This window comes from Streptomyces sp. JJ38 (assembly GCF_019303475.1).
Classification (GTDB): Bacteria; Actinomycetota; Actinomycetes; order Streptomycetales; family Streptomycetaceae; genus Streptomyces.
Genome location: NZ_JABLSI010000022.1, coordinates 1 through 56,205, shown reverse-complemented (window position 1 = coordinate 56,205; position 56,205 = coordinate 1). Strand labels below are relative to the sequence as shown.

Sequence of the window (56,205 nt, the reverse complement as noted above, 5' to 3'; positions counted from 1 at the left end):
GTCCGGCTCGGGGAAGTAGCGGTAGTCCTCCGCCTCCTCCTTGACCCGGCCGGAGGTGGTGCTGCCGTCGTCCTCGTGGAAGTGGCGGGTCTCCTGGACGATGACGCCGCCGCCGTCCAGGACCGCGGCGTGCCGCTGGACCTCGAAGCGCACGGCGCGCTCCACGCTGCGCAGGGAGTTGACGTTCTTGGTCTCGCTGCGGGTGCCGAAGGTCTCGGAACCCTTCGGCATGAGCGAGAGGTTGACGTCGCACCGCATCTGGCCCATCTCCATGCGGGCCTCGGAGACGCCGAGGGCGCGGATCAGCTCGCGCAGCTCGGCGACGTAGGCGCGGGCGATCTCCGGGGCGCGGTCACCGGCGCCGGTGATCGGCTTGGTGACGATCTCGATGAGCGGGATGCCCGCCCGGTTGTAGTCCAGGAGGGAGTGGGAGGCACCGTGGATGCGGCCCGTCGCGCCGCCGATGTGCGTCGACTTGCCGGTGTCCTCCTCCATGTGGGCGCGCTCGATGCCGACGCGGAAGATCTCCCCGTCCTCCAGCTGGACGTCCAGATAGCCGTCGAAGGCGATCGGCTCGTCGTACTGGGAGGTCTGGAAGTTCTTCGGCATGTCCGGATAGAAGTAGTTCTTCCGGGCGAAGCGGCACCACTCGGCGATCGAGCAGTTGAGCGCGAGGCCGATCTTCACCGCCGACTCGACCGCCGTCGCGTTGACGACGGGCAGGGAGCCGGGCAGGCCGAGGCAGGTCGGGCAGGTCTGTGCGTTGGCGGGTGCGCCGGGTTCGGTGGCGCAGCCGCAGAACATCTTGGTCTTGGTGCCGAGTTCGACATGGACCTCCAGGCCCATGACGGGGTCGTAGGTCGCGAGGGCGTCCTCGTACGACACCAGGTCGAGCAGAGTCACGGAAGTACAGCCTCTCGATCAGTCACCGGCGAGGACGTCGTCGCTGCCCCAGCTGCGCAGCTCTCGCACGAGGAGGAGGACGCCGGTGGTGATGGCGGCGGCCGAGACGACGGCGTCCACGAGCCGCAGCCCGTCGCTCTCCTCCCGTGCCTGCCGCGCCTGCCGGACCACGCTGACGGCGCCGAACAGCGAGCTGCCGATGGACAGGTAGGTGCCGGCCTTGGTCTTCTTGAACCGCGTGGCCTTCTTGATCTTGCTCACAGTACGGGTGCCTCCTCCAGCAGCGGGTGTCCCCACCGGGACTGGAACGCGGCCTCGACGGCGGCGCCCACCCGGTAGAGCCGGTCGTCGGCCATGGCGGGGGCGATGATCTGCAGCCCCACGGGGAGCCCGTCCTCCGGCGCCAGGCCGCAGGGCAGCGACATGGCGGCGTTGCCGGCCAGGTTGGACGGGATGGTGCACAGGTCGGCCAGGTACATCGCCATCGGGTCGTCGGCGCGCTCGCCGATGGGGAACGCCGTCGTCGGCGTCGTCGGGGAGACCAGGACGTCCACCGACTCGAAGGCCCGCTGGAAGTCCCGGGTGATGAGGGTGCGGACCTTCTGCGCCGAGCCGTAGTAGGCGTCGTAGTAGCCGGAGCTGAGCGCATAGGTGCCGAGCATGACGCGGCGCTTGACCTCGGCGCCGAAGCCGGCCTCGCGGGTGAGCGCCGTGACGTCCTCCGCCGAGCGGCTCCCGTCGTCCCCGACGCGCAGGCCGTAGCGCATCGCGTCGAAGCGGGCCAGGTTGGAGGAGCACTCGCTCGGTGCGATCAGGTAGTAGGCGGCAAGCGCCTTGGTGAAGGACGGGCAGGAGATCTCCACGACCTCGGCGCCCAGTTCGCGCAGCAGCTCGACCGACTCGGTGAACCGCTGCATGACGCCGGCCTGGTAGCCCTCGCCGGAGAACTCCCGGACGACGCCGACGCGCAGCCCCCTGACGTCGCCACCCCGGGCCGCCTCGACGACCGCGGGGACGGGGGCGTCGATGGAGGTCGAGTCCATCGGGTCGTGGCCCGCGATGACCTCGTGCAGCAGCGCCGCGTCCAGCACGGTGCGGGCGCAGGGACCGCCCTGGTCCAGCGAGGAGGAGAACGCCACCATGCCGTAGCGGGAGACGCCGCCGTAGGTCGGCTTGACGCCCACGGTGCCGGTGACGGCGGCGGGCTGGCGGATGGAGCCGCCGGTGTCGGTGCCGATGGCCAGCGGGGCCTGGAAGGAGGCGAGCGCGGCCGAGGAGCCGCCACCCGAGCCGCCGGGGATGCGGGTGAGGTCCCACGGGTTGGCGGTGGGGCCGTAGGCGCTGTTCTCGGTGGAGGACCCCATGGCGAACTCGTCCATGTTGGTCTTGCCGAGGACGACGACGCCGGCCTCCTTCAGTCGGCGCGTCACCGTCGCGTCGTAGGGCGGCACCCAGCCCTCGAGGATCTTCGAGCCGACCGTGGTCGGCACGCCCTCGGTGGTGAAGATGTCCTTGAGCGCGAGCGGTACGCCCGCGAGCGGACCGAGCGGCTCGCCGGCCGCGCGCTGCTCGTCCACCCGGCGGGCGGCGGCGAGGGCACCCTCCCGGTCGATGTGCAGGAAGGCGTGCACCTTCTCGTCCACGGCCTCGATGCGGGCGAGGTGTGCCTCGGCCACCTCGACCGCGGAGTTCTCGCCACGCGCGATGCGCTCGGCCGTCTGCGCGGCGGTGAGCTTCGTCAGGTCGGTCATACCGGTCACTCCTCACCCAGGATCTGCGGCACCTTGAAACGCTGCTGCTCCTGGGCCGGGGCGCCGGAGAGCGCCTGCTCGGGCGTCAGGCTCGGACGGACTTCGTCCGGGCGCATGACGTTGGTCAGCGGCAGCGGGTGGGAGGTCGGCGGCACGTCCTCGGTGGCCACCTCGGAGACGGCGGCGACCGCTCCGAGGATCTGGTCGAGCTGTCCGGCGAAGTGGTCGAGCTCTTCGTCCTTCAGCTCCAGGCGTGCCAGCTTGGCGAGGTGCGCGACCTCCTCGCGCGTGATGCCAGGCATGCGGCGGTCCTTACGGGTCTGGGCATGGGATGTTCCGGTTGCCGCCCAATCCTATGCGCTCCGCCTCCCGCCCCCGACAGCCGACGACCGGGGGCACGGCACCGGCGCGGGCGCCCGCGGCACGAAGGGGCGGGCTCAGTCCGCCGAGGGGAGCGAGGGGTGGGCCATGCCCGGCGGGAGCGCGGGCGCGGCCGTGGGGACGGGGGCGGGCATGGCGGGGCCGACGCCCCGGGCGCGCAGCCAGGCCGTCGTCTCGGCGGCCGGCATCGCGGCGGAGACCAGCCAGCCCTGCACGGCGTCGCAGCCGAGGTCGCGCAGCCGCTCCCAGGTCTCGTCGTCCTCCACGCCCTCGGCGACGACGAGCAGGCCGAGGGAGTGCGCCAGATCGACCGTGCAGCGCACGATCTCGGCGTCCTGGGTGTCCACGGCGAGCCGGGCCACGAAGGAGCGGTCGATCTTCAGCTCGCTGACCGGCAGCCGGCGCAGGTGGACGAGGGAGGAGTAGCCGGTGCCGAAGTCGTCGAGCGACATCTTGACGCCGTGTCCGGTGAGCCCGGCGAGAGTGTCGGCGGCCTGCTGCGGGTCCTCCAGGAGGACGTGCTCGGTGATCTCGAGCTGAAGGGCGCCGGCCGGGACGCCGTGCCGGGCGAGCCGGGCCGCGACGGCCCCGGCGAAGCCGGGCGTGTGCACGTCGCGCGGCGAGACGTTGACGGCGACGGGCACGGCCAGCCCCGCGGCGCGCCAGCGGGCGACCTGGCTGAGCGCCGTCTCCAGCACGTACTCGGTGAGCCGGGGCATCAGCCCGGAGGTCTCGGCGATCGCTATGAAGGTGTCGGGCGGAACCCGGCCGCGCTCGGGGTGGACCCAGCGGACCAGCGCTTCCAGGCCCGTCACCTGGCCGTCGAAGCGGACCTTGGGCTGATAGTGCAGCTCCACCTCGCCGGCGTCCAGGGCGCGCCGCAGATCGCCGAGGAGGCCCAGGCGGTCGGGGGTGTTGCCGTCACGGGCGGCGTCGTAGACCTCGACGCCGCTGCGGTCGCGCTTGGCCTCGTACATCGCTACGTCGGCGCGGCGCAACAGGCCCTCCGCCTCCAGCGCGTGGTCGGGGAAGACGGCGACGCCCGCGCTGGCCTCCAGCACGAGGCTGAGGCCGTCGAGGTGGAGGGGGGAGCTGAGCGCCGAGACGAGGTTGCGGGCGACCCGCTGGGCGCTGGTGGCCGAGGCGGCGAGCGGCAGCAGCACGGCGAACTCGTCGCCGCCGAGCCGGGCCGCCTCGGCGCCGCGCGGAAGGGCGAGCCGCAGCCGGTCGGCGATCTGCAGGAGGAGCCGGTCGCCGGCGAGGTGGCCGAGGGTGTCGTTGACGGAGCGGAAGCGGTCGAGGTCGATGAGGACGAGGGCGGAGCGGGCCTTCTGCCGGTCGGCGTCGTCGAGGGCCGTCCACGTGCGTTCCATCAGCCACAGCCGGTTGGGCAGCCCGGTGAGCGGGTCGCGCAGCTGCTCCTCGGCGCGCACGCGGGCGATCCAGAGGGTGGAGTCGAGGGCGATGAGGGGGACGGCGAACAGCGGCAGGACGAGCGGTCTGGCCTCGGCGACGACGACGATGAGCGGGGAGATGCCGACGAGCGCGACACACATCAGCCCCTGGCGGATCAGCGCGGTGCGGGCGGCGGTCGGCACGGCGGGGGCGGGCAGGGTGGTGCGGTGGCTGCGGCAGTACCACTCCAGGACCCGGGTCACGAACAGATACACGCAGGCGACGGCGAGCATCTCGGGGACGGCGGCCCACGTCCAGCCGACGGGCCCCCAGGGGTCCTCGACGGTGGGCCGGGTGCCGAAGGCCGCCAGGGCGAGCGTGGCGCTGACGATGCCCAGGATGTCCACGGCGCCGTGCACGACGGACTGGCGCCAGCTGCGGTGCCGGGCGGCGCCGACGAAGACGACGACGGCGATGCTGACGAGGCTGGCCGGGGCGCAGCCATAGAGGAACAGGATGGCGAGGGTGAGGGCGGAGCCGGAGCCGGTGCCGCCCCACCAGCGGTCCCGGCCGAGGGCGACGAGGTGGACGACGACGATGCCGGTCAGGGCCGCGAAGGCCCACCCGGCGGTGCCTGCGGGGAACAGGGCGCGGCCCGCGCGCGCCGACAGGAACAGGCCGGTCAGCAGCGCCGCCGCGCCCAGGGCGACGACGAGCCCGCGCAGCCCCGGGACGGAGGCCATGACGGCGCGGCGCACGGCGCAGACGGGGGCCGAGGCGCCCTCGGCGCTGCAGGCGGGCTGGCTGAGGGAGCCGGGGCGGACGAAGGCGGTGGCCGAGAGGCGGCGCTCGCTGCCACGCGGGGTCCGCGGCCCGCCGCGCGGCGCCCGCGGCCCGGCGTCCCCGACGGCCGTGTGGGCGCGGCTGCGCCCACCGCCCGCGGAGGCGGCGTCGCGCTCTTCGGGTGTCTGCTGCATGCGCGTCCCTCTCACGGCCGTCGGTGCACCGCGCCACGGCAGGCGCACGATTCCCACAGTAGGTGCCGGGCTGGCGTCGGAGGCACCGATCAGGCCGTGGTTATCCGCGCGGATCGGCTAATTCTCCGTCATCTGACCGGGAAATCAAGGGCGTTACCGGAGGGACGGCGGTGACGCCAGGGGCATGACAGCACGTCAGGAGGCCTCTTCCGCCGTGGTCAGGGCCGCTTCGCGCGCGGCGTCGGGCCCTTGTTCGAGCAAGAGCGTGAGCCCTGAATCGTCAAGAATCGGCAACTTGAGCTGGACCGCCTTGTCGTATTTCGAGCCGGGATTGTCTCCGACGACGACGAACGAGGTCTTCTTCGACACCGAGCCCGTGACCTTGGCGCCCCGGCTCTGCAGCGCCTCTTTGGCGCCGTCCCGCGTGTAGGTCTCCAGGGTGCCGGTGACGACGACGGTGAGGCCCTCCAGCGGACGGGGGCCGCTCTCCTCGCCGCCCTCCTCGACCATCCGCACGCCCGCCGCCCGCCAGCGTTCGACGATGTCGCGGTGCCAGTCCACCGCGAACCAGTCCTTGAGGGAGGCGGCGATGGTGGGACCGACGCCCTCGGTGGCGGACAGCTCTTCCTCGCTCGCCTCGGCGATGCGGTCGATGGAGCGGAACTCCCGGGCCAGCGCCTCGGCGGCGACGGGCCCGACGTGCCGGATGGACAGGCCGGTGATGATCCGGGCCAGCGGGCGCTCCCGGGCCGCCCCGATGTTCTCCAGCATCGAGATGGTGTTCTTGCGTGGCTCGCCCTTCTGGTTGGCGAAGAGGGTGACGACCTTCTTCTCCCCCGTCTTCGGGTCCCGCTTGGGCAGGCCGCTGTCCGGGTCGAGCACGTACGACCGGATGGGGAGGAGCTCCTCGACCGTCAGGTCGAACAGGCCGCCCTCGTCCTTCAGGACCGGCTCGGCGGGCTCCAGCGGCTGGGTGAGCGCGGAGGCGACGACGTAGCCGAAGTGCTCGATGTCCAGGCACTTGCGGCCCGCGAGGTAGAAGAGCCGCTCGCGCAGCTGGGCGGGGCAGGAGCGGGCGTTGGGGCAGCGCAGGTCGACGTCGCCCTCCTTCATGGGCTGCAGCGCCGTGCCGCACTCCGGGCACTCCGCGGGCATGACGAACTCGCGCTCGCCGCCGTCCCGCAGGTCCACCACGGGGCCGAGGATCTCCGGGATCACGTCGCCGGCCTTGCGCAGCACGACGGTGTCCCCGATGAGGACGCCCTTGGCCTTGACGACGTCCTGGTTGTGCAACGTCGCGAACTCGACCTCGCTGCCGGCCACGGTGACCGGCTCCACGACGGCGTACGGGGTGACGCGCCCGGTGCGGCCGACACCCACCCGGATGTCCACCAGCTTGGTGTTGACCTCCTCGGGGGCGAACTTCCAGGCGATGGCCCAGCGCGGCGCCCGCGAGGTGGAGCCGAGCCGGCCCTGCAGGGGGATCTCGTCCAGCTTGACGACGGCGCCGTCGATCTCGTGGCCGAGGTCGTGCCGGCGTCTGCCGGAGTCGGCGATGAACTGCCGTACGCCCTCCAGCGAGTCGACCACGCGGTTGTGCTCGGACGTGGGCAGGCCCCAGCCGCGCAGAAGCTCGTAGGCCTGGGAGAGGCTGGCCACGCTCATCCCCTCCAGCGCGCCGATGCCGTGGACGAGCATGCGCAGCGAGCGGCTCGCCGTGACCCTCGGATCCTTCTGCCGCAGCGAACCGGCCGCGGCGTTGCGCGGGTTGGCGAAGGGCGGCTTGCCGGCCTCGACGAGCCCGGCGTTGAGCTCCTGGAACCGCTCCATCGGGAAGTAGACCTCGCCACGGATCTCCACCAGCTCCGGGATGCCCTCCCCCGCGAGCCGCTCGGGGATGCCGGCGATGGTGCGGACGTTGGGCGTGATGTCCTCGCCGGTGCGGCCGTCGCCCCGGGTCGCGGCCCGGGTGAGCCGCCCGTGCTCGTAGGTGAGGTTGACGGCCAGGCCGTCGATCTTCAACTCGCACAGGAAGTGGTACGGCACGTCACCCAGTTCCCGGGCGACGCGCTCGGCCCAGCCGGCCAGCTCCTCGTCGTCGAACGCGTTGTCCAGGGAGAGCATCCGCTGGCGGTGGGCGACCTCGGTGAACTCCGTCTCGTACCGCCCCGCGACGCGCTGCGTGGGCGACGCGGGCGTGCGCAGCTCGCTGTAGCGCTCCTCCAGGGCCTCCAGCTCGCGCAGCAGCCGGTCGAACGCGGCGTCGGAGATCACCGGCGCGTCCTTCACGTAGTAGCGGAAGCGGTGTTCCTCCACCTCTTCCGCCAGGCGCTTGTGCTCCTCCCGCGCCTCGGCGGGCACGGCCCCGTGCTCGATCGAGCGCTCCTCGGCAGCCACCGTCTCGTCCTCCCGTTGCTCGGGCCGTCACTCCGGGTTGTCGGCCAGTGATCGCGCTGCCCGGACGCAGTGCGCCAGCGCGCCGCGGGCATAGCCCGGTGCGGCACCGGCGAGACCACAGGCGGGAGTGAGCACCACGGACTCGGTGAGGAGCCCGGGCGACAGCCCCAGCCTGCGCCACAGCGACCTGACACCCATGACGCTACCGGCCGGGTCCGACAATGCCCCCGGGGCCGTGCCCGTGCCCGGCACGACACCCGCGAAGAGCGCGAAGCCCGCCTCGGCCGCCTCGCCGATCGCCTCGTCGTCACGCTCGGTGAGCAGTGCCGCGTCGAACGAGACCCCGGCCGCGCCGGCCTGACGCAGCAGCGCGAACGGCACCCGGGGAGCGCAGGAGTGGACGACGACGGGCACCTCGCCCGCCGCGCGCACCAGTTCGGCCAGCGCGTCCCGGACGACGGCGCGGTCCACCGCGGCATGCCTGCGGTACCCGCTGGCCGTGGGGACGGAGCCGTCGAGGACGGAGGTGAGCGCGGGCTCGTCGAGCTGGAGTACCGGGTGGGCACCGGGGATCCGGCGCCGGACGTCGGCGAGGTGGGCCCGCAGCCCCTCGGCGAGGGACGCCGTCAGGTCGCGGCAGGCTCCGGCGTCGCCGAGCATGGCCTCGCCGGAACGCCGCTCCACGGTGGCGGCCAGCGTCCAGGGGCCGGTGACGGCGAGCTTGAGCCCTCCGGTGTACCCCTGGGTGAACTCCTCCAGCGCGTCCAGGTCCTGGCCGAGCCAGGCCCGGGCCCTGCGGGTGTCACGCCCGGGCCGGTCGCTGATCCGCCAACCACTCGGCTCGACGTGGGCGAACAGCTCCACCAGCAGCCCGACCGTCCGCCCGATCATGTCGGCGCCGGGGCCGCGGGCGGGCAGCTCCGGCAGGAAGGGCAGGTGGCGTGGGCCCTCCAGCGTTCCCACGACGGTGCGGACGGCCTCCCGCACGTCCTCGCCGGGCATCGAACCGATGCCGCTCGCCGCGCCCGGACCCCAGCTGAACCTCGACTCGCTCTCACTCACAGCCGCAGCCTACGACGCGCGCCGTGGCGGCCCGGAAGGACAGCCTGCCGGAGCCGGGGGCCGGAGCCGGGGACCGATCCGCAGCCGGAGCCGGGGGCCGGGGCGCGACGGGTCAGCCGGTGGGGCGGACGCTGAGGTCGGTGATCTCGGTGCCGCGCGGCAGGTCGAGGGCGGTGAGCACGGTGCGGGCCACGGACTCGGGCGTCATCCAGTCCTCCGCCCGGTAGGTCCGGCCCTCCTGGCGGTGCACCTTCTCCTGCATCGGCGTCGCGGTACGCCCGGGGTAGACGCTGCTGACCCGCACCCCGTTCCCGGCCTCCTCGCCGCGCAGGGAGTCGGCGAGCGCCTTCAGCCCGTGCTTGCTCGCGGCGTACGCGCTCCACTGCGGGTTGGCGCGCAGTCCGGCGCCGGAGTTCACGAAGACGACGTGCCCGCGGGCGAGCCGGAGCTGCGGCAGCAGGAGCCGGGTCAGCTCCGCGGGGGCGACGAGGTTGGCCGCGAGGGTCGCCTGCCACACCTTGGGGGTCAGCTCGCCGACCTCACCCAGGTCGCAGACCCCGGCGCTGTGGACGAGCGAGTCCAGCTCCCCGGGCAGGCTCTGGTGCCCGAACGCCCAGGACAGCCGCTCGGGTTCGGCGAGGTCGCCGACGAGCGTGCGCACGGTTCCCTCGCCGTCGCCGAACTCCTCCGCGAGCTCGCGGGCCCGTCCGGCGTTCCGGGCCAGCAGCCACAGCGTGTCCCCTCGCGCGAGGAGTTCGCGGACGAGTGCCGCGCCGATGCCCGAACCCGCCCCGGTGATCAGATGCGTAGCCATGCGGCCACCCTATGGCCGTCGCCGCGCGTTCGGGCCGGTGCCCCGATTGCCACAGCCGGTCCGGCGCCCGGTGGCATCCCTCAGAAAAACCATGACAATCACATACAAGACCCGTGAACCACCACGAAAGCGAAAGTCACGTCCATGGCCAACATGACGTCGTTCAGCACCCGTGACCTCGGCATAGACCTCGGCACCGCCAACACCCTCGTGTACGCCCGCGGGCGCGGCGTCGTACTCGACGAACCCTCCGTGGTGGCCATCGACTCCCGCAACGGGAACGTGCTCGCCGTCGGAGACGAGGCCCGTCAGGCGGTGGGCCGGACCCCCGGCACCATCGTCGCGACCCGCCCCCTCAAGGGCGGCGTCGTCTCCGACTACGAGGCCGCGGAAGGCATGCTGCGGCACTTCATCGCCAAAGCGCGCCGCAGTCGCAGCCGCGCGCCACGGATCGTCGTCTGCACACCGAGCGGCGTCACCGGAGTGGAGCGGCGGGCGGTGCTGGAGGCCACGTCGCGTGCCGGGGCCCGCTCCGTGCACCTGATCGAGCAGCCGATGGCCGCGGCGATCGGCGCCGGGCTCCCGGTCTACGAGCCGTGCGGCTCGATGATCGTCGACATCGGCGCGGGCTCCACCGAGGTGGCCATCATCTCCCTCGGCGGCGTGGTGGCGGCGCGGCACTCCCGGGTGGCGGGCGACTCGCTGGACGCGGCGATCTCCACCTACGTGGAGAAGCAGCACACCATCGCCGTCGGCGAGCGCACGGCCGAGCAGATCAAGGTGGCGCTGGGCCGGGACGGCCAGATCGTCGTCCGCGGCCGGGACAAGGTCACCGGAATGCCGAAATCGGTGCAGCTGAGTGCGGACGCGGTGCTGGAGGCGCTGGAGGCACCGGTCCAGTCGATCGTCGACGTCGTCTGCGGGACGTTCGACGCCTGCCCCGCCGAGCTGTACGGCGACATCATGGAGCGCGGCATCGTCCTGACCGGCGGCGGCGCCCTGCTGCACGGGCTGGACGAGCGCCTCTCCCGGGAGACCGGCATGCCGGTCACGGTCGCGGACGAGCCGATGAACTGCGTGGCGGTGGGCACGGGCCGCTGCCTGGAGGACTTCGCCCGGCTGGAGACGAGCTTCGCCGCACCCGCCACCGTCGCGGTGGCGTAAGCCGCCCGCGCCCCGGGTACCCGCGTCGCACGGCACCCCATACCCGACACGCAAGGAGCGAGGTCAACGGATGTACGCCGTCAAGAGCACTCTCCCCGAGCAGGACCTCAAGGTGGTCGGTGAGGCGCTACAGGGCGCCCTCGTCGACCTCGTCGACCTGTCACTGGTGGCCAAGCAGATCCACTGGACCGTCGTCGGCCCTCGGTTCCGCACCATCCACCTCCAGCTCGACGACGTCGTCGACACCGCCCGCCAGTACTCGGACACCGTGGCCGAGCGCGCGTCCGCCCTCGGGCTGCCGCCGGACGGCCGGGTCGGCACCGTCGCCTCGGACAGCGGCATCGAGCACGTGGTCGACGGCTGGCAGCAGGACGTCGACGCCGTCGCCACCATGACGACGGCGCTGGGCACCGTGGTGGCCCGCATGCGCGAGCGCATGGGCGCCGTCGGCAAGGTCGACCCGGTCACGGAGGACGTCTTCATCGGCCTGACCGGCGACCTCGAAAAGCACCACTGGATGTTCCAGGCCGAGCACAAGCAATGAGGCCGGGTAGCCCTCCCCTCCGCCCGCGCCGGAGGCGCTGACGGGCGGGAGGCGGCCAGGGTCAGCCCACTGTGGACTGACCGGAGCCCGGGACGAGGAAGCCCCGACCCTGGACCGGGTGTCGGGGGTCCCCGACACGGAGCGCCTGGCGGGCCGTTCTGGTGATGTCGCGGCCCTCGTCATCGTGGACCAGCCACTCGCCGGCCGGGTCCTCGGCGTCGACCGGTACCGCGGTCGCGGCCATACCGCTCAGCGTCAGGAGGCGGGCCAGTTGCCGAGCTCGAAATGCGTCCATGCCGTGAGCCTAGGGCCAGTCGGGCTTCGGCATGGGGCGGATCGTGCACGAGGGGGCGTGCTGGCACTTCGCGGCCACGGAGACCAGCACGCCCTCCGTGGGGTGGCCCCACAGTTCGGCGTCGACCTCGTACCCGGCGGCGGCGATCTTCTCCCGGGTGCGATCGATGATCGCGGGGTCGTAGTGGGTGGGGTCGTAGCCGGGGAAGTGATGGACGAAGCTGCCGAGCTGGGTGCAGATGCGGGCGTAGGCGGCCGAGTGGAGGAGGAGGGCGTGCCAGCCCTCGTCGACGACCCGGGACGGCGCGAGTCCGATGCCGGGGTTCTTGGCGCAGGCGACAACGAACTTGAGCGCCTCGTCGACGATGCGCTCAGCCATGGCCTCGCTCATGTCGGGGTTGCCGTCGAGGACCGTGGAACGGACGGAGGTGAACTCCTGCTCGGTGAGCAGGTCGCGGGCTGCCGTGGTCATGCTGCTGCCTCCGGCGTGGAGTCGGGCGTCCGCCGCCTCGGCGGACGCGGCGTAGGGGCCGCGGGGCGGGCGGTCCCAGATGTTGTAGGGCAGGTAGACGTAAGGCCGCACCCGGGCCGCGTGCGGCGGCAGGTCGGCGCGGGGAACGCGCACGCGCGCGGCCACGACCAGGCGGCGCGTCACGGGCGGCAGCCGGGGCAGGCCCTCGGAAACCAGAACGACAGGGAGCCGTACCAGCGGGAACGCTGCGGCGGCACGTCCAGGGCCGTGCTGTCGAGGTCGGCGCCGCAGTGGACGCATGCCTCGCCGCGCACCTGTTCGTCGGTCAGGCCCTCGCGGCTGTGCCGTTCGTACGGCGGCCCCTGCGGCGGCGGGACCTCCGCTGCCGCTCGCGCTGCGAACCACGTCCGGTTCAGGGCGACACGCTCCTCGCACAAGCCGCCGACGTGACCGCACTTCGGGCAGTCGCGAGCGTGCCTGATCCAGTCGCCCCATGCCGTGTCCGCCCGAAGCTGGTCGGCAGTCAGGGCTGCACGTGCGGCCTCAGAGCGGCTCATCCGCATGCCTCCGCAGGCAGCCCGCCGCGTCCACAGCACGCACCGAGGATGTCCGGTGGAGTGAGCATCCCGCTGCCGTCCGCCGTTCCGGCCACACCCTGCCCCGCGCGTACCCGTCCGCAGGCGGACACAGCAGCCGCCAGCCTGCCGGACGGACGGTCAGCATCGGCAGATCAGCAACTGCGTTCTCGGCGTCGAGCGGCACCAGCCACCAGCTCCGGTCCGCTTCCGGGTACGCGAGCATTGGCCCGAGCTGTCCAGCGCGATTCAGCGGCTGCATGAAGTCCACGCTGCGCAGCAGTGGCGCCCCCAGCGCGAGCCACGCTCTGCCAGTGCTGATCGCGGCCAGGTCCTCGTTCCGCCACACCCGCCGAACGCCGTCAGGCTGCCCGGCCGTCTCGGCGAGCCAGACATTCCCGGGGCGTGTCATGACGGGACCTCCCGCAGGGTCGGCAGCAGGCGACGCAGCGTGGTGGCGCCGACGAGACGGTCGCGCGGCGGAGAAACCCAGTGGACGGTCCTCGTGTCTCCGTCCAGGTTGCCGGGTAGTACGACGTAGCAGCACACGCCCAGGGCCTCGGTGCCGGGCTCGGCCCAGCGGGCGGACGTTCCTGCGGCCACGAGGAAGTACGTCGTTGGCCGGGGCCCAAGCGGGTCTCGTACGACGGGGCCGCAGCGGCGGCCCTGAGCGTCGAGGAGGGTGTTGGCGAGCCGGGTGCCGAGGTCGCCTTCGACGCGGATCGCGTCCCACCAGCGGCCGGCCGCTACGGCGGCCAGGGTGTGCTCGTCGGGCAGCCAGTCAGGTCTGGCCGCGCGGATGGGGTTGCGTGTCCCTACGTCCATGGCCAGGAAGCTAGGGGTCGCCGGTGATTCGTTGTGCGGCGATTGCGCGCGATTGCGCTTGTGTGATCGGTCGTTGTGGCCGGATGCCTAGGCGATCGTCAGGCTTGCGCGGGCTCGCGCGATCAGCCGGTGCGCCGGAGGGCCGTACACGGCCGACTGGTCGAGCCGATCCCACACGCGTACATACGACGCGACGTCCTCGGCCGAGGTGAAGCGGAGTTCCGTGCTGATCGTCTCGACGGTCACCCGCTTCTCGTCGAAGACCCAGAAGCCGTGCTTCGCTGTGACCGACATCGGTGCGCCGAGCGGCACGATACCGAGGGTCACGGTGTCTCGTCCGATGAGGCCCGCGAGCCGGTCCAGCTGCGCGGCCATCACCTCGCGCGGGCAGACGAGGACGTGCAGTGCCCCCTCCCACAGCAACACCCGGAAGCGCTTCCCCGGCTCGTACAGGACCTCCTGGCGCCGCATCCGGGACCGTACGGCCTCGTCGGTGTCCCGCTTCGTGCCGTGCAGGCTGGCGCTGTGCAACAGCACGTGACGGGCGTAGTCCGGGGTCTGGAACAGGCCGGGCACCACGGTGGCCTCGTAGCCGCGCGTAGTCGTTGTCCGCTGGTGCTCGATGACCTTCAGGTCCTGAACAGCACGGTGACCGGCTGCCAGTTGACGCCGCCAGGAGCTATGGCCGCGTTCGAGGGAGCGCAGGCGTGTGGTCAGGTCTGGGGTGGCCTCGGGTGAGCCGGCAGCGCGTGCCCACGTCTCCAGGTCCTCGACGGTCGCGGTCTGCCTTCCGTTTTCCAGCCTGCTCACCTTGGATGCCTGCCAGCCCAGGCGGTTGGCGAACTCCTTGCCGCTGAGCCCGGTCTCGGTGCGGAGCTCACGAAGCCGCGCACCGAGTGCGATCCGGGCCGTCTGGAAGTCTGTGCTCACGCTAGGAACGTACCCGCGCCTGGGCCTGGAAGTCGGCGGTAGGAACGGCGTAGTGCCAGGCGGCATCACGGGCCTTGCACGCTTCTACGACGAAGGTCGGGTCGTCGAGGAGTTCTACACCGAGGGTCTCTTCGACTTCCCCGAAGTGGAAGCGTGCGACCAGGCGCGAGTCGAACAGCCAGAAGTCATAGGCTGGCAGGGCGAGCTCTTCAGCAGCCGATCGGTAGAGGTTCCGAATATCCTCGCCGGCGTTGACGTTGCCGAGGGCGCTGGCGAGCAGGAACCTCTGGCCCTCGGTCGGCGGGTTGTCGACGATCCGGACGCGTTCGAACCGTGTCGCCTTGGACAATGATGTCGCCAGTCTCGGTGTCCTCGTAGAGGGTGGGGCATTCACCTTCGTCGCTGGTGGTGCCGATGAACCTGAGCACGCAGGGCTCCTTTCGCGGCAGGGGCTGGGCCTCCAGGATGCGTGGAATGGCGCCTGCGTGGTGGGGGATTGCGCGAGAATGCCACGTACGGGAGTAGCGGGTAGACCACCGCCCCCAGGGCAGCGGCCGACGAAATGGGGGAAACAACATAGCCGTCGAGCTGTGCGCCCGCGTGAGTTACGGTGCTGGTGCCGGTCACGGGCAGGATTCTTCGAACTTCACCACGCTCAGTGTCACCGGCTCCCCTGCAAACGGCGCCCCAGCAGCCGGCTCCTGCGAACACACCTGCCAGTTCGACTCCATCAGCACCGCCCGATCCTCACCGGACACGTCGTTCACAGTGATGGACGCATTGTCGGGAAGCGCGTCACGCGCGACGTTGGCTGACTCTCCAACAACATCCGGCATCGTGCCCTCGGTCGCCTCCGGCGCCGAGTCCTTGACGTCCTGCGCAGGGCAGTCCTCCTCCAGCTTCACCGTCCCGAAGTCCACTTCGATGTCCGTCGGATGCTCACCTGCCGCCGGAGTCTGGAAGCACACCTTCCAGTTGCGGTCGAACGCCTGCTTGCGGTCCCGCCCCGCCGAGTCGTGCGAGGTGAGTACGTGGAACCCTGCGGCCTGCGCGGCATCCTGGGCTACCTGGAGGCCCTTGCCGGTGAGGTCTGGCAGTTCGGCGGTCTCCGTGGCGGGTTCGTCAGCTGGATCCTTGCCCGGGGCGGTGGTGTCTTCCGTTGCGGACGGATTGGCATCCTTCGTGCCCTCGGAAGCGGTGTCTTCGGTGCAGCCACCAGTGCCGACGAGCACGGCGGCAACGGTCGCGGCGGCAACGGCACGGATGCGGAGACGCATGAGCAGAACCTCTCAGCGGGAGAGTGGCTGGGGGGACGGCGTGGATGAGACACACGATAGGCCGGGACGGTTGCACAGGGGGACGGATTGGTTACACAGTGGGCGCGGTCGACCGTGGCTACGGTCCTCCGCTCCGCAGGTACCGAAGGGCTCTTCGTCGCCACTACGTAGTACTCGCAGCGGTCCGACCATTCGGACTGCCAGCCGGGCCATCCCTCATCCCGTGCTGCCTCGGCGAGGATCAGCAGCACGCGGGCCCACAGGACAGCGGCTGCCCCCACCGCCGGTGAGGGGTCGGCGACCGCGAGGCGTCCGAGTCGATTTCGCACCAGGCGAACCCCATCCGCCAAGCAGGGCCGGGGTGACGCCTTCCCCTGGGAGGAGGGCCTTGGTGCGCTCCGCCACGTCCGACCGCAGCGGAGAGGACCGCGAGTTCGGACGGAATGGCTTCGCCTCGGCAGCGAGGAGCATCCGGACGCGCAAGCGATGACAGGGCTGGCGCCCGAGCCCCCAGCCCCTGGCGCGCGGGGCGGCACCGGACGGCGGCGGCACCCCCGCGGGTCACGCGGTGGCCGGGGGCGCGGCGGGTGTCAGTCTGGTGTCGTGATCAGGTTGATGACGTATGGCGGCACGGCGGCCGAGGACGCGGCGGTGACGCGGACGGGCGGGGTGCCGCTCGTGCCCGAGGGGTTCACGTGGCCGAGGTGTTCGGCCTGCGGCGGCGCCCTCCAGTTCCTCGCGCAGGTGCGGATGGACGACCTCGGGGGCCCGGACGGCCGGGGGCTGCTCGCCGTCTTCATGTGCGACAACGACCGGGGCAACTGCGCGGCCTGGGCGCCGCGATCGGGCGGCAACCGGGCGCTGCTCCTGCCCGCCGAAGGGGCGAGCCCGGCCCAGGTGCCGCCCTCGGGGCGCACTCGTCTGGGTGAGGTCTGCGCCGTGCGGTACGCGGACGTCGACGCCGCCGACTACTACGACGCGTCCACCCGCTGGGCCAAGGCGCGGGACCGGCCGCTGGGCGACGTGCTGGGACGGCTCGGCGGGGAACCCTCGTGGCTCCAGGGCGACGAGACGCCGACGTGCGCGCGCTGCGGCCGGCGGACGGCCTTCGTGGCCCAGTGGGAGGAGGGCCACGACCACCGGACGGCGGCCTACTTCGGGGGCGGGGGCTGCGGCTACGGCTTCGCGTGCGAGCCGTGCCGGGAGGCCCTCTTCCTGTGGCAGGCCTGAGCCTCCGCGAGGCGCTCAGGAGGCGCGCTTGCGGGTGGTCTTCCTGGCGGCCGTCTTCTTCGCGGGCTGCTTCTTCGCCGCCTTGCGCGGGGGCGTCTCACCGGAGGCGGTCTGCTTATCGGCGCGCTTCCGGGGCGGCGGCTTCTTCGCGGCGGCCTTCTTCGCCGCCCTCTTGCGGGGCTTCTCCTCCTCGCGCCGCAGCTCGGTCACGGTGCCGGTGCCCTCACGCTCGCCGCCGCGCGCCTCCCGCGCCGCGGCGACGCTGCTCTCCAGCGCGGCCATCAGGTCGATGACGCGGCCGCGCGGCTCGGGCGCCGCCTCGGCCGGTTCCCGCCCCTCCTGCTTGGCCTCGACGAGCTCCTCGACGGCGGCACGGTAGTCGTCGTGCAGCCCGCCCCAGTCGAGGTCGCCCAGGGAGTCCATCAGCGTCTCGGCCATGTCCAGTTCGGCGTCCCGGACGGTGACGTCGGCAGCGGGCGCGAGGCCGCCGGAGGAGCGCACCTCGTCGGGCCAGAGCATCGAGTGCAGCACGAGGGTGTCGTCCACGGCCCGCAGCAGGCCGAGCGACTCCCGGCCGCGCAGCGCGAACTTGGCCACGGCCGCCTTGCCGCTGCGCTTCAGGGCCTCCCGGAGCAGGACGTAGGGCTTGCCCGCCGCAGCCGTCTCGGCGCTGAGGTAGTAGGCGCGGTCGAGCTGGATCGGGTCGATGTCGTCCAGCGGTACGAAGGAGAGGATGTCGATGGTCCGGGCGGTCGGCAGGGGCAGGGAGGCCAGGTCCTCGTCGGTGAGGAGGACGGTGTCGCCGTCGGCCGTCCTGTACCCCTTGCCGATCTCCTCGGGCGGCACCTCGACCTCCTCCAGCTCGCAGAACTTGCGGTAGCGGATGCGCCCGCCGCAGCCCTCGGCCGTGTGGACCTGGTGAAAGGCGACCGTGTGGCTCTGCGTCGCGCCGTAGAGCTGGATGGGGATGCTGACCAGGCCGAACGAGATCGAGCCCTTCCAGATGGACCGCACGTCATCACTCCTCGCCGGAGTCGTCCACTACACCCTATTTGCGAGCACTCCATGGGATTATCAGGTTATGCCGCCGATGACGAACGTGGCGGGCCGACGGCTGGCCCTCAGCAACCTGGACAAGGTCCTGTACCCCGACGGCACCACCAAGGGCGAGCTGATCCACTACTACGCCACCTGCGCCGACGCCCTCCTCCCCCACCTCACCGGGCGGCCGGTCAGCTTCCTGCGCTACCCCGACGGCTCGACGGGCGAGGCGTTCTTCAGCAAGAACGTGCCCCCGGGCACCCCCGAGTGGGTGACGGTCGCCGAGGTGCCCCGCTCCAGCCGCTCGACCGGCCGACAGGTCGTCATCGACGACCTGCCCGCCCTCATCTGGGCGGCCAACCTCGTCACGGAGCTGCACGTGCCGCAGTGGCGGCACGAGAACCCGGCCCAGGCCGACCGACTGGTCCTCGACCTCGACCCCGGCGCGCCGGCCACCGTCGCCGAGTGCTGCGCCGTCGCGGAGTGGCTGCGCGAGCGGCTCGCCGAGGACGGCCTGGAAGCATGGCCCAAGACCTCAGGCGGCAAGGGCCTCCACCTCATGGCCGCCCTGCGCCCGACGCCGTCCGACGAGGTGAGCCGCTACGCGAAGCGGCTCGCTGCCCACGCCGAACGCGAGCTGGACGGCCTCGCCGTCCACCGGATGGACCGGAGCCTGCGCCCGGGCCGGGTCTTCATCGACCACAGCCAGAACAACGCGGCCAAGACCACAGCCGCGCCCTACACCGCGCGGGCGGCCCCGACGCCGTCCGTATCCACGCCGCTGACCTGGGAAGAAGTGGCAGCGGGCCGCACCGGCCGGCCCCTGCGCTTCGACGTCCACGCCCTGCCCGGCCGCATCGCGGAACACGGCGACCTCCTCGCCCCGCTGCTCGACGCCGCCCGGGCCCACCGGCTGCCCGGCCCCTGACGCTCCGGGCCCGGCGCACGGCGCGCCTCCCCGCACGACCCGCCGTCCCGGGCATCCCGCGGCAGTCGACCGGTATGTGCCTCCGGACGGGTGACGGGGACTCGTAGAATTGCCGCACCATGGCCTACCTCGATCACGCCGCCACAACGCCCATGCTGCCGGAGGCGGTCCGGGAGCTGACCGCCCAGCTCGCCGTCACCGGAAACGCCTCCTCCCTGCACGCGGCGGGGCGCCGGGCCCGGCGCACGGTCGAGGAGTCCAGAGAACGCCTGGCCGCCGCGCTGGGGGCCCGCCCCAGCGAGATCGTCTTCACCTCCGGCGGCACCGAGGCCGACAACCTTGCCGTCAAGGGCCTGTTCTGGTCCCGCCGGGACGCCGACCCGCGCCGCACCCGGGTGCTCGCGAGTCCCGTCGAGCACCACGCCGTGCTGGACGCCGTGCACTGGCTGGCCGACCACGAGGGGGCCCGGGTGGAGTGGCTGCCCGTCGACGGCGTGGGCCGGGTGCACCCCGAGGCGCTGCGCGAGGCGATCGAGCACGACCCGGCGGACGTGGCCCTGGCCACCGTCATGTGGGCCAACAACGAGATCGGCACCCTCCAGCCCGTGGCGGAGCTGGCCGAGGTGGCCCGCGCGGCCGAGGTGCCCCTGCACGCGGACGCCGTCCAGGCGCTGGGCCAGACCGAGGTCGACTTCGGCGCCTCCCGTCTCGCGTCGATGGCCGTCAGCGGGCACAAGACCGGAGGCCCCTACGGCATCGGCGCGCTCGTCCTCGGCCGGGACCAGGCGCCCGAGCCCCTGCTGCACGGCGGCGGCCAGGAGCGCGACGTGCGCTCCGGCACCCTGGACGTACCGGCCATCGCCGCCTTCTCGGTGGCCGCCGAGCGCGCGGCGGCGCGGCAGGCCGAGTTCGCCCGCGACGTCGGCGCCCTGCGGGACGCCTTGGTCGACGCCGTCCGCACCGCCGTCCCCGACGCCGTACTCGGCGGCGACCCGGACCCGTCCGGCCGGCTGCCCGCCAACGCCCACTTCGCCTTCCCCGGCTGTGAGGGCGACTCCCTCCTGCTCCTGCTGGACGCCCAGGGCATCGAGTGCTCGACGGGGTCCGCCTGCACGGCCGGCATCGCCCAGCCCAGCCACGTCGTCCTCGCCACCGGCGCCGACCCGGAACTGGCGCGCGGCACTCTGCGCTTCTCCCTCGGCCACACCTCCACCCGGGCCGACGTGGACGCCCTGGCCGCGGCGATCGGACCGGCCGTCGCGCGGGCCCGCACGGCCGGGCTGAGCTGACCCGCGCGGCACCCGGCTCCCCCGTACGGACGATCGGCTGTTACGGAAATCCGAACCCGGGTAACCGGCACGGGTCATCACCCCGCCACCGGCCGGTTCACCCCGACCCCGTCTGAAAGGATTGCGGTATGACGTCGAACCCCCCGCCCCCGCACGGGCCAGGACCCGAGGAATCCCACGGCGGGCCCGGCTCCGCGGGCCGGCCCCAGGACCCGTACGGCCCGCCCCCCGGCTCGGGCGGATACGGCGGCCAGGGCGGGTACGGCCCTCCGGGTGGTCCGGGCGGGCCCGGCGGGTACGGCGGGCCCGGTGGGTACGGCGGACCGGGCGGGTACAGCGGACCCTACGGCGCTCCGCCGCTCCCACCGCGCAACGGCTTCGGCATCACGGCACTGGTGCTCGGCATCATCGCCGCGCTGCTGTTCTGGACGGTCCTCGGCGGACTGCTGCTCGGGCTGCTCGCCGTGATCTTCGGCATCCTGCACGTGCGGCGCAAGAACCGTGGCGAGGCGACGAGCCCGGCCCTCGGCATCGTCGGCCTCGTGCTCGGCGGCCTGGCCCTGATCGGCTCGACACTCGCCCTCGCGGTGGGCATCGCGTTCTGGAACACCGAGGAGTTCGGTACCTACCGGGAGTGCCTGGAGGACGCGGGCACCGACCGAGCGAAGATCGCGGAGTGCGACCGGGAGTTCGAGGAGGACCTCAACCGCTGACGGGGGTGGCCGAGGGCCGCGGCACCGGCCGGGCGTCGCGCACCATGCGCAGGTAGCGCTCCCAGTCCCAGTGCGGACCGGGGTCGGTGTGGTCGGCACCCGGCACCTCGTTGTGCCCCACGATGTGCTCGCGGTCCCTGGGTATGGAGTAGCGGTCGCATATGTCGGCGGTCAGCCGTGCGGAGGCGCGGTACATGCCGTCCGTGAAGTCCTCGGGGCGGTCGACGAAGCCCTCGTGCTCGATGCCGACGCTGCGTTCGTTGTAACTCCGGTTGCCCGCGTGGTAGGCGACGTCCAGCTCACGCACCATCTGCGCGACCCGGCCGTCGGAGGTGCGCACGACGTAGTGCGTGGCCGCCCCGTGGCCCGCGTCCTGGAAGACCCGCAGCGCCGTGGCGTAGCTGCCCTGGATGACGTGGATCACCACCCGGTCGATGGTGAAGTCGTGCGGGCGGCTGGCCAGCCGCCAGTTGGCGCCCGACGCCGCGACCCAGCGGGCCTCGGGGAAGTCCACCTCGCCCTCGATGCGCGGCGCGACGTTGCCCGGGATGCGGTACCACAGGCCGCGCAGGTCCTCCCGCAGGCCGTAGCCGACGCCGCCGAGCACCGCGGCCGTCCCGCCGCCGACGAGCAGCGTCCGTCTGCTGACACCCCGGCGGCCCCGACTCCGGCCGCCGCCGGCCGGGCTCGTCCCGCGCTCCGCCGCCATGGCTCCCCCTGGTATCGCTCGCGCCAGCCCGCCCACCGCTCCGGGCGGCGCTGTCGTCCTTCCGAAGCCATAACGCCGTGGGGCTCCGCACGGTTCCGGGCCGCGCCCCGCTCCGGCGGGACCGTACCCTGGGAGGCGCTATGACTGACTCCACCGCTGACCTCCCCACCGCTCCCGGCCCGCACCGTCGGCTGCGGGTGCTCGCCGCCATGTCCGGCGGTGTGGACTCCGCCGTGGCCGCCGCCCGCGCGGTGGAGGCGGGCCACGACGTGACGGGAGTGCACCTGGCCCTCTCGGCGAACCCCCAGTCCTTCCGCACCGGAGCCCGGGGCTGCTGCACTCTGGAGGACTCCCGGGACGCGCGGCGCGCCGCCGACGTCATCGGCATCCCCTTCTACGTGTGGGACCTGGCCGACCGGTTCCGCGCGGACGTGGTGGACGACTTCGTCGCCGAGTACCAGGCCGGGCGCACCCCGAACCCGTGCCTGCGCTGCAACGAGAAGATCAAGTTCGCGGCCCTGCTCGACAAGGCGCTGGCCCTGGGCTTCGACGCCGTGTGCACCGGGCACTACGCGACGGTGGTGACGCGGCCGGACGGCGGCCGGGAGCTGCACCGGGCGAGCGACGCCGCCAAGGACCAGTCCTACGTGCTCGGCGTGCTGGACGAGCGGCAGCTGGCGCACGCCATGTTCCCGCTCGGCGACACCCGGGCCACGAAGGAGGAGATCCGGGCCGAGGCCGAGCGTCGGGATCTGGCCGTGGCCAAGAAGCCGGACAGCCACGACATCTGCTTCATCGCCGACGGCGACACCCAGGGCTTCCTCGCCCGCCGGCTGGGGACGACCGAGGGCGACATCGTCGACGAGGACGGGGAGCGGCTCGGCACGCACACCGGCGCGTACGGCTACACGGTCGGGCAGCGCAAGGGCCTGCGGCTGGGCCGCCCGGCGCCGGACGGCAAGCCCCGCTATGTCCTGGACATCTCCCCGGTGACGAACACGGTCACCGTCGGCCCGGCCGAGGCGCTGGACGTCACCGCGCTCACCGCGATCCGGCCGCGCTGGTGCGGCACCCCGCCCGCCGGGCCCGGGTCCTACACCGCGCAGCTGCGGGCGCACGGGGACGAGACGCCGGTGACGGCCGAGCTGGCCGACGGGGAGCTGCGGGTCGCCTTCGCCTCCCCGGTCCGCGGGGTGGCCCCGGGCCAGGCGGTGGTGCTGTACGACGGCACGCGCGTCGTCGGCTCGGCGACGATCGCCACGACGACCCGGGCCGCCCGGGTCGTCGGCTGAACCCCGCTTCCCCCGCCGCCGTTCCCCCGGAGCCCCGTGATCCCCGGGGGAACGGCGCCGTCAGTCCTCGGGAAGCTGGAGGTCCGCGGTGTCCGGGCGGTGGTCGGGGAGCCGGGTGTGGGCGACCGCCTCCCGGTGCAGCCGCAGGAACTCCAGGTGACGCTCGTACTGGTCGAGGATGTCACCGAGGAGCTGCTCCCGGCTGTAGCCCATCACGTCGTAGCCCTGGCTGCCGTCGGCGAGGTGCACCTCGAAGCGCACGTAGGTGTCGTGCTCGCCGATCGTCCTGGTGGCGAAGGCAGGCGTGGGTCGCTCGATGGGCCAGAGCTGGTACACGAACTCCTCCGTGCGGCCCATCGGCGCCCGCAGCTCCAGGGCCGGGAGCCCGTTCTCCTCGTCGGGGATCTCGCTGACGGTGGCCTCCTCGCCCTGGTCCCGCAGCTCACCCGCGACCTCGTGGAACGCCGGGCGGCAGACCTCGTCGACGAACCGCAGGGCCGCGCGCCGACTGGGGAAGCTCATGGCGCGGGCGAGCCGCAGCCGCCAGTTGCGCTCCGCCGCCGGCCCGGTGCTCGACGTCCGGCCGGACAGGGAGGACGGCAGGGTGGTGGTCAGCGCGTCCTCCCGCATCCGTTCGACCCGTAGCGCCTTGTAGAGGCCCGCGATGATCAGGAACATCACCAGGGAGAACGGCAGGCCCATGATGATGGTGGCGTTCGTCAGCGCGTCCACGCCGTCGACGATCAGCATGGCGAGCGTGAGCAGGCCGATGGTGCCCGCCCAGAAGACCCGCAGCCACGGCGGGGAGTCGGTGATCGGGCTCGGCAGGTGGGAGCTGAGGTTGCCCAGCACGAGCGAACCCGAGTCGGCCGAGGTGACGTAGAGGAACAGCCCCACCAGGGTCGCGAGACCCGCGCTGAACCACACACCGGGGTACTGGTCCAGCAGCCCGTAGAAGCCCTGCTCGGGGAGGTTCATGGCCGTCTCGCCGAACGCGGTGTTGCCGCCGCGCACGATGAACAGCGCGCTGTTGCCGAAGATGGACAGGAAGGTGAGCGTGAAGAAGAACGGGATCACCAGCGTGGCGGCGACGAACTGCCGGATGGAGCGGCCTCGCGAGATCCGGGCGAGGAACATCCCGACGAAGGGCGCCCAGGCCACCCACCAGGCCCAGAAGAACAGCGTCCAGGCGTTGAGCCAGTCGGTGGGCTGGTCGTAGGCGAAGGTGTTGAGCGTCATCGACGGGAAGCGGCTGACGTAGTCACCGATGTTCAGGACGAGGGCGTTGAGCAGCCGGGTCGGGCTCTCGGCGATCAGCACGTAGAGCATCAGGCCGATGGCGAGCACCACGTTGAGCTCGGACAGCCGGCGGATGCCCCGGTCCACGCCCGCGACGGCGGAGACCGTGGTGAGGACGACGGCGACCGCGATGAGGGCGATCTGCGCGGCGAGCCCCTCGGGGACGTCGAAGAGGAAGTTGAGCCCGTAGTTGAGCTGGACGACGCCGATGCCCAGCGAGACCGAGATGCCGAAGACGGTACCGAGGACGGCCGCGAGGTCGACGCCGTCACCGATCTTGCCGTGGATGCGCCGGCCGATGATCGGGTACAGGGCCGAGCGGATCGCCAGCGGCAGCCGGTAGCGGAAGGAGAAGTAGCCGAGCGCCATGCCCATGAGGGCGTACATCGCCCAGCCGGTGATGCCGTAGTGGAACAGCGTCCACACCACCGCCTGCCGGGCCGCCTCGACGGTCTCGGGATCGCCCTCGGGTGGGGCCAGGTAGTGGCTGACCGGCCCGGCGACGGAGAAGAACATCAGGTCGATGCCGATGCCCGCGGCGAAGAGCATGGCCGCCCAGGCGAACAGCCCGTAGTCCGGACGGGAGTGCTGCGGGCCCAGCTTGATGCGCCCGTACCGTGACATGGCGATGAACACCACGAAGAGCAGGTACAGGGTCGCGGCGACGAAGTAGTACCAGCCCAGTCCGTCGGAGACCCAGCCGACGACGTGGCCGATCGCCTCCTCGGCTCCCTCCGGCGTGATGATCGCCCAGATCGACACCGCGAGGATCAGCGTGGCGGAACCGGCGAAGACGAGGGTCTTCACCTGGTGGGGCGGTGGAGTGACCGCCGTGGCGCCGCTGGTGGGTTCGGTCACGGACGTCAGTCCTCCTGTGCGCGGTGGCGGTAGAACGGTGCGTCGGACGGCGGTAGCGGGGTGTTGCCGAGGATCAGGTCAGCGGCCTTCTCGGCGAGCATCATCACGGGCGCGTAGATGTTGCCGTTCGTCAGGTAGGGCATGGCCGAGGCGTCGACCACCCGCAGCCCCTCGACCCCGTGGACGCGCATGGAGGTCGGGTCCACGACGGACATCTCGTCAACGCCCATCCGGGCGGTGCAGGACGGGTGGTAGGCCGTCTCCGCGTCGCGGGCGACCCACTCCAGGACGGACTCGTCGTCGGAGACCTCGGGGCCGGGGGAGATCTCGCCCGCGTCGTACTCGGCGAAGGCGGGCTGCTTCAGGATGTCCCGGGCCACCCGGATCGCCTCCACCCACTCCTTGCGGTCGTTGGGCGTGGAGAGGTAGTTGAACCGCAGCGCCGGGTGCTCGTCGGGGTGCCCCGACTTGATCTTCACCGAGCCGCGCACGTCGGAGTACATCGGGCCGATGTGCACCTGATAGCCGTGCTCGGCGTCCACCGGAGTGCCGTCGTAGCGCACCGCGATGGGCAGGAAGTGGAACATCAGGTTGGGATACTCCACCTCGTCGTTGCCGCGCACGAAGCCGCCGGCCTCGAAGTGGTTGGTGGCCGCGGGCCCGGTGTGGGACGTCATCCAGCGCAGCCCGACGCCGGGCCGGTTACGCCATTTGATGAGCGGATTGAAGGAGACGGGCTGCTTGGCCGCGTGCTGGACGTAGACCTCCAGATGGTCCTGGAGGTTCTCCCCGACGCCGGGCAGTTCGTGCACCATCTCCACGCCCACCCGGGTCAGCTCGTCCGGATTTCCGATGCCGGAGAGCTGCAGGAGCTGCGGGGTGTTGATGGCGCCGCCGCACAGGATCACCTCGCCGCCGTACACCTCGCGGCGGTCCCGTCCGAAACGGCGGTAGGCGACGCCCACCGCCCGCTTTCCCTGGAAGAGCACCCTGTCGGCCTGGGAGAAGCACTGCACGGTGAGGTTGCGCCGCTTCATGACGGGGTGCAGATACGCCTGGGCGGCCGACCACCGGCGGCCGTCCTTGATATTGCGGTCGAAGCGGGCGAAGCCCTCCTGCTTGTAGCCGTTGACGTCCGAGGTCAGCGAGTGGCCGGCCTGCTGCGCCGCCTCCAGGAAGGCGGAGAACAACGGGTTGGCGGCCTCCCCGCGCTCCAGCCACAGGGGCCCGCCCTGCCCCCGCCACTCGTCGGCCCCGGCCGCGCAGTGCTCCATCCGCTTGAAATAGGGCAGGCAGTGGGCGTAGTCCCAGGTCTCCATTCCCGGGTCGGAGGCCCAGCGTTCCAGGTCCATCGGATTGCCGCGCTGGAAAATCATCCCATTGATGGAACTCGATCCGCCAAGCAGCTTACCCCGGCCATGGCTGACCCGACGGCCGTTCATATACGGCTCCGGCTCGGATTCGTAGCACCAGTCATAGAGCGGATTTCCGATGATCATCGTGAGTGCGGCGGGCATATGGGTGAGGACATCCCACTTGTAGTCCGGACGCCCGGCTTCCAGCACCAGAACACGGTGGGCCGGGTCGGCGCTCAGACGATTCGCCAGCGCGCATCCCGCGGAGCCGCCGCCGACAATGATGTAGTCGTACTCTGCCTGACCCATGCCGCTCCCTGGGCTATTCGTTGCACTCCACTGCGCTACGCGCCTAACGTAATGCGTAGCGAATTCCAACGCACAACGGTAAGGCCGCATTCGGCGCAACCGGGAAAGGACTTCCCACGTCCAGTCTGTATATCGACGGAGAGTGGGTGGCGGCTGCCGGTGGCGCCACGCGCGAGGTCATCAACCCCTACGACCAGTCCGTGGTCCGCACCGTGGACGAGGGCGGCCCGGCCGACGCGCGGGCCGCCGTCGCCGCGGCGCGCGCCGCGTTCGACGGCGGCGAGTGGCCCTCCTGGGCGCCCCGGGAACGCGCCGCGCTGCTCCGCCGGATGGCCGAGTACCTCCAGCGGGACAAGGCGGAGATCGCCCGGCTGGAGACGCTCGACACCGGCAAGACGCTGGTGGAGAGCGGCATCGACGTCGACGACGTCACCCGCGTCTTCGAGTACTACGCCGGGCAGGCCGAGGCGGACGCCGGCCGGGTGGTGGACGCGGGCGACCCGCGCGTGCGCAGCCGGGTCGTGTACGAGCCGGTCGGCGTCTGCGCCCTCATCGCCCCCTGGAACTACCCGCTGCTACAGGCCTCCTGGAAGGTGGCCCCGGCGCTGGCGGCGGGCAACACCATGGTCGTCAAGCCCAGCGAGATCACCCCGCTGTCCACCATCAAGATGGTGGAGCTGCTGGCGGAGGCGGGCGCCCCGCGCGGCGTCGTCAACCTGGTGCTCGGCGACGGCGCGGCCACCGGCGCACCGCTCGTGGAGAGCCCGGAGGTCGATCTCGTGTCCTTCACCGGCGGGCTCGAGACCGGGCGCCGGATCATGCGCTCGGCCGCGGACACCGTCAAGGACGTCGCACTGGAGCTCGGCGGCAAGAACCCCAACATCGTCTTCGCCGACGCCGACTTCGACACGGCGATCGACTACGCGCTGATGGCGGTGTTCTTCCACGCTGGGCAGGTGTGCTCGGCCGGCACCCGGCTCATCGTCGAGGAGTCGCTGCACGAGGAGTTCGTCGCCCATCTGGTGGAGCGCACCGAGCGCATCCGGCTGGGCAACGGCATGGACGAGGCCACCGAGAGCGGGCCTTTGGTCTCGGCCGCGCACCTGGCCAAGGTGGAGGCGTACGTGGAGCTGGGCCGCAAGGAGGGGGCCCGGCTCGTCGCGGGCGGCTCCCGCCCGCAGGACCCGGAGCTGCAGGGCGGCTTCTTCTTCCGGCCCACGGTGTTCGACGACTGTAGCCGGGACATGCGCATCGTCCAGGAGGAGACCTTCGGGCCGATCCTGACGGTGGAGCGGTTCACCGACGAGGCGACGGCCGTCGAGCTCGGCAACCACACCGAGTACGGACTGGCCGGGGCCGTGTGGACGGGGGACGCCGGCCGGGCCGAGCGGGTGGCGCGCAAGCTGCGGCACGGCACGGTCTGGATCAACGACTTCGGACCGTATCTGCCGCAGGCCGAGTGGGGCGGGTTCAAGCGCTCCGGCATCGGCCGGGAGCTCGGCCACGACGGGCTCGCCGAGTACCGGCAGGCCAAGCACATCTACGAGAACACCGCGCCGGAGCCGCAACGCTGGTTCGCCCGGTGACCCCGGTGCGCGAGGGCGCGGGGCCCGTCGCCGCCCCGCGCCCTCGCGCACACGCCTCCGGGGCGGGAAGGGCTCTCCCGCTGGCGGCCCGACAGCGCAAGAATGCCGCCATGTCGTATCTGAGTCCGTCGGAGTTCGCCGTCAAGATGATCGACGCCGGCGAGTCCAAAGTGTTCATGTCCACCCGCGACACCGTCATCCGCGCCTTCATGGCCGGTGCCATCCTGGCGCTGGCTGCGGCGTTCGCGATCACCGTCACCGTGCAGACGGGCGAGCCGCTGGTCGGGGCGCTGCTGTTCCCGGTCGGGTTCTGCATGCTCTACCTGCTCGGCTTCGACCTGCTGACCGGCGTGTTCACCCTGGTACCGCTCGCCCTGATCGACCGTCGGCCCGGCGTCACCGCGCGCTCGGTGCTGCGCAACTGGACGCTCGTCTTCTTCGGCAACTTCGCCGGGGCGTTCACCGTCGCCGTGATGATGGCGGTGATCTTCACCTACGCCTTCACCACGGATCCCAGCGAGGTCGCCCAGAAGATCGCCGTCATCGGCGAGGGCCGTACCGTCGGCTACGCCGACCACGGGGCCGCCGGCATGCTGACCCTCTTCATACGCGGTGTGCTGTGCAACTGGATGGTCTCCACCGGCGTCGTCGCCGCGATGATGTCCGACTCGGTCTCCGGGAAGGTCATCGGCATGTGGATGCCGATCCTGGTCTTCTTCTACATGGGGTTCGAACACTCGATCGTCAACATGTTCCTCTTCCCCTCCGGCCTGATGCTCGGGGGCGAGTTCTCCCTCTCCGACTACCTGCTCTGGAACGAGATCCCCACCGTCGTCGGCAACCTGGTCGGCGGCCTCACCTTCGTCGGCCTCACCCTCTACGCGACCCACGCCCGCACCGGGACGCAGCGCGGCCGTCCGCCGGCCCCGCGGCCCGCGGAGGCGGTACAGGACGAGGAGAAGCCCGCGGACGCTCCCGTGTCCTGACCCCGCGGACGACGGAAGGCGGCTCTTCCCGGGCGGAGCGGGCCGCCTTCGCGCGTTCCCGGGACGCCACCCGCGTTCCCGGGACGCCACCCGCGCGGGCCCCGGGCGTCAGAGCCGGACGCGGGCGAGCTGGCGGGACTGGGCGACGAGCCGGTCCGCGCTGTCCCAGACCTCGGCGTCCTCCTCCAGGAAGCCGCCGGCCAGGTTGCGGGTGGTGAGCGCGATCCGCACCGGCCCGGGGGCCGGGCGGCAGCGGACGTGGACCGTCAGCTCCACGGTCGGCACCCAGCCCGTCAGACCGAGCTCGAAGGCGGTGGGCGGCAGGGCGTCGACCGCCAGGAGCAGGGCGAGCGGGTCGAGGTCGCGGCCGTCGGCCAGGGCGAACCAGGCCCGTATCTCCCCGCGCCCGCTCGGGGCGCCGACGGCCCAGCCCACCGTGGCCGGGTCCAGCCGCAGGTCGAGTCGGCCGGCGATGGGGGGCGCGGTGGCCGGGTCGTAGTTCGGGTCGTCCTGGGCGCCCAGGCACTTCCCGAGGGGCGGCATCGGGGGCGGCTCGGCGGTGGTGCGCACGTCGTCGGGCAGCGCGGCCAGGTCGCCGTAGGAGGCCAGCACCCGGAGGCGCTCGACCTCGGTGCCTTCCTCGTCCCGCTGGACGAGGGAGGCCGAGCCCGCGGCGAGCGTGCGCCCGGCCTGGGCCCGGTCGGTGCGGATGACGGCGGGGCCGGGCTGGGTGGCGGTGAGGTAGTGGGCGGTGATCGTGAACGGGTCGGGGTACGGGAGGGCGTCCGCGAGGGCCCGGCCCATGACGGCCAGGAGGTAGCCGCCGTTGACCGCTCCCCCGATGGACCAGCCCGCGGAGAGGTCCACGGCGTACTGTCCGGGCTCCTGCCGCTCCACCCGGGTGTCACGGTCGAACTCGCTGTTTCCGATCGTGGCGGGCGTGGCGTGGGGAACCGGCCCGTCCTGCAGTGCCTGGGTCATGGCATGCACAGTACATCGACCTTATTACTTTTCAGTAAGTTAAGGGGTGGGATCATCGGGTCATGCTCCACGTGCTCTACCTCGTCGGCGTCGCCGCCTTTGCCGCCAGCGGAGTCCTCGCGGCTCACCGCGCCAACATGGACCCGTTCGGCGGTCTCGTCCTCGCCTTCGCCGCCGGCGTCTCCGGCGGCACCCTGCGCGACCTCATCCTCGACCGCGACCCCCTGTACTGGACGCAGGACTGGGTGCTGCTCACCGTCATCGCCTCCGTCGGGGTGAGCACCATGGTCTACCTGCGCTTCCGCAGGCTGCCGCACCGCGCGCTGCTGCTCGTGGACGCCGTCGGGCTCGCCGTCGTCACGGTGATCGGCGCCCGTGCGGCCCTGGAGGCCGAGGTGACCCCGCTGGCCGTGCTGATCCTGGCGGTGATGACCGGCGTCACCGGCGAGGTCGTCCGGGACATCCTGTGCGGCGAGCTGCCGCCGCTGCTGCTGCGCGAGGAGGTCTACGCGACGGCCGCCTTCGCCGGAGCTCTGTGCTACCTCGTACTCCACTGGCTGGAGGTCGCCCAGACCCCGGCGACCATCGCCTCCGCCGGCGTCGTCTTCGCCCTGCGCATAGCCGCCATGTACTTCGGCCTCAGCCTGCCCCGCTCGCGCTCCCACGAACAACAGGAGGCCGGCTGAGCGGCACCCCCGCGTGTGCGTCGCCGGCCCGCGTAAGGCCCGTCGCGCCGTTCCCCGCACCCTTGCGGGGCGCGGGGAACGGCGGTGATCAGGCCGGGGCCTCCGCCGGGGCCTTCCGTTCACCGGCGGGCGTGATCGTGCCGTCGGCGATCTCGGCGGCGTAGTGACAGGCCACCCGGTGGCCGTCGCCGACGTCCGTCAGCGCGGGCCGGTCCGTGGCGCACAGCTTCTCCTGCTTCCACGGGCAGCGGGTGTGGAACCGGCAGCCGGTCGGCGGGTTGGCCGGGGAGGGCAGGTCGCCGGTGAGAAGGATGCGCTCGCGGGCGTCCTCCACCTCCGGGTCGGGCACCGGCACGGCCGACATCAGCGCCCGGGTGTAGGGGTGGCGCGGCTGGGCGTACAGCAGGTCGCTGGGCGCCTCCTCCACCAGCGAGCCCAGGTACATGACGCCGATGACGTCGGAGATGTGCCGCACCACCGCCAGGTCGTGGGCGATGACGAGGTACGTCAGGCCCATCGACTCCTGGAGCTCCTCCAGCAGGTTGAGCACCTGCGCCTGGATGGACACGTCCAGCGCGGAGACCGGCTCGTCGCAGATGATGACGTCCGGCTCCAGCACCAGCGCGCGGGCGATGCCGATGCGCTGCCGCTGACCGCCGGAGAACTCGTGCGGGTAGCGGGAGAGCGAGTTGGCCGGGAGCCCCACCCTGGCCAGGATGTCGAGGATGCGCTCGCGGCGCTCCTCGGCACCCGCGCCGATACCGTGCGCGGCCATGCCCTCGGCGAGGATGGACTCGATGTTCTGCCGCGGGTTGAGGCTGCCCAGCGGGTCCTGGAAGACCATCTGGAGCCGCTGCCGCCGCTGCCGCATCTCCTCGTTCGGGAGCTGGGCGAGGTCCGTGCCGTCGAAGACGACACCGCCCGAGGTGATGTCCACCAGCCGGAGCACGGCGCGGCCGAGCGTCGTCTTCCCGCAGCCCGACTCGCCCACCAGGCCGTAGGTCTGCCCGGCTTCCACGCTCAGGGACACCCCGTCGACGGCGTAGACGTGGCCGACGGTCCGGTCGAAGAAGAGGCCCTTCTTGACCGGGAAGTGCACCTTGACGTCGTCGAGTTCGAGCAGGCTCATGATCCGGCCTCCGTCTTCTCCAGGTCGGACTTCTGCGCACCGGACCGCTGCGTGCCCGGCTTCTTCAGGCCGGGCTGCTCCGGATCGGCCGCCTCCCGGCCGGGGACGCCCTCCCGCGCGACCGGGTTCACGCACCGGGCCTGGTGGCCGGGCGTGAACGGCTCGCGCAGCTCCGGCGTACCGCTCAGGCACTCCAGGGTGTAGTGGTCGCAGCGCGGGGCGAAGGCACAGCCGTCGGCCCAGTCGATGCGGTCGTTGATGGAGCCGCGGATGGGCTTGAGCGGCTCCCCGCGCGGGGCGTCCAGCCGGGGGATGGAGCCGAGCAGGCCGTGCGCGTAGGGGTGGGTCGGCGCGTCGAAGAGCGGGCGTCGCTCGGCCGACTCGACGACCTTGCCCGCGTAGAGCACATTGACCTGGTCGCACAGCCCGGCGACGACACCCAGGTCGTGGGTGATCATCAGCAGGGCGGTGCCCTCCTCGTCCACCAGCTCCTTGAGCAGCTCCAGGATCTGCGCCTGGATGGTGACGTCGAGCGCGGTGGTCGGCTCGTCCGCGATGAGCAGCTTGGGCGCGCAGGCCACGGCCATGGCGATGAGCGCGCGCTGCCGCATACCGCCGGAGAGCTGGTGCGGATACTCCCTGAGCCGCCGGTTCGGGTCGGGGATGCCGACCCGGTCGAGCAGGTGGGCGGCCTCCTTGCGGGCGGCCTCCCCTTTCATCCCCCGGTGCCGCTGCAGGATCTCCGTCACCTGGACGCCGATGGGGACGACCGGGTTCAGGGAGGACAGCGGGTCCTGGAAGATCATGGCGAGCCGGGAGCCACGCATGTCCCGCATGCGTGCCTTGGACAGCTTCAGCAGGTCGGTGCCGTCGTACTCGGCCCGGCCGCCGATCCGCACACCGCGGCCGGGCAGCAGGCCCATGAGAGCCAGCGAGGTGACGGACTTGCCGCAGCCCGACTCCCCGACGAGACCCACGACCTGGCCCTGGTCGACGTCGAAGGAGACGCCGTCCACGGCCCGGACGTCGCGGCTGCCGCGCCCGCTGAAGGTGATGGTCAGTTCGTCCACGGAAAGCAACGGCATGTCATCAGCTCCGCAGTTTCGGGTCGAGGGCCTCGCGCATCGCCTCGCCCAGCAGGGTGAAGCCGAGGGCGGTGATGATGATGCCGAGCGCCGGGTACACGGCCAGCATCGGCGCGGCGTCGAGGTAGTCCTGGGCCTGGGCGAGCATGACGCCCCACTCCGGCTGGGAGGCGTCGGGGTTGCCGAGCCCCAGGAAGGACAGGGCCGCGGCCTCGATGATGGCGGTGGCCAGGCTCAGCGTCGCCTGCACGATGACGGGGCTGAGCGAGTTGGGCAGGACGTGGCCGAGGGCGATGCGCCGTTTGCGCACCCCGAGCGACTGGGCCGCCAGCACGTAGTCGGAGCCGCCCTGGGCCAGCATCGCGCCGCGCAGCAGCCGGGCGAAGATGGGGATCTGCACCACACCCACCGCGATCATGACGGCCAGCAGCGACTGGCCCATCACGGCGGCGATGGACACGGCCAGCAGCAGCGAGGGCAGCGCGAGCATCATGTCGATGAAGCGCATGACCACGGTGTCGATGCGCTTGCCGACGGCGCCGCCGAGGGTGAGGGCAGCGCCGGAGGCGCCGCCGATGAGGGCGCCGACGGAGAGGCCGAGCAGGGTGGCGACGATGCCGACGAGCAGGGTCTGCCGCGCGCCCACCAGCATCCGGGAGAGTTCGTCCCGGGCGAGATGGTCGAGCCCCAGCCAGTTCTCGCCGCGCGGGCCCACGAAGACGTTGCGGTTGGTGAAGACCTCGCCGCGCCAGAGCTGCGCGGTCGGGTCATAGGGCGCGATCCACGGGCCGATGACGGCCAGGACCAGGAACACGCTGATGACGGCGGCGCCGATGAGCGCCATCTTGCTGCGCCGCAGCCGGCGCATGGCCTCGACCCACAGGCTCTGCCCCGTGGTGGTCTCGCTGCTCGCGGTGAGCTCCGCGAGCCGGTCGATCTTGTCGGTCTTGGTGCTCATCAGTGCACCCGCACTCTCGGGTCGATGAGGCTGTACGCCAGATCGACCAGCAGGTTGATGATGACGTAGGCCAGGGCGATGAACATGATGAAGCCGACGAGCACGGGGTAGTCGCGCTGGTCGATGCCCGTCTTGATGAAGGAGCCGATGCCGCCGAAGGCGAACACCGACTCGGTGAGCACGGCCCCGGAGAGCAGGCCACCCGTCAGCAGCCCGATCGCGGTGACGACGGGAAGCAGGGCGTTGCGCATGACGTGCCGGCCGCGGACCACGCTCTGCTTGAGGCCCTTGGACTCGGCGGTGCGGACGTAGTCCTCGCCCAGCACCTCCAGCACGCTGGCCCGCGTCATGCGGGTGATGATCGCCAGCGGGATGGAGGCGAGCGCCAGGGCGGGCAGCACGAGGTGCCGCAGGGCGTCCCAGGAGGCGTCGAACTCACCGGTGAGCAGGCCGTCGAGGACGTAGAAACCGGTGACCTCGGTGGCGTCGATGCCGGTGGTCTGGCGGCCGTAGCTCGGGAACCAGCCCAGCTCGACGGCGAAGACCGCCTTGAGGATGTAGGCGAGGAAGAACACCGGGATGCAGATGCCGACCAGGGAGCCGGAGACGGCGGTGACGTCCAGCCAGCCGCCGCGCCGCCGGGCGGCGAAGTAGCCGAGGGGGATGCCCACCGCGACGGCGATCACCATGGCCGTGATGCCCAGTTCCACGGTGGCGGGGAAGGCGCGGGTGAACTCGTCCCACACCGGCTGTCCGGTCTGGGTCGAGGTACCGAGGTCGAGCTGGCCGAGCCGCTCCAGGAAGCGCCAGTACTGCACCCACAAGGGCTGGTCGAGGCCGAGCGCCTTCTCGATCTGGGCCTTGTCGGCCGCCGTGGCTCTCTCGCCGAGGATGGCGGCGGCCGGTCCGCCCGGCAGCAGGCGGACCCAGGCGAAGAGGAGGACCGACAGGCCCAACAGGGTGGGTATGAGCTGCAGCAGTCTGCGTACGACGAGACGCAACACCCCGCACTACCCCCTTTCTTGGGGTTCGAACTAGGGCTTGAGACGTGGTCCGCCCGGCCACGGGATGTGGTGGCCGGGCGGACCGCACGTGCTGGTGTGCTTACTTGAAGCTGACCTCGGCGAAGTTCTCCTGGGTCAGCGGGGAGGTCGTCGGCGGGTTCACGGTCTTGGCGAAGGCGATCGACGGGGGCGAGGACGAGATCGGCACGCCCGGGATGTACTCCATGATCGCCTCGTTGGCCTTCTTGTAGAGCTCGACGCGCTTGGCGACGTCGGGCTCCGACCCGGCGGTCTTCACCGCGTCGAAGATGGCCGGCTCACGGAAGCCCCACTGCTCGTCGAAGCCGTTGAACCAGGTGCCGATGAAGTTGAAACCATCGTTGAAGTCACCGGTCCAGCCGAGGATGTGCAGGGCGCAGGAGCCCTTCTCGGTGGCGTCCAGGTAGTCCGGGGCCCACGTCATGGGCTTCGGGTTGACCGTGATGCCGGCCTTCTCCAGGTCGGCCTTCATCAGCTCGAACATGTCGGCCGGGGCCGGCATGTACGGGCGGGTGACCTCGGTCGGGTAGCAGAAGTCGATCGTCAGATCCGACTCGCCCGCGTCCGCCAGCAGCTTCTTGGCCTTGTCGGTGCTGTGCTCGTAGGTCGCGACGTTCTCCGAGTAGCCGTCCACCGTCTTCGGCATGAACTGGGTGGCGGCGACACCGCCCTCGGGGAGCTGGGTGTTGACGATGTTCTCCCGGTCGATGGCGTGGGTGATCGCCTGCCGGACGTCCTTCTTCTTCAGGGCGTCGTTCCCACCCTGCGACATCCCGAGGTAGAAGATGTTGAAGACGCCGCGGACCGGGACCTGGAAGCCCTTCTCCTCAAGACCGGAGACGTCCGAGGGCGCGACCAGGTCGTAGCCGTGGATGCCCTCGGCCTCCAGCGCCTGACGGCGGGCGTTCTCCTCGGAGATCGTGCGGAAGACGAGCTTCTCGACACCGGCCTTCTCGCCCCAGTACGCGTCGAAGCGCTCCAGGGTGACTTCCTTGTTGCCCTTGTCCCACTCCTTGATGCGGAACGGGCCGGTGCCGGCGACGGTGCCGGCCTCCTGGCTGTACTTCGGGTACTTGATGGCGTCACCCTCGCCGCTGGCGGCCTCCTTCTCGTAGGCCTCGATGGCCTTCGGCGAGTGGATGGCCAGCGCCTGGAGGGAGAAGCCGCCCGGCAGGTTGGCGGAGGCCTCGTGCACCGAGATGACGGCGGTGAGCTCGTCCTTGGCGGTGCAGCCCTTGTAGTTGGGCTCGGCGGTGTCCTCGCTCTCGTTCTTCGCGAAGCCGCCCATGATGGTCTGCCAGTAGTAGGAGACCGCCTTGTTCTGGTACGTACCGGTCCAGTTGAACCAGTGGTCGTAGTTGGCGCAGACGGCCTCGGCCGTCAGCTTCTCGCCGTCGTGGAACTCGACGCCGTCGCGGAGGTTGAACGTCCACTCGGTGCCGGCGTCGTTGCTCTCCCACGACTCCGCCAGGCCGCCGACCAGCTTGGAACCGCCCGGCTCGTGCTCGATCAGCGCCTCGAAGGCCTGCCGGGTGACGCGGAACGTCTCACCGTCGCTGGCCAGTGCCGGGTCCAGGGACGAGGGGTCGCCCGGGGCGCCGAAGACGAACGTTCCGCCGCCCTCGCCGTTGCCGCCGTCGTCGTCACGCTCGCTGGCACATCCGGCCGTTATCAGTCCGACCGCTAGGGTGGCCGCGATCGCCTTGACGACCCTGGATCTGGTTTTACGCATCGTCCACCTCAGGGGTCTGGTGGTGCAACAGATTCTGGTCGCCCGCACATTACTGTGCATCCATAGAGGTGTGAACCGTCCGCATGCCGGTGATACCGAGCTGAGACCAGCCGCTCGGGGGCGGGGCGCGGCAGCGTATGGGGCGATACGCCGCACCATGTCGACAGCCGCTCGAAAGGCGCCCCACGGGCGCAAATGCGTACAGGCCCAGCGACTTGTCAGCGGGCGTGCGGGTAGCCGTACCCGCGGGCGGGAGCACCCGCCGACACCGCGGCGTCCCGGTCGAAGAACGGGCGGGAGTTGGCGTGCAGCCACATCGCCACGGGCTCGTGCGCGTCGGACATGGTGACGACGGAGACGGGCAGCCCGGGCGGCAGCGCGCCGGCGGCCTGACGGACCACCGCGAGCCCGGTGTGCGCGGCGCCGGGGCCCGGCTCGTACACGTCGACGCCGATGACCAGGAAGGCCGCGCCGACCGCGGGGCGGACCCAGGCACGGCGCAGGCTGCGCACGGCGGGGGTGCGCTGCGCGTGGTGGGTGAGCTGGGCGTAGAACTGCGGGGCCCGCACGGTGGGCTCGCTGATGTGGAGCGGCCCCGCGGCCAGCCGGTCCAGCCCGCCGGCGATGCGGCGCAGGTCCGGCCAGGGGACGCCGAGCCCGCCGCCGGGGCCGTGCGGGTCGAGCCACAGACCGATGCGGTGCGGGTAGAGGGCCGCGGCGACGTCCCGCCCGGTGGCCGAGGTGTGGCCGCGGGCCCAGCCGCTGGCGTGCAGCTCCTGAGGTGAGGTCACAGAGGGGACGTAGGGGTGGCCCGCCACGTCCATGCGCGCGTAGTGCGCTTCCGGGTCGTCCGCCGCGCCGTCCCACAGCAGCGGCCACACCGGGGCGTCGGCCAGGGCGTGCAGCAGTGCCTCGTAGCGGTCGTACCTGTCGTCCCGGCCGGGCGACACCTGGCGCAGCAGCTCCCTGACGCTCTCACCCGCGCTCACGTCCGCCGCCCTTCTCCGCTCTCGTCCGTGCTCCGGGCACCGGCGAGCGCCCCCTTGAGGTATCCAATCACCTTACGAGCCCGAGGTGGCAGGTCCGGGACTACTCAGCCGCGCCGCGCCACGCACCCACCCCGGCGGGGCCGCCCGTACTCAGGCCGACGGGGCAGTCTACTCAGGGGCGCGTGAGTAGAAGGGCCGCACGCACTCGCGGAGCCAGCCCACGACCGGGTCCTGCGGGGCCGCGTCGAGGAAGACGAGCTGCACGGGCCAGCGGACCGCATGCACGCCCAGGACCCTGGCCACGGCGTCGTGGGTGGCCTGCCGGGCTTCGGGTTCCAGCAGGTCCAGCTCGACGCCGACGAACAGCGCGGGCGGGTCGCCCTCGGCGCTGGCGAGCCCGCGGCGCGCGCCGCGGATCTGGGGCAGGGCGGCGAACTCCGCGGCGACGGCGGAGAGGAAGTCGACCGGATCGTCCTGCCAGTCCGGCTCGAAGAGGCGTACCCGGGCGCCGCTCGGCGTGCCGGGGACGCGTTCGGCCCCGCCTTCGCGGCACAGCAGCGCCACGGCCTCGGGCGGCAGAGGGGCGCCGACGACGCCCTCGGGGTTGATCGCGACGCCGACGTGCGGGGGCAGACCGCGGGCGAACTCCCGGGCGGGGACGACGGCGAAGCTCATCGGCACCCGCACACACTGGTGGAACTGCTGCTCGGAGCTGTAGACGGGGACGTAGACCGCGCCGCCGTCCAGCTCGATCGTCGGCAGGTCCACGTCACGGCTGTCCGGGCCGCCGCCCTCCGGCAGCGGCACCCACAGGCTGCTGCGCCCCAGGACCTCCATCAGCCGGGCCCCGGCTCCGGGGCTGCCCACGGCGGCCGCGAGCGTCTCCTCCAGCTCGTTGCCGGGCCAGCCGCCGCCGTGCCCGGGCCCGGAGTGCGGGGGTGGCGCTGGTGCGTGCGGCGTCCCCGGCCGGGGCTGCCCTGACTGCGGCGGAACGGTCATGGCTGCACCTTACTGTCGTCGTTCCGCGGCCCCGGCGGCAGGCGGGTGATCTTCGGCCCCGGGCGCGCGCCCGGCCACCGGGGCTCCCCGGTGCCCCGGTGCCCCGAGTCAGTCGCGGGGGCCGTGCAGGACGTCGGTGTAGGAGCGGTCGACGATGAGCGCCGTGTCGCAGGCCGCGGGGAGGCGGCCCGCCTCCAGCTCGGCCAGCAGCCTGCCCGTGGCACGCCGGTGCCGGGCGAAGGCGTAGGGGGAGACCGTCCGGCCGCGTTCGGCCTGTCCGTTCAGCGCGGTGCCGGGCGGCACGTCCAGGACGATCAGGTGCAGCCGCACGCCGCGCCGCCGGGCGTCGCGGGCGAGCCAGCGCCGTACCCAGGGGAGGTTCCCACAGTCGTGGACGACCACCCCGGATCCGCCGGCGAGCGCGCGCCGCAGCCGCCGGTAGTGGTCGATCCGCACCGCGGGGCGGTAGAGGGCGTACGGCAGCCAGCGCGGCACACGGCGCTCCCACAGCTCGCGGACCTCCTGCGAGTCCACGGCGACGGCGTCCTCGGAGCGCGCGGTCAGGGCGCGGATGAGGGTGGACTTGCCGCTGCCGGGCACCCCGGAGACGACCACCCGGTCGCCGCCGGGGAACGTCACGGGGAGGGCGCGGGCCGGGGCCCGCAGATCCCGGACTCTGGCGGGGACGCGCCCACGCGGGGGCACGGCAGGCTGCCGCGGTACCCCGACCACGGCGGGGCAGGGCTGCGCTGGGCCGAACCTGGGTTCGTTCCGGATCATGCCGCTTCTCCCTCCCGGGGCCCCACGCGCTCGGCGCGGCGCTCCTGTGCGGCCCTTCCTGTACAGCCTTCCCTGGGCAGCATCCCCTATGATGACCGCCCGCCACGCTGCGGTTCCCTCCGGCTACGGTGCGACGCGAACGCGGGCCTGTTCCCGCGGGCCTCACGGGTGGCTGGTTCGCGCGCGATTTCGCGTGCAATGATGTGCCCGCGAACTTCATACCGGCCGTTCGAGCACGCGCGGGAGAGTCTCCGCATTCTGGTCACCGGGGCACCGGTCACCAGATGGGGGGCGCCGAAGGAGCAAGTCCTCCCTTGAATCTCTCAGGCCCCGATACCGCGCGAGCGAGGCAGATCTGAAAAGCGGGCGGGTTCCGGATCTCCGGGCCGTCCCACCGAAGGTGCAAGCCGTGGCCCGAATGGGTCTGCGGCGAACCTCTCAGGTTCCGATGACAGATGGGGAGGACGTGTCCGCCCTGCCTGGGAGCCCTGAATGTCTGACGCCCTGCCTGAGAACGCCCAGCCCCGACGAACCGCCCTCGACGCCGTCCACCGCGCGCTGGGGGCGACGATGACCGACTTCGCCGGCTGGGACATGCCGCTGCGCTACGGCAGCGAGCGTGACGAGCACCACGCCGTCCGCACCCGCGCCGGCCTCTTCGACCTCTCCCACATGGGCGAGATCACCGTCAGCGGCCCGCAGGCCGGTGAACTGCTGGACCACGCCCTCGTCGGCTTCCTCTCGGCGCTGAAGCCGGGCCGCGCCCGCTACACCATGATCTGCGACGAGAACGGCGGCATTCTGGACGACCTGATCGTCTACCGGCTGGCCGAGGACACCTTCATGGTGGTGGCCAACGCCTCGAACGCCCAGGTGGTGCTGGACGCGCTCACCGAGCGGCAGGCCGGATTCGACGCCGCCGTGCGAGACGACCGGGACGCCTACGCGCTGCTGGCCGTGCAGGGTCCGAAGGCCCACGGCATCCTCGCCTCGCTCACCGACGCCGACCTGGAGGGCCTGAAGTACTACGCCGGGCTCCCCGGGACCGTCGCCGGGGTGTCCGCTCTCATCGCCCGCACCGGTTACACCGGCGAGGACGGCTTCGAGCTGTTCGTCGCCCCCGAGGACGCGGAGAAGCTGTGGCAGGCCCTGCTGGGGGCCGGGGAGGGCGAGGGCCTGGTGCCCTGCGGCCTGTCCTGCCGCGACACCCTGCGCCTGGAGGCGGGCATGCCGCTGTACGGGAACGAGCTGACCCGCGCCACCACGCCGTTCGACGCCGGTCAGGGCCGGGTGGTCAAGTTCGAGAAGACGACGAACGAGGGCCGCTTCGTCGGCCGTGAGGCCCTGGAGGCCGCCGCTTCGAGGGCCGCCGCCGCCCCGCCGCGGGTGCTGGTCGGGCTGGTGGCCGAGGGCCGCCGCGTGCCCCGCACGGGCTTCACCGTGGTCGCCGCCGACGGCACGCCGATCGGCGAGGTCACCTCCGGCGCCCCCTCCCCCACCCTGGGCAAGCCGATTGCCATGGCCTACGTGGACGCCGCGCACGCGGCGCCCGGCACGACGGGCGTGGCCGTCGACATCCGCGGCAAGCACGAGCCGTACACCGTCGTGGCGCTGCCCTTCTACAAGCGGGAACGCTGAGCGTCACACCGCTCGCCGCTCACCGCTTTCCCTCTTCCCCTTCGCCCGTGTCACCTTTCCCCTGTGGCACCCGCCCCACCAGCATCCGGGAGAATCCACACCATGACCAACAACCCTGAGCAGCTCCGTTACAGCAAGGAGCACGAGTGGCTGTCGGCCGCCGAGGACGGCGTCGCCACGGTGGGCATCACCGAGCACGCGTCCAGCGCCCTCGGTGACGTCGTCTACGTCGACCTGCCCGAGGTGGGTGACACCGTGACCGCCGGCGAGACCTGCGGTGAGCTGGAGTCCACGAAGTCGGTCAGCGACCTGTACTCGCCGGTCAGCGGCGAGGTCGTGGAGGCCAACCAGGACGTCGTGGACGACCCGAGCCTCGTCAACAGCGCCCCCTTCGAGGGCGGCTGGCTCTTCAAGGTGCGCGTCACCGGCGAGCAGGACGACCTGCTCTCGGCGGACGAGTACACCGCCTACACCGCCGGCTGATCCCCTCCCGACCCGGACGGACACATTCCATGTCGCTTCTGAACAGTTCCCTCCACGAGGTGGACCCGGACGTCGCCGCCGCCGTCGACGCCGAGCTCCACCGGCAGCAGTCCACCCTGGAGATGATCGCCTCGGAGAACTTCGCTCCGGTGGCGGCCCTCGAAGCCCAGGGCTCGGTCCTGACCAACAAGTACGCGGAGGGCTACCCGGGCCGCCGCTACTACGGCGGCTGCGAGCACGTCGACGTCGTCGAGGACATCGCCCGGGAGCGGATCAAGGCGCTGTTCGGCGCCGAGGCCGCGAACGTCCAGCCGCACTCCGGCGCCTCCGCCAACGCGGCGGCGATGTTCGCCCTGCTCAAGCCGGGCGACACCATCATGGGCCTGGACCTGGCCCACGGTGGCCACCTCACGCACGGGATGCGGATCAACTTCTCCGGCAAGCTCTACAACGTCGTCGCGTACCACGTGGACGCCGAGACGGGGCTCGTCGACATGGAGGAGGTCGAGCGTCTCGCCACGGAGCACAAGCCCAAGCTGATCATCGCGGGCTGGTCCGCCTACCCGCGGCAGCTGGACTTCGCCGCCTTCCGCCGGATCGCGGACGCCACCGACGCGCTGCTCATGGTGGACATGGCGCACTTCGCGGGCCTGGTCGCGGCCGGGCTGCACCCCAACCCGGTGCCCCACGCCGACGTCGTCACCACCACGACGCACAAGACGCTCGGTGGCCCGCGCGGTGGCGTGATCCTGTCCAAGCAGGAACACGCCAAGAAGATCAACTCAGCGGTCTTCCCCGGTCAGCAGGGCGGCCCGCTGGAGCACGTCATCGCGGCCAAGGCGGTCTCGTTCAAGATCGCGGCGAGCGAGGAGTTCAAGGAGCGCCAGCAGCGTACGCTGGCAGGGGCGAAGCTGCTCGCCGAGCGGCTGACCCGGCCGGACGCCGTCGAGGCGGGCGTCGCGGTGCTCTCCGGGGGCACCGACGTGCACCTCGTGCTGGTCGACCTGCGCAACAGCGAGCTCGACGGCCAGCAGGCGGAGGACCGGCTGCACGAGATCGGCATCACCGTCAACCGCAACGCGGTGCCCAACGACCCGCGTCCGCCGATGGTCACCTCCGGGCTGCGCATCGGCACCCCGGCGCTGGCCACCCGCGGCTTCGGCGAGGACGACTTCCGCGAGGTCGCCGACGTCATCGCCGAGGCGCTGCTGCCGGACTTCGACGAGGCCAAGGCCAAGGCGCTCGCCGTCCGGGTGACGGCGCTCGCCGAGAAGCACCCGCTGTACCCGGGTCTGGGCAAGTAACCCGGACCCGCCGGGACGCCGCACGGCACCCCGTGCGGCGTCCCGGCGCCACCGTCCGCACAAAGCTCCACCCACGAGCGTGGGGCACCGCCCGAGCTCCCCGGCACCGCCGAACACCTCCCGGCGCCGTCCGGGGAGCCGGGAAGATCCCCCGTACCGGGAAAGGGAGTCCGCCCCGTGGCCATTTCCGTCTTCGACCTGTTCTCCATCGGCATCGGCCCGTCCTCCTCGCACACCGTCGGCCCGATGCGCGCGGCACGCATGTTCGCCGGCCGGCTGAAGAACGACGGAGTGCTGGCGCAGACCGCCTCCGTCCGCGCCGAGCTCTTCGGCTCGCTCGGCGCGACCGGACACGGCCACGGCACGCCGAAGGCCGTCCTCCTCGGTCTGGAGGGCCACTCCCCCCGCACCGTGGACGTCGCCCAGGCCGACGCCTGGGTGGAGCGGGTGCGCGGCGAGCGCACCCTGCGGCTGCTCGGCACCGAGATAGGCGACGCCCACGAGATCGCCTTCGACGCCGACACCGATCTGATCCTGCACCGTCGGCGCTCCCTCCCCTACCACGCCAACGGCATGACCCTCTTCGCCTACGACGCCGAGGGCCGACCGCTTCTGGAGAAGACCTACTACTCGGTCGGCGGCGGCTTCGTCGTCGACGAGGACGCGGTCGGCGAGGACCGCATCAAGCTCGACGACACCGTCCTGCGCTACCCGTTCCGCACCGGCGACGAGCTGCTGCGGCTGACCCGCGAGACGGGCCTGTCGATCTCCGCGCTGATGCTGGAGAACGAGAAGGCGTGGCGCACCGAGGAGGAGATCCGGGCCGGTCTGCTGGAGATCTGGCAGGTCATGCGGGAGTGCGTGGCGCGCGGCAGCTCGCAGGAGGGCATCCTGCCCGGCGGGCTGAAGGTGCGCCGCCGGGCCGCGACGACGGCCCGCCAGCTCCGTGCCGAGGGCGACGCCCAGGCGCACGCCATGGAGTGGGTGACGCTCTACGCCATGGCCGTCAACGAGGAGAACGCGGCCGGCGGACGCGTCGTGACCGCCCCGACCAACGGCGCCGCCGGGATCATCCCGGCCGTGCTGCACTACTACGTGAACTTCGTCCCGGGCGCGGACGACGACGGCGTGGTCCGCTTCCTGCTCGCGGCCGGCGCGATCGGCATGCTGTTCAAGGAGAACGCCTCGATCTCCGGCGCCGAGGTCGGCTGCCAGGGCGAGGTGGGCTCCGCCTGCTCGATGGCGGCCGGCGGCCTCGCCGAGGTGCTGGGCGCCACCCCCGAGCAGATGGAGAACGCCGCCGAGATCGGCATCGAGCACAACCTGGGCCTGACCTGCGACCCGGTCGGCGGCCTGGTGCAGATCCCGTGCATCGAGCGCAACGGCATGGCGGCGGTCAAGGCCGTGACGGCCGCCCGGATGTCGCTGCGCGGCGACGGCCGCCACCACGTCTCGCTGGACAAGGCCATCAAGACGATGAGGGACACCGGCGCCGACATGAGTGTCAAGTACAAGGAGACCGCCCGCGGCGGCCTCGCGGTGAACATCATCGAGTGCTAGGGAAACAGGCCCTGACCAGCGCGTTCGTACCTTTCAGCGCTGTCAGGGCCTTCCCTGCTTACGCGGCGGAATGTCCCTGAAACCTCCCTGGGACAGACGTGAAAGTCCCTGAAAAGTCCCTGGGATGTCCCCGCTGCGCCGTGCTCTTGAGATGGTTTGCGCCGCCTCCGGGGGCCATGCCGCCTCATTGTGGAGCACGCACCTGGCCGCACACGGGCATGTCACGAGACCTGCGCATTAAAAGTCCTGGTGAGGACCGTCCGGTGAGGTCCGGACGGTCCTCCGTCGTCCGGAGATGCCTGGCCAGAGGGCACGAGCCGTGCCACGTCATCCAGTCGATGACGAGCCACAGGCGCCCGTCCGCTCACGCATCGCTCACGCGCCGCCCCGGCACGCCTTCAGCCGGGGGCTCGGTTCATAGCTGCACTGGGCGGTCGCCGGCCGCGTGTCCTTCCCGCTCCAAAACGTGTGCAAAGCCCCGGAGATCCCCATACCCTCCGGGGATGGATCTTCGTGAAGAACTTCCGGGCGACAGGCAGGCCGTGCGCGATGTTCACCTGCAGGCGTTCGGTGAGCATGGACTTGTCGTGGCCGCCATGGTCGATACCCTGCGGGACACCATCACACCCGGGGCCGGTCTCTCGCTGGTAGCCGAGCACGACCGGCAGGTCGTCGGCCATGTCATGTTCACCCGCAGTCTTCTGGATGCCCCTCGAAGGCTCGTTGACGTGCAAGTCCTCAGTCCTTTGGCCGTGATGCCTCAGCTCCAGAAGCGCGGTATCGGCTCGGCCCTGGTCCGCCACGGGCTGGGCGTCCTCACCGAGCGGGCTGTTCCCCTCGTCTTCCTTGAGGGCGATCCGGGCTACTACTCGCGTTTCGGCTTCGCACCCGGTGGTGGCCTGGGCTTGCGCAAGCCGTCCCTGCGTATCCCCGACGGCGCCTTTCAGGTCCTCAGGTTCCCCGGATATGAGCCATGGATGACGGGGACGCTGGTCTATGCGGAGCCGTTCTGGCGGCATGACGCAGTCGGCCTCCGTGACTGCGACGCATAGTGACACGAGCGCCGATACCCGCGTTGTGACGTGACGCGCCGCTTGGATGTTGGTCCGGACCGCGCGGGATCACCGGGCTACGCGGGTGGCACCGCGCGGACGCGTCGGCGAGATTGAGGACGACGAGGTCAGGCGCCTGCTGCGGGTCACCGCAGGTTACTGGGGCGGTTGCCGTTCACCAGGCACCGATGAGCGCGCGGATGGTGAGGCCGAGCCCGACGAGGACGACCAGGGTGGCCGTGAGTGGGGCACCAAGTCGGCTGATCCGGCGTACCAAAGCGTTTTCGGGCAGGCGGGAGCTCCACGTCGCCACCGCGTGGTCGCGGAATCGGACGAGCAGAATCCCTGCGGCGGTGAGGGTTGCGGCCATTCCCAGGCCGTAGCCGAGGACGAGCAGGATTCCGAAGGGTGTGCGGCCGAGGGCGATGGCGCCCAGCAGTACGACGAGCGCGGAAGGGCTGGGGACGAGCCCGCCGGCGATGCCGATGCCGATGAGTCCTCTTCGGTTGCCCGGGTGGGGGTGCCGGTGGGGGTGGGCGTGCTGGTGCCCGTGGTGTTCTGGCGTGGCGGGTGTGGTCTTGGTGAGGACGGCCACGGTGCCGGGCTGGGTCTGGCTTGCCGTGGCGGCCCGGCTGCGGGGGACGGAGGGGGCCTCGGCCGGGTGTGCGGCGCCTCCGTGGCTGCGGTCGTGGCCGGGACCGTGGCTGTGGCCGGGATGGTGGTCGTGGTCATGTGGGTGGTGGTGACCGTGGCTGTGGTGATGGTGGTGGTCGAGGGTGCGCCCGCGTAGGGCGCCGCTGAGCAGGCTGAGGCCGATCGCGGTGACCAGCAGGCCGCTGGCCAGAGTCAGCCAGCCGAGGACCGTCTCTCCCGCCACCGAGGTGACGACGGGCAGGAGGAGGCCGACGGCGAGGACGCCCGCGGTGTGCGTGACGGTGACGGTGGCTCCCACGGTGACGGCGTCCTGGGCCCGGCCGCGGCGCCCTGCGAGGTAGGCGGCCATGACGGTCTTGCCGTGTCCGGGCAGGACGGCGTGCGAGGCACCCAGGACCACGGCCAGGGAGAGGGCCAGCAGGCCCACGGGAAGCGTGAGTTCGCGCCTGCCGACGAGATCGGTGAAGAAGTCGCTCAGTGCGGTGTAGGCCGAGCTGATCGGGCCGAGCTCCGGGAGCGCGGGTGCGGCGGTTCCGGGGCCTTCGCCGGTGGCTGAGCCGGGTTCCGTGCTCAGGGTCGCGCTGCGTTGGTCCAACGGCTCCATGAGCAGGTCGTCGGGGTACTGGCGAAGCTCGTCGGTGACGGATTTGGTTGGCGCGGTGGAGTCGGTCAGGGTCACGCCGTCGCCGACTGCGGTCAGTTCGTGCCAGCCGATACGCGGTGCCTGGTGGGAGTCGGTGACGGACACCTCGGCGGATGTGGCGAGGTCGGCGGGGGTGTGCAGCGCGCATTCCAGGCGGCTGGTGCGGAGCCCGGCCTCGCCGGGGCGGTAGGTGAACGTCGCGGAGGTCACCGTCGTGATCCGGGGGCTGTCGGCCACGGTGACGTGCAGGTCCCGGGCCCGCTCGTCGCACTGCCGGGCGGCGTAGCGTTCGCGTTCGGGAGCGCTTGAGGTGCCGTCGCTGTCGGTGTCGACGGCGGTGCGTTCCTGGGCGGCGGCGAGTTCGGCGCGGTCGACGACGAGGGTGGTGTCGATCCCGTCGGGGGTCAGCCGCAGTCCGAGGTAGTGGTTGACGGTGAAGTTGCCCAGCGGGTGGGCGGCGGCGGGCCACGCGGTGGCGAGTGTGCCCGCGCACACGGCGGCGAGCAGGGCGCACACGGCGGGGATACGGCGGCGGGTGCCGGTCATCAGGTCGGGCCGATCTCGTCGAGGGCGGCACGGGCGCGGGGCGCGTGCAGGGGGTGGAAGTGGGGGTCGATGTCCAGGGCGCGGCTGAGGTCGCCGCGCGCGGCGTCGGTGTCGTCGAGTGCCTGGTGCATGCGGCCGCGGTGGTAGTGGAAGAGTGCGCTTCGGGTGCCGAGGGCGAGGGCGCGGTCGGCCCAGCGCAGCGCCTCCCGAGACCGTCCCGCGCGGTGGAGGGCCCAGGCGTAGGCGTCCAGGGAAGTGACGAACGGCCGCTGGGTGGCGGCTGCGCGGCCCAGCGCGAGGGCCTGGCGGATGTCGCCGTGGTCGGCGGAGAAGAGGACGGCCTCGGCTTCCGGGGCCACCCCGGCGGTGCGGAAGAGACGCGTCGTGGTGCGGAACAGCTCGTACTGCTCCTCCGCCTCACGAGTGCGGCCGAGGGACTGCAGGAGGTCGGCGAGCGCCAGGATGGTCGAGGGCTGGGGAACACGTGCGATGGCGGACCGGTAGTCGGCGACCGCCTGTTCGGTGCGGCCGAGCGCCGCATAGGCGCGGGCGCGTGCCGCGAGCAGGGCGGGCTCGTGCGGTGCCGACCTCAGTCCCTTCTCAGCGTGGACCAGGGCGTCGCGTGGCCGGCCGTCGTCGAGCGCGAGGAGGGCGAGATGGTTGCGAGCGAAGACGATGTCGTGCGGTCCCGCGGCCGCGTCCAGTGCGCGCCGCATCAGCCCCTCCGCACGCTCCGTCTCCCCGCGCAGCTCCCATGTGTAGGACGCGCGGGCCAGGGAGGGAGTCGCGGGCTGGAGGTCGACCATCCGCTGAGTGGCCTTGAACGCCTCGTCGTATCGGCCGAGTTGCAGGTAGGCGTCGGACAGGACGCCGTACGAGGGTGCGTGGTGCGGGTTGGCGTGGACGGCTTCCCGGGCGTGCTGCAGCGCGGTCGTGAAGTCGTGGCGTGCTGCGGCGAGGGCGCCGAGGCCCATGGACGCCAGGTGGTTGTTCTCCTCGGAGAGGGTCCGGGAGCGGCGCAGGGCCCGCTCGGCCTTGGCGTAGTACTGCGGGTCTGCCGAGGTCTGTGCCCGCTGGACGTAGCGGACTCCCAGCTCGGCCCAGCCGGTGTGATCGGCCGGGACACGGCGCAACCGTTCCCGCAGCGCCTGGATGTCCCGGTCGCCGCCGGGAGCCGCCAGGTCATCGCCCGGCCGTCCGGTTGTCGCCGGAGCCGCGTCCTCTCGTGTTGACGCGGGCCCGTCGGGGGGTGGGAGCAGCATGGCTCCGGCGGCGAACAGGGTCGCCGTCAGGCCCAGAGCGCAGGCGATCAGGGCGGGACGGCACCGGGTGCGTCGGAGCCGGTCCATCACGGGCGGTCTCTCTTCCGGGTAGCGGGCTGGGGCGGAGATTGCGCCTCGAACCGGAGGCGGCTGTTCGAAGGGGCGGACGTCGGCCGGTCACCGCGGTGACCGGCCGGTCCGTCGCTGTGGCCGGGATCAGTGGCCGTGGCGATGGCGCCGCGAGCGGTCACGCTCGCGCCACATGCGCAGGCCGCCGAAGCCCAGCAGCCCGATGCCCGCCGTGGCCAGGCCCGTCGATACGGCCGGGGCCACGGCCCGCTTCACGGCGGATTCGGAGGCCGTAGCCGAGGTCTTGGCCGCGCGGCCGTCCGGGGTGGAGCCCTGGTGCGGCAGCGCCACGTACGGGAACCGGGCGCCGAACGTCACGTCGTTGGCGTCGACCTTGTCACCCTCGGCCAAAGCGTCCACCAGCTCACCGGTCTGCGCGGCGCCTTCGGCGGCCTGCAGCGCGATGTCGACGACGTCGTCGGTCAGCCGACGGCCGTTCGGCCAACCGCCCAGGTCACCGGCGAGGACGGCGAGCCGCTGGGGCTGCTCGGTCACCGGAACGCTCATGTTCAGGCGTAGTTCCTCGGCCGGAACGATGGTCTCTGGGCGGGCGTCGCGGTTGAGGCGGTGCGAGTTGAGATCGGCCTTGATCGGCCCGCACTCCTCACAGATCCCGGTGAGGAAGATCTCGAACAGGTCTCTGCGCGGCGCGGGCGGCGCGGGGATGCCGTAGACCTGCTCGACGAGCTTGGGCAGGATCGGGTCGAGGACCTTGTCCACGACCGGCTGGACCGTGCGGTCCTGGAACGGCTCCAGCGTGTTGAACGCGTCCTTGAACTTCAGCGGTACGACGACCTCATTGACCAGGGGATTGCCCAGGCGGGAGACCTGCCGCCACCGGTCGTGTCCGGCGCCCTTGCCGGTCACGTCCGCGCCCTTGCGGTCGGTGGTGCTCCACACGCCGATGACCGGGTTGCGCTTCGGGCTGTGGTGCAGCGCGAGGGCCTTCTTGGGGACCTGGAGGGCGATGGTGTTGACGTTGTACCCGGCGAAGGTGTCCTTGCCCCGCTTGCTGAGGTCGCCACCGTAAAGGAGGTCGAAGACCCGCAGGTCGGCGAAGAACGGGTCCTCGGTCTGACCGGCGAAGCTGCGCGTGCCGCGCCCGGCCTCCACCACGGCCTCGTCGCGCAGCGCCGCGTAGTCGGGCATCGAGGCGTTGCCGACGCGGGACGGCGCCACAGGCGCGTCACGCAGCAGCTTGTGCCGCTGGCCCCAGCGGTCGGTGACGGTGAGCGAGTACGTCTGCCGGATGTTCAGGTCAGGGTCGTCGAGCGACGTCACCGGTCCGGTGTTGTAGAGGAACTGGCCCTCGGCGTCCCGGACGTGGGTGCGGAACTTCCAGGAGTAGGTGAGGTCGGCCCGGCCGTCGCCGTCGCTGTCGATCTTGATGTTGTAGCGGGCATCGTCCGCGAACTGGTAGAAGTTCGGGCCGCCGTCGGGCTCTTCGAAGGGAATCCAGTTCGCCACGAAGGTCACCGTGTCCGGCCGGTCCGGGCTGGTGAAGGCGTACAGGTCGGTGTTGTCCGCGCGCGGATCGCCGGCGATCAGCGGTGCCTCACGGTGGCTGGACGCCGAGCTGACGCCCGGGGCCAGCCCGGCCACGGCGACGGACGCCGCGAGGGTGGTGGCGCCGAGTCCGGCTAGGGACCGGCTGAACAGCCTGCCTCGGTCGGCACGGCGGGTGTGCCTGGTCAAACGAACCTACTCTCCCGGCGCCGGGCAGGCAGGAAGCCGCCTGTCGGCGGAGGTCCCTGCCCCGGTACGCCGATGTCAGCGACGGGGTGAGAGCTCCGGCCGATGCGGGCAGGCGCCGATTCGTCGGCGCACAGGCGGCTCGCCCGGGGCAACTCGGCACCGCTCGAAAGCTCGGGCGCCGCGCGCGGCCTCGTCACCGCGCGTGACCGCAGCAAACCATCACCGGACACCCGACAGCGGGGATCACCGCTACGGGGTGTCCCGGCGCACCAAGACGCTGGAAACCACGGAATGCCCAGGTGACCAGGGACGTGAACGACACATAAGGAGGGAGCAGGATCACTCGGAATGAGTACCTTCCGTTGCTCCGAACAGGCAGTGGCCCACAGCGCCGACGCCCAGTGCGGAGTGAGCGGCAGACGCAAGACATCGTCCGCTACGGCGGGGCTTCGGACGCCGCGGCCGACTCGCGACGTGAGCGCCGTGGTCGTCTCCGGGTACGGGGTGGTCACTCGACTGGTCGATGAGCTTGGAAGGCGCAGAACTGATCCCCGAGACATGGCCTTCGCAGGCTGGAACGACGTTAAAAGGCAAGGCAGTTGAGATGTCCTTCCGCATGCGCGACGGGAGTGTGTGGCGGCTCCGGAGGACACGCTGGAGTGGCAGCGGAGGAAGGGCGGGCACAGGCTGACGATCGAGACACCACGGCGTGCAGACCCCCCGCGACGCGCCTTTGAGCCCCTCGCCGTCGCGCGTCGGATTCCCCTCGGCGGAAAGAGACATGATGAACCGCACTACTGCTGTCGCCATGGCCACCGTGGCCGTGGTCGCACCCGGCATCGCCCTGGCACCGTCCGCCTCCGCGGACGGCGGGGGCAAGCACGACACGGTGCACCTGCAGGCCCATCTGGAGCCGGTGCCCTTCAGCAAGGTCAAGGGCTCGGGCACCGCCACGGTCAAGCTCAAGGGTCACAAGGCGACCGTCAGCGTCACCGCACACGGTCTGCTGGCCAAGGCCCCGCACGCACAGCACTTCCACATCGCGGCGAAGGGCCAGTGCCCGCCCGCCTCGGCGGCCCGCACAGTCAACGGGATGAAGTCCATCTTCACCACCGACGGTGCGCCCTTCTACGGCGGCATCGGGACCTCGCTCACCACCACGGGCGACACCAGCCCCGATTCGGCCCTGGCCGTCGACCGCTTCCCCGTCGGGCCGAAGGTCGACTACCACCGCACCATCGACGTCAGCGCGGAGGCCGCCAAGAGCCTGCGTGACGGCACCGCCGTCGTGGTCGTGCACGGCACCGACGTCAACGGCAACGGTAAGTACGACAACGTCCTCGGGCCCTCAGAGCTCGACCCCAAGCTTCCGGCCGAGGCCACCAACCCCGCCCTCTGCGGTCCGCTCATGAAGGCCGCCAAGGGGCCGGTCAAGGGCGGTCTCGGCGGTAGCCAGGGGACCGGCGGCGGCAACACGCTGGCTGTCGCCGGCGGTGCCGGTCTACTGGCAGCCGCCGGAGGCGCGCTCTACCTGCGCCGCCGCACCGGCCGAGTCAGCTGAGACGAGAGCCGGGTTGTGCCCCGAATCCGGCTCGGTGGCCGCCGCGGTGCCTGCACCGCGGCGGCCACCGCCTGCACCGCCATCGGAGTTGCCCTCGTCGTCTCCGGGCTCCCCACCGCCGGTTCGTCCCGGCTCCCGCCGACTCCGGCGGCCACCGCACCGCGCGCCGCGCCGCCGGCCTCCTCAACACGAGCCCTTGCACGGGCACAGCCCCACCGCGTCCGCGTGCCCGCCGTCGGCCTGGAGGTGGAGACGGAACCGGTCGGTCTGGACGTCGACGGTTCCATCGCTCTCCCGGGCGACGCCGACCACGCCGGCTGGTTCACCCACACGCCAACCCCGGGCCAGAACGGGAACGCGGTCGTCGTCGGGCACGTGGATTCAGAAAGTGGCCCAGCCGCCTTCTACGGCCTGGGCGCCCTGCGTCCGGGGGACCGCGTCCTGGTCGACCGTGAGCGCGGCCCCGCGGCCGAGTTCACCGTCACCGACACCGCCGTCCACAGCCGTGAGGATTTTCCCTCCGAGGCGGTCTACGGACCCACCACCGAGCCGCGACTGACGCTCATCACCTGCGCCGACTGGGATCCCGAACGCCGCACCTACCGGGCCAACCTCGTCGTCAGGGCCCGCCTGACCCCGTGAGCTCGGCGTAGACGACGACGTTGTCCGCGTACCGGCTGTCCTCCCGGGAGTAGGCGCCACCGCAGGTGATCAGGCGCAGGCCCGCGTGATCGAGGTTGCGGTAGACCTCGACCGTGGGAAACGCGTCCTTGGGATACTGCTCAACGCGTGTCACGGTGAACTCGGCCGTGCTGCCGTCCGCCCGCTCCACGAGAACGCCGTCGCCCGCACGCAGTTCGCCCAGACGGAAGAAGACGGAGGGCTCCCCGTCCCACGTGACGTGCCCCGCGATCACGGCCGGTCCCTGCTCACCGGGCGCGGGACCGGGCTCGTACCAGCCGGCCAGGTCGGTGTCCCGCGGAGTTCGCATCGCCCCGGACGAGTCTCTCCCGAGCTTCTCCAGCGGGGAGGACAGTCCGAGCGAGGGCACCGAGACGGTGGTGGGCACGGAACGCTGCATGGTCACCGTCTTCGAGCCACGTTCCCGAGTACCGGTGCCGGGGCCCTCCGGCGCACGCTCAGCCTGAGCCGTACCCGGCGGAGCGGGCATCCCCTGCGGCTCGTCCATGCCGCGCGGCAGCCCCGTGACCACCAGGGCCACGGAGACCGCCGCGAGGACCCCAGCGGCCGCCAGCCCAGTCCGTCGGCCGGACCGTGGCCACCGGGAGGGGCCGCGGGTCACGCGCGCTCGCCGCGCCGGTTCCGCACGGCGACGGCCGTGGCAGCGGCTGCGGCCAGCAGGCCGGCGCCGCCCATGGCCAGCACCGTCTCCGAGCCGTTCCGGCCGGCGTCAGCGCCCGGTCCGGTGCCAGTCTCCACGCCGCCCTCGGGCATCTCACCGATGGAAGCGCCCTTCACCATGCCGCAGTTGGCCGGGGCGGTGGCCTCAAGCGGCAGCTTCTCGTCCAGCGAGCTCTTTCCCGCCTCGCCGTCGTACTTCCCGTTGCCGTTCACGTCGATGCCGTGCTGCACGAGGTGCAGGTCCCTGAAGTGGTCCGCGACATCCTGCGAGACGGTGATGGTCCGCTCGTAGGAGAGGTTGCCGTCCTGGTCCGCCTTCGGGAAGCGGTCGACCGCGAGGCCGCTCTCCTTGGAGGTGTCGCCCTCGGTCGTCAGCGAGATGTTGACGTCGCCGTAGTCGGGCACGCCCTCGGCCGTGCTGACGATGCCGTCCCCGTCCTGGTCAGCGTCGGGCTCGGGGCAGTGGAAGTCCCGGCCCTGCGTGGAACCGTGGATGTGCTGGGCGTGCGGCGCGTTCGGCACCAGGCCGTTGGCCCGGATCTTCACGGTCAGCTCCGTGCCCTCCAGGCTGACCAGCGCGGTCCCGCTGGCGCCCGAGTCGTTCAGGGTCTCCAGGTCGATCTGGTACGCCTGGTCCTCGGCCGCCGACGCGGGCACGGACGCTCCGAGAACGAGGGCTGCGGGGAGCGCGGCGAATGCGGCGATCCGGGTGACGTTCCGGGATATCACAGTGGCTTCCCTTCCGGTGACCACGGGCCCGAAGCAGACCCCGTGGGCTCGGTTCCGCCGGATGCGGCGCTGCGAACGTCCACATCCATGGGCGGCTGTCACCCTCCCTTCGTCGCCGTGTGGGATCCGGATTGCACACGTCTGACGACTCTGCCGACACCGCCGGAGCCCCGGCCACCGGTTGACCGGCTATCCGGCCTCGTCGTGCAGGCGGGCCGGATCCAGAACGGTGATACGACCCCGGGCAAGGCGGAGCATGCCGCGGTCGGCGAACTCGCGCAGGACCTTGGTGCACGTCTCCCGCGAGGTGCCGGCCAGTGCGGCGAGCTGCTCGTGGGTGAGCGCGATCTGCGGTTGGCGGGCGCCGGGTCGCAGTCTCCCCGCAGCGCTGTCATTGCGCGTGGCGAGGGTGGTCAGCGTCGTGGCGATCCGCTGGGGGACGGACTTGAACACGGAGTCGGACAGGCGTTGTTCCAGGTCGGCCAGGCGTCGGCCGAGGATCTCGGTGATCCGCGCGGCGATGCGGGCGTCGGAAAGCAGGAACGTGTGGACGTCGGCGCGGCTCATGACACAGACGGCGACGTCGTCGAGGGCCTCGGCGAAGTTGTCGTACATGTGCTGGCCGAGCAGCGCCATCTCCCCGAAGATTGTGCCGGGGCTGATGATGGCGCAGGTGAGGGCCCGGCCCTCGGCGGAGACGCGGAAAATGCGGACCCGGCCGCGCTTGAGGATGAAGAGGATCTCGCTCGGCTGCTGCGGGGAGTGGAGGATCTCGCCAGCGCTGTAGGTCTTCATGGGCGCCGCGGCGGCGATGGCCGCCATCTCCGCGTCGTCCAGGTCGCGGAAGATGTCGACCTCGGAGACGCACCAGGTGCGCTCACGCTCGTCGGTCCCGCCGTCGTGGTCCTCGAACATGTGGTGGGTCTCCTCGCGTCGCCCGGGGGCCCAGGGCGGGGGTGCGACGCCCCAGGCGGGGACGGCAAGCGCCCCGGTGCCGTCAGTCAGACAGTAGGGCACCGGAACGCCGTGCGTGGTGCCGCCGCGTGGCTCGGGGCCTCCCGGTGGGAGTCCATTCCCCGGCCTCGCCTTCGGCGTCATCGGCCGACGGCGTCGGTTCCGCCCGTCCTGCGGGCGACGGCAGCGTAGGTCACCCCGGCGAGCAGCCCGAACACGAGGTGAGCGCCGAGGCTGGACGCGGAGACGTCGTTCCAGTCGAAGACGGGCATGCCCATGTTGGCGGGCATGATCCACAGCGCGCCCAGCACCCACCACAGGGCGCCGTAGGCCAACCCGAGGACGACCGCAGGCGCCATCCGCTGGGCGAACTGGCCCAGCACGACGCCGAACCCGATTCCGGCGAACAGGGCGATGCCTAGGTGGATAAGCCAGCCGACGAGGGCGTTGGTGGAGCCGAGCAGGCCCGCGACCATGGTGATCATCGCGGTGTCCGCCATCGGACGGGACACCGACATCCAGATGCCCATCCCCACGCCGCCCACCAGCCCGGCCGCTGCGCCGTAGACGGCGTGCACGGGCAGGACGGCGACGCGCGGGGAAAGGCGCACGGTGGTGGTCATGGTGAAGCCCCCTAGTTGCCGGTTGTCATGCCTTCACTTACGACGCTAGGCGGGCCTGCTTGTCCCGGTATGTGAGGGTGCTTACGTACGTCCCGGTAGTGGGCGCCGGGCGGGCGGCCGGGTCGGCTTCTCCGCGATGAGCAGACCGTATCCGAGGTTGCCGTCGGCGACGGCACCCCGGGCTGCGGCCAGCACGGCGGGCGCGGCGTCCAGGTCCGCTCCGGCCTGTGCGAGCCTGGCCGGGGCGGTGATGCGCAGCAGGTTCAGCCGGG

Annotated in this window: 53 protein-coding genes, 1 pseudogene and 1 riboswitch (1 of these 55 only partly in view); of the genes and pseudogenes, 17 read left to right on the top strand and 37 right to left on the bottom strand. The window is 71.8% G+C overall.

From position 1 onward, the window contains the following. The 8 genes from gatB to HPT28_RS14630 form a co-directional block, all read right to left on the bottom strand. A protein-coding gene (gatB, locus tag HPT28_RS14665; RefSeq protein WP_219091509.1) for an Asp-tRNA(Asn)/Glu-tRNA(Gln) amidotransferase subunit GatB crosses the window boundary here: on the bottom strand, positions 1 to 903 show its 5' portion. 606 nt of this gene lie to the left of the window's left edge; the window shows 903 of its 1,509 coding nt (coding positions 1–903); its start codon is at positions 901 to 903; its stop codon lies beyond the left edge, outside the window. An 18-nt stretch (positions 904 to 921) separates the two neighbouring features. Further along, the gene (locus HPT28_RS14660) at positions 922 to 1,164 is read right to left on the bottom strand and encodes a hypothetical protein (protein WP_219091508.1); all 243 of its coding nucleotides are present in this window, start codon (positions 1,162 to 1,164) and stop codon (positions 922 to 924) included. After that, positions 1,161 to 2,654 carry an Asp-tRNA(Asn)/Glu-tRNA(Gln) amidotransferase subunit GatA gene (gene gatA / locus HPT28_RS14655; RefSeq protein WP_219091507.1) on the bottom strand — a complete coding sequence of 498 codons (1,494 nt, stop codon included), beginning with the start codon at positions 2,652 to 2,654 and terminating at the stop codon, positions 1,161 to 1,163. Before gatA ends, HPT28_RS14660 begins: the two co-directional genes overlap by 4 nt. A 5-nt stretch (positions 2,655 to 2,659) precedes the next feature. Then, on the bottom strand, positions 2,660 to 2,956 hold the full coding sequence (gatC, locus tag HPT28_RS14650; RefSeq protein ID WP_219091506.1) for an Asp-tRNA(Asn)/Glu-tRNA(Gln) amidotransferase subunit GatC: 297 nt from the start codon (positions 2,954 to 2,956) through the stop codon (positions 2,660 to 2,662). A 135-nt stretch (positions 2,957 to 3,091) separates the two neighbouring features. Next, the gene (locus tag HPT28_RS14645) at positions 3,092 to 5,173 is read right to left on the bottom strand and encodes a bifunctional diguanylate cyclase/phosphodiesterase (RefSeq protein ID WP_219091529.1); all 2,082 of its coding nucleotides are present in this window, start codon (positions 5,171 to 5,173) and stop codon (positions 3,092 to 3,094) included. A 429-nt stretch (positions 5,174 to 5,602) separates the two neighbouring features. Further along, entirely contained in the window at positions 5,603 to 7,804 is a 2,202-nt protein-coding gene (gene ligA / locus HPT28_RS14640; RefSeq protein ID WP_219091505.1) for an NAD-dependent DNA ligase LigA, read from the bottom strand. 27 nt (positions 7,805 to 7,831) lie between these two features. Then, on the bottom strand, positions 7,832 to 8,806 hold the full coding sequence (locus tag HPT28_RS14635) for a methionine synthase (protein WP_219091528.1): 975 nt from the start codon (positions 8,804 to 8,806) through the stop codon (positions 7,832 to 7,834). A gap of 172 nt (positions 8,807 to 8,978) precedes the next feature. Beyond that, entirely contained in the window at positions 8,979 to 9,680 is a 702-nt protein-coding gene (locus HPT28_RS14630) for an SDR family oxidoreductase (protein WP_219091504.1), read from the bottom strand. Positions 9,681 to 9,824: 144 nt separating this feature from the next. Here HPT28_RS14630 and HPT28_RS14625 point away from each other — a divergent pair, with 144 nt between their 5' ends. Together HPT28_RS14625 and HPT28_RS14620 are read left to right on the top strand one after the other, a co-directional pair. Continuing rightward, a complete protein-coding gene (locus tag HPT28_RS14625; protein ID WP_219091503.1) occupies positions 9,825 to 10,844 on the top strand; it encodes a rod shape-determining protein in 1,020 nt (339 codons plus the stop codon). A 70-nt stretch (positions 10,845 to 10,914) separates the two neighbouring features. Continuing rightward, the gene (locus tag HPT28_RS14620; protein WP_219091502.1) at positions 10,915 to 11,388 is read left to right on the top strand and encodes a Dps family protein; all 474 of its coding nucleotides are present in this window, start codon (positions 10,915 to 10,917) and stop codon (positions 11,386 to 11,388) included. Positions 11,389 to 11,449: 61 nt separating this feature from the next. On the opposite strand, the gene HPT28_RS14615 is transcribed toward HPT28_RS14620, so the two are convergent. The 8 genes from HPT28_RS14615 to HPT28_RS14580 all read right to left on the bottom strand — a co-directional run bounded on the left by HPT28_RS14615 (position 11,450) and on the right by HPT28_RS14580 (position 15,761). After that, a complete protein-coding gene (locus HPT28_RS14615; RefSeq protein ID WP_219091501.1) occupies positions 11,450 to 11,683 on the bottom strand; it encodes a hypothetical protein in 234 nt (77 codons plus the stop codon). A gap of 9 nt (positions 11,684 to 11,692) precedes the next feature. Beyond that, positions 11,693 to 12,337, bottom strand: coding sequence for a hypothetical protein (locus HPT28_RS14610; protein ID WP_306824616.1), 645 nt, complete (start codon positions 12,335 to 12,337; stop codon positions 11,693 to 11,695). Beyond that, positions 12,334 to 12,591, bottom strand: a complete 258-nt coding sequence (locus tag HPT28_RS14605; protein WP_219091534.1) for a hypothetical protein — start codon at positions 12,589 to 12,591, stop codon at positions 12,334 to 12,336. The genes HPT28_RS14610 and HPT28_RS14605 overlap by 4 nt, the downstream gene beginning before the upstream one ends. 106 nt (positions 12,592 to 12,697) lie before the next feature. Further along, positions 12,698 to 13,141, bottom strand: a complete 444-nt coding sequence (locus tag HPT28_RS14600) for a hypothetical protein (RefSeq protein WP_257578624.1) — start codon at positions 13,139 to 13,141, stop codon at positions 12,698 to 12,700. Beyond that, positions 13,138 to 13,554 carry a hypothetical protein gene (locus HPT28_RS14595; RefSeq protein WP_219091500.1) on the bottom strand — a complete coding sequence of 139 codons (417 nt, stop codon included), beginning with the start codon at positions 13,552 to 13,554 and terminating at the stop codon, positions 13,138 to 13,140. Before HPT28_RS14595 ends, HPT28_RS14600 begins: the two co-directional genes overlap by 4 nt. 87 nt (positions 13,555 to 13,641) lie before the next feature. Continuing rightward, entirely contained in the window at positions 13,642 to 14,484 is an 843-nt protein-coding gene (locus HPT28_RS14590; RefSeq protein WP_219091499.1) for a helix-turn-helix transcriptional regulator, read from the bottom strand. A gap of 1 nt (position 14,485) precedes the next feature. Further along, positions 14,486 to 14,833, bottom strand: a complete 348-nt coding sequence (locus HPT28_RS14585; protein WP_219091498.1) for a DUF6879 family protein — start codon at positions 14,831 to 14,833, stop codon at positions 14,486 to 14,488. A 274-nt stretch (positions 14,834 to 15,107) separates the two neighbouring features. Continuing rightward, the gene (locus tag HPT28_RS14580; protein WP_219091497.1) at positions 15,108 to 15,761 is read right to left on the bottom strand and encodes a PASTA domain-containing protein; all 654 of its coding nucleotides are present in this window, start codon (positions 15,759 to 15,761) and stop codon (positions 15,108 to 15,110) included. 603 nt (positions 15,762 to 16,364) lie between these two features. Here HPT28_RS14580 and HPT28_RS14575 point away from each other — a divergent pair. After that, entirely contained in the window at positions 16,365 to 16,991 is a 627-nt protein-coding gene (locus tag HPT28_RS14575) for a DUF1963 domain-containing protein (protein WP_308119235.1), read from the top strand. A gap of 15 nt (positions 16,992 to 17,006) precedes the next feature. Here HPT28_RS14575 and HPT28_RS14570 read toward each other — a convergent pair whose 3' ends face one another. Next, complete coding sequence (locus tag HPT28_RS14570) at positions 17,007 to 18,005, bottom strand: Ku protein (protein ID WP_219091496.1); 999 nt, start codon at positions 18,003 to 18,005, stop codon at positions 17,007 to 17,009. Between the two features lie 67 nt (positions 18,006 to 18,072). Between HPT28_RS14570 and ligD the strand changes: the two genes are divergently transcribed. The 3 genes from ligD (at position 18,073) to HPT28_RS14555 (ending at position 20,962) form a co-directional block, all read left to right on the top strand. Further along, the gene (gene ligD, locus HPT28_RS14565) at positions 18,073 to 18,960 is read left to right on the top strand and encodes a non-homologous end-joining DNA ligase (RefSeq protein WP_219091495.1); all 888 of its coding nucleotides are present in this window, start codon (positions 18,073 to 18,075) and stop codon (positions 18,958 to 18,960) included. A 119-nt stretch (positions 18,961 to 19,079) separates the two neighbouring features. Continuing rightward, complete coding sequence (locus HPT28_RS14560) at positions 19,080 to 20,249, top strand: cysteine desulfurase family protein (protein WP_219091494.1); 1,170 nt, start codon at positions 19,080 to 19,082, stop codon at positions 20,247 to 20,249. Positions 20,250 to 20,377: 128 nt separating this feature from the next. Beyond that, complete coding sequence (locus tag HPT28_RS14555) at positions 20,378 to 20,962, top strand: hypothetical protein (RefSeq protein ID WP_219091493.1); 585 nt, start codon at positions 20,378 to 20,380, stop codon at positions 20,960 to 20,962. Here HPT28_RS14555 and HPT28_RS14550 read toward each other — a convergent pair. Next, positions 20,952 to 21,671, bottom strand: a complete 720-nt coding sequence (locus tag HPT28_RS14550) for an N-acetylmuramoyl-L-alanine amidase (RefSeq protein ID WP_219091492.1) — start codon at positions 21,669 to 21,671, stop codon at positions 20,952 to 20,954. The genes HPT28_RS14555 and HPT28_RS14550 overlap by 11 nt on opposite strands. Before the next feature lie 140 nt (positions 21,672 to 21,811). Here HPT28_RS14550 and mnmA point away from each other — a divergent pair, with 140 nt between their 5' ends. Continuing rightward, positions 21,812 to 22,963, top strand: a complete 1,152-nt coding sequence (gene mnmA / locus HPT28_RS14545; RefSeq protein ID WP_219091491.1) for a tRNA 2-thiouridine(34) synthase MnmA — start codon at positions 21,812 to 21,814, stop codon at positions 22,961 to 22,963. Positions 22,964 to 23,023: 60 nt separating this feature from the next. Here mnmA and betT read toward each other — a convergent pair whose 3' ends face one another. Both betT and betA read right to left on the bottom strand, forming a co-directional pair. Beyond that, positions 23,024 to 25,120: a choline BCCT transporter BetT gene (gene betT, locus HPT28_RS14540; RefSeq protein ID WP_219091490.1), complete on the bottom strand. Its 2,097-nt coding sequence runs from the start codon at positions 25,118 to 25,120 to the stop codon at positions 23,024 to 23,026. A 5-nt stretch (positions 25,121 to 25,125) separates the two neighbouring features. Continuing rightward, entirely contained in the window at positions 25,126 to 26,784 is a 1,659-nt protein-coding gene (gene betA, locus HPT28_RS14535) for a choline dehydrogenase (protein ID WP_219091489.1), read from the bottom strand. Positions 26,785 to 26,930: 146 nt separating this feature from the next. Here betA and HPT28_RS14530 point away from each other — a divergent pair, with 146 nt between their 5' ends. Further along, complete coding sequence (locus HPT28_RS14530; protein ID WP_308119233.1) at positions 26,931 to 28,370, top strand: aldehyde dehydrogenase family protein; 1,440 nt, start codon at positions 26,931 to 26,933, stop codon at positions 28,368 to 28,370. A 110-nt stretch (positions 28,371 to 28,480) separates the two neighbouring features. Further along, positions 28,481 to 29,356 (top strand): formate/nitrite transporter family protein, encoded by an 876-nt coding sequence (locus HPT28_RS14525; protein ID WP_219091488.1) that lies wholly within the window; start codon positions 28,481 to 28,483, stop codon positions 29,354 to 29,356. 108 nt (positions 29,357 to 29,464) lie between these two features. Here the strand turns inward: HPT28_RS14525 and HPT28_RS14520 are convergent, their stop codons facing one another. Continuing rightward, positions 29,465 to 30,337: a thioesterase family protein gene (locus tag HPT28_RS14520; RefSeq protein ID WP_219091487.1), complete on the bottom strand. Its 873-nt coding sequence runs from the start codon at positions 30,335 to 30,337 to the stop codon at positions 29,465 to 29,467. 62 nt (positions 30,338 to 30,399) lie between these two features. On the opposite strand from HPT28_RS14520, the gene HPT28_RS14515 reads away from it, so the two are divergent. Further along, complete coding sequence (locus HPT28_RS14515; protein ID WP_219091486.1) at positions 30,400 to 31,023, top strand: trimeric intracellular cation channel family protein; 624 nt, start codon at positions 30,400 to 30,402, stop codon at positions 31,021 to 31,023. Positions 31,024 to 31,111: 88 nt separating this feature from the next. Here the strand turns inward: HPT28_RS14515 and HPT28_RS14510 are convergent, their stop codons facing one another. The 8 genes from HPT28_RS14510 to HPT28_RS14475 form a co-directional block, all read right to left on the bottom strand. Continuing rightward, complete coding sequence (locus HPT28_RS14510) at positions 31,112 to 32,152, bottom strand: ABC transporter ATP-binding protein (protein ID WP_219091485.1); 1,041 nt, start codon at positions 32,150 to 32,152, stop codon at positions 31,112 to 31,114. After that, a complete protein-coding gene (locus tag HPT28_RS14505; protein ID WP_219091484.1) occupies positions 32,149 to 33,237 on the bottom strand; it encodes an ABC transporter ATP-binding protein in 1,089 nt (362 codons plus the stop codon). The genes HPT28_RS14510 and HPT28_RS14505 overlap by 4 nt, the downstream gene beginning before the upstream one ends. Before the next feature lie 4 nt (positions 33,238 to 33,241). Then, complete coding sequence (locus tag HPT28_RS14500) at positions 33,242 to 34,195, bottom strand: ABC transporter permease (RefSeq protein WP_219091483.1); 954 nt, start codon at positions 34,193 to 34,195, stop codon at positions 33,242 to 33,244. After that, positions 34,195 to 35,199, bottom strand: coding sequence for an ABC transporter permease (locus HPT28_RS14495; protein ID WP_219091482.1), 1,005 nt, complete (start codon positions 35,197 to 35,199; stop codon positions 34,195 to 34,197). The genes HPT28_RS14500 and HPT28_RS14495 overlap by 1 nt, the downstream gene beginning before the upstream one ends. Before the next feature lie 100 nt (positions 35,200 to 35,299). Further along, complete coding sequence (locus HPT28_RS14490; protein WP_219091481.1) at positions 35,300 to 36,970, bottom strand: ABC transporter substrate-binding protein; 1,671 nt, start codon at positions 36,968 to 36,970, stop codon at positions 35,300 to 35,302. 218 nt (positions 36,971 to 37,188) lie between these two features. Further along, positions 37,189 to 37,959 (bottom strand): enhanced serine sensitivity protein SseB C-terminal domain-containing protein, encoded by a 771-nt coding sequence (locus tag HPT28_RS14485; protein ID WP_219091480.1) that lies wholly within the window; start codon positions 37,957 to 37,959, stop codon positions 37,189 to 37,191. Positions 37,960 to 38,127: 168 nt separating this feature from the next. After that, positions 38,128 to 38,958, bottom strand: a complete 831-nt coding sequence (locus HPT28_RS14480) for an enhanced serine sensitivity protein SseB (protein ID WP_219091479.1) — start codon at positions 38,956 to 38,958, stop codon at positions 38,128 to 38,130. 108 nt (positions 38,959 to 39,066) lie between these two features. Further along, positions 39,067 to 39,738 carry an AAA family ATPase gene (locus HPT28_RS14475; protein ID WP_219091478.1) on the bottom strand — a complete coding sequence of 224 codons (672 nt, stop codon included), beginning with the start codon at positions 39,736 to 39,738 and terminating at the stop codon, positions 39,067 to 39,069. A 230-nt stretch (positions 39,739 to 39,968) separates the two neighbouring features. Continuing rightward, positions 39,969 to 40,087, top strand: a riboswitch (glycine riboswitch). 143 nt (positions 40,088 to 40,230) lie between these two features. Between HPT28_RS14475 and gcvT the strand changes: the two genes are divergently transcribed. From gcvT to HPT28_RS14450, 5 genes are all read left to right on the top strand, one after another. Continuing rightward, entirely contained in the window at positions 40,231 to 41,376 is a 1,146-nt protein-coding gene (gene gcvT, locus HPT28_RS14470) for a glycine cleavage system aminomethyltransferase GcvT (RefSeq protein WP_219091477.1), read from the top strand. Positions 41,377 to 41,478: 102 nt separating this feature from the next. Beyond that, positions 41,479 to 41,859: a glycine cleavage system protein GcvH gene (gcvH, locus tag HPT28_RS14465; protein WP_219091476.1), complete on the top strand. Its 381-nt coding sequence runs from the start codon at positions 41,479 to 41,481 to the stop codon at positions 41,857 to 41,859. A 29-nt stretch (positions 41,860 to 41,888) separates the two neighbouring features. Beyond that, positions 41,889 to 43,163 carry a serine hydroxymethyltransferase gene (gene glyA / locus HPT28_RS14460; RefSeq protein WP_219091475.1) on the top strand — a complete coding sequence of 425 codons (1,275 nt, stop codon included), beginning with the start codon at positions 41,889 to 41,891 and terminating at the stop codon, positions 43,161 to 43,163. Positions 43,164 to 43,340: 177 nt separating this feature from the next. Then, on the top strand, positions 43,341 to 44,723 hold the full coding sequence (locus tag HPT28_RS14455; protein ID WP_219091474.1) for an L-serine ammonia-lyase: 1,383 nt from the start codon (positions 43,341 to 43,343) through the stop codon (positions 44,721 to 44,723). A 503-nt stretch (positions 44,724 to 45,226) separates the two neighbouring features. Beyond that, complete coding sequence (locus HPT28_RS14450) at positions 45,227 to 45,775, top strand: GNAT family N-acetyltransferase (protein WP_219091473.1); 549 nt, start codon at positions 45,227 to 45,229, stop codon at positions 45,773 to 45,775. Between the two features lie 175 nt (positions 45,776 to 45,950). Here the strand turns inward: HPT28_RS14450 and HPT28_RS14445 are convergent, their stop codons facing one another. From HPT28_RS14445 to HPT28_RS14435, 3 genes are all read right to left on the bottom strand, one after another. Then, positions 45,951 to 47,618 carry a nickel transporter gene (locus HPT28_RS14445; RefSeq protein ID WP_257578623.1) on the bottom strand — a complete coding sequence of 556 codons (1,668 nt, stop codon included), beginning with the start codon at positions 47,616 to 47,618 and terminating at the stop codon, positions 45,951 to 45,953. Further along, positions 47,618 to 48,967, bottom strand: a complete 1,350-nt coding sequence (locus HPT28_RS27435) for a tetratricopeptide repeat protein (protein ID WP_306824615.1) — start codon at positions 48,965 to 48,967, stop codon at positions 47,618 to 47,620. Before HPT28_RS27435 ends, HPT28_RS14445 begins: the two co-directional genes overlap by 1 nt. 129 nt (positions 48,968 to 49,096) lie before the next feature. Beyond that, a complete protein-coding gene (locus HPT28_RS14435; protein WP_219091472.1) occupies positions 49,097 to 50,704 on the bottom strand; it encodes a DUF4331 domain-containing protein in 1,608 nt (535 codons plus the stop codon). Positions 50,705 to 51,485: 781 nt separating this feature from the next. Here HPT28_RS14435 and HPT28_RS14430 point away from each other — a divergent pair. Continuing rightward, on the top strand, positions 51,486 to 52,265 hold the full coding sequence (locus tag HPT28_RS14430) for a hypothetical protein (protein WP_219091471.1): 780 nt from the start codon (positions 51,486 to 51,488) through the stop codon (positions 52,263 to 52,265). Between the two features lie 225 nt (positions 52,266 to 52,490). Continuing rightward, positions 52,491 to 52,907: a sortase domain-bontaining protein gene (locus HPT28_RS14425; RefSeq protein WP_219091470.1), complete on the top strand. Its 417-nt coding sequence runs from the start codon at positions 52,491 to 52,493 to the stop codon at positions 52,905 to 52,907. On the opposite strand, the gene HPT28_RS14420 is transcribed toward HPT28_RS14425, so the two are convergent. The 5 genes and pseudogenes from HPT28_RS14420 to HPT28_RS14400 all read right to left on the bottom strand — a co-directional run. Further along, positions 52,885 to 53,346, bottom strand: coding sequence for a class F sortase (locus HPT28_RS14420; RefSeq protein WP_306824614.1), 462 nt, complete (start codon positions 53,344 to 53,346; stop codon positions 52,885 to 52,887). The genes HPT28_RS14425 and HPT28_RS14420 overlap by 23 nt on opposite strands. Before the next feature lie 218 nt (positions 53,347 to 53,564). Next, entirely contained in the window at positions 53,565 to 54,356 is a 792-nt protein-coding gene (locus HPT28_RS14415) for a hypothetical protein (protein WP_219091469.1), read from the bottom strand. Between the two features lie 189 nt (positions 54,357 to 54,545). Further along, entirely contained in the window at positions 54,546 to 55,271 is a 726-nt protein-coding gene (locus HPT28_RS14410; RefSeq protein WP_257578622.1) for a Crp/Fnr family transcriptional regulator, read from the bottom strand. Between the two features lie 179 nt (positions 55,272 to 55,450). After that, a complete protein-coding gene (locus HPT28_RS14405) occupies positions 55,451 to 55,933 on the bottom strand; it encodes a hypothetical protein (protein WP_219091467.1) in 483 nt (160 codons plus the stop codon). Between the two features lie 81 nt (positions 55,934 to 56,014). Beyond that, positions 56,015 to 56,205: pseudogene (locus HPT28_RS14400) on the bottom strand (methyltransferase type 11); the annotation flags it as partial.

Coding starts and splice junctions, on each gene's coding strand:
- glyA (WP_219091475.1), top strand. CDS start 41,889: ATGTCGCTTCTGAACAGTTCCCTCCACGAGGTGGACCCGGACGTCGCC.
- mnmA (WP_219091491.1), top strand. CDS start 21,812: ATGACTGACTCCACCGCTGACCTCCCCACCGCTCCCGGCCCGCACCGT.
- HPT28_RS14630 (WP_219091504.1), bottom strand. CDS start 9,680: ATGGCTACGCATCTGATCACCGGGGCGGGTTCGGGCATCGGCGCGGCA.
- HPT28_RS14550 (WP_219091492.1), bottom strand. CDS start 21,671: ATGGCGGCGGAGCGCGGGACGAGCCCGGCCGGCGGCGGCCGGAGTCGG.
- HPT28_RS14635 (WP_219091528.1), bottom strand. CDS start 8,806: ATGCCCGGCGAGGACGTGCGGGAGGCCGTCCGCACCGTCGTGGGAACG.
- HPT28_RS14510 (WP_219091485.1), bottom strand. CDS start 32,152: ATGAGCCTGCTCGAACTCGACGACGTCAAGGTGCACTTCCCGGTCAAG.
- HPT28_RS14475 (WP_219091478.1), bottom strand. CDS start 39,738: ATGATCCGGAACGAACCCAGGTTCGGCCCAGCGCAGCCCTGCCCCGCC.
- HPT28_RS14555 (WP_219091493.1), top strand. CDS start 20,378: ATGACGTCGAACCCCCCGCCCCCGCACGGGCCAGGACCCGAGGAATCC.
- HPT28_RS14560 (WP_219091494.1), top strand. CDS start 19,080: ATGGCCTACCTCGATCACGCCGCCACAACGCCCATGCTGCCGGAGGCG.
- HPT28_RS14405 (WP_219091467.1), bottom strand. CDS start 55,933: ATGACCACCACCGTGCGCCTTTCCCCGCGCGTCGCCGTCCTGCCCGTG.
- HPT28_RS14525 (WP_219091488.1), top strand. CDS start 28,481: ATGTCGTATCTGAGTCCGTCGGAGTTCGCCGTCAAGATGATCGACGCC.
- HPT28_RS14420 (WP_306824614.1), bottom strand. CDS start 53,346: ATGCAGCGTTCCGTGCCCACCACCGTCTCGGTGCCCTCGCTCGGACTG.
- HPT28_RS14620 (WP_219091502.1), top strand. CDS start 10,915: ATGTACGCCGTCAAGAGCACTCTCCCCGAGCAGGACCTCAAGGTGGTC.
- HPT28_RS14515 (WP_219091486.1), top strand. CDS start 30,400: ATGCTCCACGTGCTCTACCTCGTCGGCGTCGCCGCCTTTGCCGCCAGC.
- HPT28_RS14480 (WP_219091479.1), bottom strand. CDS start 38,958: ATGACCGTTCCGCCGCAGTCAGGGCAGCCCCGGCCGGGGACGCCGCAC.
- HPT28_RS14615 (WP_219091501.1), bottom strand. CDS start 11,683: ATGGACGCATTTCGAGCTCGGCAACTGGCCCGCCTCCTGACGCTGAGC.
- gcvH (WP_219091476.1), top strand. CDS start 41,479: ATGACCAACAACCCTGAGCAGCTCCGTTACAGCAAGGAGCACGAGTGG.
- HPT28_RS14445 (WP_257578623.1), bottom strand. CDS start 47,618: ATGACCGGCACCCGCCGCCGTATCCCCGCCGTGTGCGCCCTGCTCGCC.
- HPT28_RS14490 (WP_219091481.1), bottom strand. CDS start 36,970: ATGCGTAAAACCAGATCCAGGGTCGTCAAGGCGATCGCGGCCACCCTA.
- betA (WP_219091489.1), bottom strand. CDS start 26,784: ATGGGTCAGGCAGAGTACGACTACATCATTGTCGGCGGCGGCTCCGCG.
- gcvT (WP_219091477.1), top strand. CDS start 40,231: ATGTCTGACGCCCTGCCTGAGAACGCCCAGCCCCGACGAACCGCCCTC.
- HPT28_RS14450 (WP_219091473.1), top strand. CDS start 45,227: ATGGATCTTCGTGAAGAACTTCCGGGCGACAGGCAGGCCGTGCGCGAT.
- HPT28_RS14500 (WP_219091483.1), bottom strand. CDS start 34,195: ATGAGCACCAAGACCGACAAGATCGACCGGCTCGCGGAGCTCACCGCG.
- HPT28_RS14520 (WP_219091487.1), bottom strand. CDS start 30,337: ATGACCCAGGCACTGCAGGACGGGCCGGTTCCCCACGCCACGCCCGCC.
- HPT28_RS14410 (WP_257578622.1), bottom strand. CDS start 55,271: ATGTTCGAGGACCACGACGGCGGGACCGACGAGCGTGAGCGCACCTGG.
- HPT28_RS14505 (WP_219091484.1), bottom strand. CDS start 33,237: ATGCCGTTGCTTTCCGTGGACGAACTGACCATCACCTTCAGCGGGCGC.
- HPT28_RS14580 (WP_219091497.1), bottom strand. CDS start 15,761: ATGCGTCTCCGCATCCGTGCCGTTGCCGCCGCGACCGTTGCCGCCGTG.
- HPT28_RS14430 (WP_219091471.1), top strand. CDS start 51,486: ATGATGAACCGCACTACTGCTGTCGCCATGGCCACCGTGGCCGTGGTC.
- gatC (WP_219091506.1), bottom strand. CDS start 2,956: ATGCCTGGCATCACGCGCGAGGAGGTCGCGCACCTCGCCAAGCTGGCA.
- ligD (WP_219091495.1), top strand. CDS start 18,073: ATGCCGCCGATGACGAACGTGGCGGGCCGACGGCTGGCCCTCAGCAAC.
- HPT28_RS14595 (WP_219091500.1), bottom strand. CDS start 13,554: ATGGACGTAGGGACACGCAACCCCATCCGCGCGGCCAGACCTGACTGG.
- HPT28_RS27435 (WP_306824615.1), bottom strand. CDS start 48,967: ATGGACCGGCTCCGACGCACCCGGTGCCGTCCCGCCCTGATCGCCTGC.
- HPT28_RS14600 (WP_257578624.1), bottom strand. CDS start 13,141: ATGACACGCCCCGGGAATGTCTGGCTCGCCGAGACGGCCGGGCAGCCT.
- HPT28_RS14645 (WP_219091529.1), bottom strand. CDS start 5,173: ATGGCCTCCGTCCCGGGGCTGCGCGGGCTCGTCGTCGCCCTGGGCGCG.
- HPT28_RS14625 (WP_219091503.1), top strand. CDS start 9,825: ATGGCCAACATGACGTCGTTCAGCACCCGTGACCTCGGCATAGACCTC.
- gatA (WP_219091507.1), bottom strand. CDS start 2,654: ATGACCGACCTGACGAAGCTCACCGCCGCGCAGACGGCCGAGCGCATC.